Here is a 56,370-nt window from a genome sequence, read left to right as displayed (position 1 = left end):
AATACTGGACCATCAGGAGGATAAAAAACCACCCGCATAGCGGGTGGTTTTGTGTTCGTTATCACAAGAAAAACTACTAATATTCAATCCCTGATGGCACTCACCCCAACGGCGGCGTCCGTGGCGGCACCATCCGCTTGCTGCCGGTGGACTCGAAGGCCGAGGCGAAGCGCAGCAGGTTGTTGTCGTCATAGGCGCGACCGGCAAAGGTCAGGCCCACCGGCATGCCGATATCGGCCATCACCCCCATGGGGACGGTGACGGTTGGCACGCCGAGGTGGCGAATGGCGAGGTTGCCGTTGGCAACCCAGATGCCGTTGCTCCAGGCGATATCGGCGGAGGCCGGATTCACATCCGCATCAGCCGGGCCCACGTCGGCGACGGTGGGGAACAGCACGGCGTCGAGCTTGAGCCCGTCCATCCAGTCCTCCAGATCCAGCTTGCGGGTCTGCTCCAGCCCACGCAAGCCGTCCGGCACAGAGGCAATCTCGTCAAAGCGCTTGATGCCGCGCTTGGCCATATTGACGTACTCGTCCATGCCCGCCGCCAGATCGCCCTCGCGGTTAGGCAGGGTGCCCGGATCGTGGGGGAAGATCTTCGGCCCATCGACATCGGCCAGCTTGTTCAACTTGGGATCGCCGTTGGCGCGCAGGAAGTCGTCGAACGCCCAGCCGGAGAGCTCCCACAGCTCGTCGTTGAGAAACTCCGGGCTCACGATGCCGCGATTGAACACGGTCGGCGCGCCGGGTCGGTCCCCTTCGCAGTTGGAGACCAGCGGGAAGTCCACTTCGATGACTTCGGCGCCAGCGGCTTCCAGCGCCTTGCGCGCATCTTCCCAGAGGGCGATCACGGTCTCGCGGGTATGGATGCGCTGACCGGTCGGGCCGCCGATGCCGGGATTGTCGCTGGTGCCGGCCAGTTCATCCTTGTTGATAAACATGCGCGGCACGCCGAGGCGCTTGCCCTTGAGAGCATCGGCCTTGGCAGCCAGATCCAGATAGGAAGCCGGACGCACTTCGGAGGCCTTGGGCAGCTGCACCCAGGGCTGCATGCGCCAGAGATCGCCGCGAGTCTCGGCATCGTCGGCGACCACCACATCCAGCACTTCCAGCAAATCATTCATGGTGCGGGCGTAGGGCACGACGACGTCCATGGTCGGGGTCAGGGGCCAGTTGCCACGCACCGAAATCACGCCACGGGACGGGGTGTAGGCGCACAGACCGTTGTTGGAGGCGGGACCCCGGCCGCTCGACCAGGTCTCTTCCGCCAGACCAAAGGCAGAGAAGCTGGCGGCGGTGGCAGTACCGGCACCGTTGGAGGAGCCGGAGGCAAAGGGCGCGGTCAGGTAGTCGGCGTTGTAGGGGCTCTCGGCGCGGCCATAGACGCCGCGCTGCATGCCGCCATTGGCCATGGGGGGCATATTGGTCTTGCCAAGGCAGATGGCACCGGCGGCGCGCAGGCGCTCAACGGTAAAAGCATCGCGCTGGGCCACCAGATCCTTGAAGGCCGGGCTGCCGGAGGCGGCGGTCAGCCCCTTGACCAGATAGCTGTCCTTGGCGGTGTAGGGGATGCCGTCGAGCGGCCCCAGGGTTTCCCCACGGGCGCGGCGGGCATCGGACGCTTGCGCCTCTTTCAGGGCATCGGGGTTGGGCACCACGACGGCATTGAGGCGGGTTTGTGTCTCGGGGCCGTCATAGGCGGCGATCCGGGCCTGATAGGCCTCGACCAGTTCGACCGCGGTGGTGCGGCCTGATTCGAGCGCGGCACGCAGCTCGGCAATGGAAACCTCGGTCACTTCGATCATGGGGATCTCCTGTAAAAGGGTGACTGTTTGTCATGATGATCGCCGCATCGGCGCCTGCGACCATCACATTATCAAGAGATAAAACCCCACGGCGTGGGGTTTTGAATACTAACTAGAACCGGTTTACGACCCGTCGCGAGAGGCCGTCAGCAAGATGAAGAGCAGCGCAGGAACCGGAGTGTATGTGAATACATGAGCCGTTTGTTCCACATAAGTGAGCTGCACATAAGCCTCTAATAACTGCCTCGCAGCAGGATCGTCATCCGGTTCTTATTTGCCGGAAGGGATCTGCTGGGTAATGCAGTGGATATTGCCACCCCCCAGCAGGATCTCCCGGGCCGGCACGCCGACCACGGTGTGCTCCGGGAAGATCTCTTCCAGAATGCGCTGGGCTTCGCCATCGGTGGCGGCATCCAGCAGCGGATAGACGATGCGATCGTTGGTGATGAGGAAGTTCACGTAGGAACCGGCCAGACGGCCTTCTGCCTCGCGCGGCACACCGCTGCCGCTCTCGACGCCGGCGGACTCTTCCTGGGTGCAGTAGAGCGGGCCCGGCTGGGGCAGCTTCCACACTTTCAGCTTGCGACCCTTGGCGTCGACCGCCGCTTCCAGCACCTGGAGGGCAGCCAGGGAGCGGGCGTACTGGGGATCGTTCTCGTCATCGGTCCAGTGCAGAGCCACTTCACCCGGGCGCACGAAGCAGCACATGTTGTCGATGTGGCCGTCGGTCTCGTCCATGTAGACCCCTTCGTCCAGCCAGATAACGCTCTTCACACCCAGATAGTCGCGCAGGTAAGCTTCGATCTGCGCTTTGGTCAGGTGCGGGTTGCGGTTTTCGTTGAGCAGGCACTCGGCGGTGGTCAGGCAGGTGCCTTCGCCATCCACATGGATGGAGCCCCCTTCCAGAATGAGCGGCGCGTCGTAACGATCCATGCCGTGCTGTTCCAGCATCCGGGCTGCGACCTCTTCATCCTGGTTCCACGGGTAGTAGAGCCCCCCCTTGTGGCCGCCCCAGGCGTTGAAGCCCCAATCCACCCCACGGCACTCGCCTGCGGCGTTGGTGACGATGGTGGGGCCAGTGTCGCGGGCCCAGCAGTCATCGCTGGCCATCTCCACCAGGGTAACGTGGGCGGGCATGATGCCACGGGCCTGCTCCATAAACTGGGCCGGCACCCCCATAAAGACCGGCGTCGCGCCACCGATGGCATCCGCCACCTTGGCGAAGGTGGCTTGGGCGAAGCGACCGGCTTCCCGCCAGTTGTCCGGGCGGAACGGCCAGATCATCCAGACGGCCTGCTGGTGAGCCCACTCGGCGGGCATGGTGAAGCCGTCGGCGGCCGGCGTGGTGTTCATGGTCTTGATGCTCATCGCAAGGCTCCTTGCATGGATTGAGGCCCCCGATTTGCCTGGGAACCCTGAAAAAATAAGAGTGGGTCGCAGTGTAAGAAGTTGCGCGCCCATCCATCAAATGAATAGGATTAATTGTCCCATAAACACGGCGAATAATCCCCCCCATGAAACTGCACCAGCTCGACCTCAATCTGCTGCTCGCCTTTGACGCCCTGATGACGCAAGGGAGCGTGACGCGCGCCGCCGAATCGCTCTTTATCAGCCAGCCCGCCATGAGCCACTCCCTCGGCCGGTTGCGGGCCTTTCTCGGCGACCCGCTGCTGGTGCGCACGCCCCAGGGGATGTTGCCGACTCCCCGGGCCCAGCGCCTGCACCTTGGGGTGCAGCAGGCACTGCGGCTGCTGGAGCAGCAACTCTGGGAGGAGGACGAGTTCGCGCCGCGTCAGTCGAAGCGCCGCTTCGTGCTCTGCACCACGGATTACGTGGAGTGCGTGCTGATCCCGCCCCTTATCCAGCGCCTCAGGAAGCTGGCGCCGGGCGTCACCATCGAGATCCGCATCCTGCGCGATACCCTGCCCGAAGCCGAGCTGGCGAGCGGCGAGATAGATCTCGTGCTGGGGTTTGACGAGTACATGCAGGTGCCGGGGTATCTGGGCAAGGAGACCTGGCTCACCGAACCCCTGGCCGGGCTGGTACGCGCCACCCTGGAGCTGGAGGAGGAGCGCATCACCCTCGACCAGCTAATCGAGATGCCCCATGTGTTCCACTCGCCGCTCGGCACCTCGGAGGCGAGCCTCGACCGCTATTTGCAGAGCCTGGGCCATAGCCGCACCATCTCGGTCAACAGCCAGAGCTATATGTCCGCCGCCGCCATCGTGAGCCAGAGCGATCACCTGCTGGTGCTGCCCAGCATGGTGGCGGAGCTGCTCGCCAGCCACTGGCCGCTGAAAAGCCTGCCCCTGCCCGACGACGTGCCGGACTATCACCTCAACTGCGTCTGGCATCCGGTCCACGCCCAGCAACCGGCGTTGATCTGGTTGAAGGCGCTGATGAAGGATCTGGTGAATCCGGGCTAAGCGGCAGCGGCTGGCATACCAAAGCAGCATGCGCAGCAGCCGGCCCAGGTGTGGCTCAAGCATCTGATGAAAGAGCTGGTGACTCCTGAATAACCCGACGGCGTGTGACTCCCCCCCTCATCCCCAACCCTTCTCCCGCAAGGGGAGAAGGGAGCGGATCTGCGCCACTGGCAGCATCGCAAACAACCCGTCTGCTAGGGCGAAATACATCCCACCAGCACATCGACCTATCGATTCATCAGTTCATCAGTTCATCAGTTCATCAGTTCACAGTTCGCAGTTCACAGTTCAATGTCACACCACGATGGCCCCGAGATGACCAACAAAATGACAACTGTCACTCGATCTGTCCCCTCTCTCTGGGAGAGGGCCAGGGTGAGGGGACGCCACCCACTCAGTCACCAGACCGGGGAATGGCTATATCTAATAGGTTCAAACAGCTCTTGATAAGCACCATGAGAACCCATCCGTTTGCCAGGCGCATGAGGCGCGAAGCCACCCTTGCCGAACAGAAACTGTGGCTGCAATTGCGCGACCGCCGCCTGGCTGGGGTGAAATTCCGTCGCCAGATACCCATCGGGCCCTACATTGTCGATTTCATCTCTCTTGAGCAGAGGCTGATCATCGAGGTAGACGGGTCACAGCACAACGAACCGGCCGGACGGCAACATGATGGCGCAAGAACGGCCTACCTCAATCAGCAGGGCTTTCGGGTGATCCGGGTGTGGAATAACGATGTATTGAGTCGAATGGAGGCCGTACTGGAACTTCTTTTGCTCTCTTTGCGCTGAGCACGAGCCCTCCCCCTCATCCCCAGCCCTTCTCCCATTCTTTTGTAAATAAGTGGGAGAAGGGAGCAAACAACCCGGCGGCGTGTGGCATCCCCAGAAACAACCATGGCTCCCGCAAGGGGAGAAGGGAGCAATCAACTCGGCGGCGAGTGACCTCCCCATAAACAACCATGGCTCCCGCAGGAGCCATGGTTGTTTATGGGCGGCGCATCACGCCCGCAGGGCGCTCATCATCCGGGCAACGACACCGGCCAGCAGAGGGCGGTCGGGGTGACACTGGGCGAAGGTGACCAGTCCCTGGATATGGACCTGCAAGAAGGCGGTCAGGGTGGGGATGTCCCCCTCTTTTGCCAGCTCTCCCTGCGCCTTTGCCAGGGCCAGCTGCCCGGCCAGATCCTGTTCCAGCTCGCCGTAGATGGCCTTGAAGCGAAGGTGCAACTCCTCGTCCTGCTCCGCCAGCTCCATCAGGGTGCGGGTCAGCAGGCAGGAGCCCTGCAGGGCATCGTCCACCACCTGCTCGAGGAAGGCGTGCAGCCCCGCCAGCGGGCTGGGCTGTGCCAGGCAGCGGCGGCGCAGGGCCCCCTTCTCTGCCACATAGTGATCGACCGCCGCCAGCAGCAGGCCGCGCTTGTTGCCAAAAGCGGCATAGAGGCTGCCCGGGTGCAGGCCGGTTGCGGCCACCAGCTCCTGCATGGTGGTCTTGGCATAGCCTTTGGCGCGAAAGGCTTCCATGGCGTTTCGCAAGACGGCATCCCGATCGTATTCGGCGCTGCGCATGGGGTCTCCGGTGGCAAGGTCCCGCGGGACGGAAAAAACAGGGCGGCAAGTTTACCCCAGCCTCCCCCGTCAATCCATGTTGAATGCTTGCTCAAAAAATACTTGCACACAAACCAAAAAACGTCTTGAATGCCCGTTCAAGAATCACTCCCTCAGGACAGACGATCATGAATACCCTGTTTCAGCCCTATCGCCTCAACGACACCCTCACCCTCGCGAACCGTTTCATGATGGCCCCCCTCACCCGCTGCATGGCTGGCCCGGGTCTGGTGCCCACCGAACAGATGGCCGCCTACTACGGCCGCCGCGCCGACATCGGCCTCATCATCTCCGAAGCCACCATCATCCGTCCGGACGGGCAGGGCTACCCCAATACCCCGGGGCTCTACAGCGCCGAACAGATCGCCGGCTGGAAGAAAGTGACCGGCGCCGTGCATGCCAACGGCGGCAAGATCTTCGCCCAGCTGTGGCACGTGGGCCGTCTCTCCCACCCCTTCTTCCACCACGCCGAAGTGCTGGCCCCCTCCGCCGTCGCCCATGAGGGCACGGTGCCGCGCATGCGTGAGCTGGTCTATCAAGTGCCGCGCGCCCTGACCGAGCGCGAAATCGCCCAACTGGTCGAGGATTACGCCCAGGCCGCCGCCAACGCCATCGAGGCGGGCTTTGACGGGGTGGAGATCCACGGTGCCAACGGCTACCTCATCGATCAGTTCCTGCACCACGCCAGCAACCTGCGCACCGACAACTACGGCGGCAGCCCCGAGAACATGAGCCGCTTCGCCCTCGAGGTAGTGGATGCCATCGCCGCCCGCATCGGCGGGGATCGCACCGGCCTTCGTCTCTCCCCCGGCGCCTATGTGCACCTGGAAGGGGATGCCCGGGATCGCGCCGTGTTCGACCACCTGCTGGCCGAGCTGAACCAGCGCAACCTGGCCTATCTGCACCTGGGTATCTTCGATGACAGCCTCACCTTCGACTACCTGGACGGCCGCGCCTCCGACTACCTGCGTGCCCGCTACGACGGCCACCTGGTGGGGGTCGGCAACTACAGCGCCGAGACCGCGCTCGAGGCCATCGAGGCGGACCGCTTCGACCTCGTCGCCATCGGTCGCCCCCTCATCGCCAACCCGGACTACCTCGCCAAGGTGAAGCAGGGAGAGGCGCTGACCCCCTATGCCGACACCATGCTGGCGGAACTGGTCTAACCCTCGCCGGCGCCTTGCCTGACCAAGGATGGGATCCGCGCCCCCGCGCGGGTTTCCAATGTTTGGGCCCTCTCCCGGGCCCTTTTTTCTGCCTGCCTTTCGCCCTTTTTCACGCAAATAGTTGTCATCAACAACCAAATGATGGTATTGGTTGCGCATAACAACCAAATACCATCACAAGGAGACAACCCCATGGATCCCCGCCCCCTGCGCGCCCTGTCGAGGGAACTGGTACGCGAACTCGGCATGCTCTCCCAGCAGTGCGGCTCGCTGGCCCTGAGCCCCCTGGAGGCCCACCTGCTCATCGAGCTGGAGAACGGTCCCGCCACCAACCAGCAGCTTGCCGAGCGCCTTCGCATCGACAAGTCCAACGCCAGCCGCCCCCTGGCCCGCCTCGCCGAGCGGGAGCTGATCGCCTGGCAACCCCACCCCTCGGACGGGCGCAGCAAGGAGGCGAGCCTCACCGAGCCGGGCAAGGCACAGCTTGAGGAGCTGCACCGGCAGATGGACGAGACCATGGCGGGGGCCCTGGCCCAACTCTCCCCCGCCGAGTGCGAGCAGATCTGGGAGGGCATGCGGCTCTATCGCAGCGCCCTCTCCCGCGCCCGCCGCCAGCAGGGGTTCGTCATCCGCCCCATCACCCCGGCCGACAATCCCCGGATCGCCGCCGTGGTGCGCGCCGTCTCCGCCGAATACGGCCTCACCGCCGACAAGGGGTACGGGGTGGCGGATCCCAACCTCGATTTTCTCCACGAGACCTATCAGGGGGAGCGCAGCCGCTACTGGGTGATTGAGGGACCGGACGGCACAATTCTCGGCGGGGGTGGCATAGCGCCGCTGGCGGGGGCAGCGGATGTGTGCGAGCTGCAGAAGATGTACTTCCTGCCCGCCCTGCGAGGGCTGGGGCTGGGACGGAGGCTGGTGTTGCAGGCGCTGGCCGAGGCTCGCGCCCTGGGTTACCAGCGCTGCTATCTGGAGACCACCGCCGTGCTGCGGGAAGCCACCGCCCTCTATGAATCCCTGGGCTTCGAACACCTGCCGGGGCCCCTTGGCTGCACAGGCCACGACGCCTGCGAGATCTGCATGGTACTGGCGCTCGACGGGAAGGAGGGGAGATGAGTGAACCAACCCGACTCTCTGTCGGCATACGAGATGTCAGCTTCGGTGAAAGGGTGAAGCTGGTTGAGCCTGTCAATCTCTACGGCTGTACCCTGGCTGACGATGTCTTTGTCGGCCCCTTCGTGGAGATACAGTCGAACGTCTCCATAGGTCGCGCAACCCGCATCCAGTCCCACAGCTTTATCTGTGAGCATGTGACCATAGGTGAGCGCTGTTTTATCGGTCACGGCGTCATGTTTGCCAATGACCTCTTTCAAAGCGGCGCCCCCGACCCGGATCCCGCCAGTTGGGGCCGAACCCACATCGGGGATGGGGTATCCATCGGTTCAAACGCCACCATTTTGCCGGTACGGATATGCCAGGGAGCCGTCATCGGTGCCGGCGCAGTGGTGACCCGGGACATCACTGTCCCTGGCACCTATGCCGGCAACCCCGCCAGATTGCTGCGAACTTTCTAGCCAGAAGCGCCAATTCCCCCCTCCCCCCCCTTCTCCCGCAAGGATAGAAGGGGGCCGGACAGGCAATCTGTCGATACCCCGCGAGCCCGTTTACCCCGTATCACGGCCCCTGGCTGACACCGCGCCTCCCCAGAAGAGCGATTGCCATCCATCTCATGGACAGTGACACATAACGCCTGTCAGGCTCCAACCCGCTGGGTATAGTGATCAAAGGCGATTACCTTTTGATACCCCTCTGATTCATAAAGTAATTTTGCAGGTTGATTGGAGACAGCCGTCGCCAGTTTGACGGTCAGGGCATCTGTCTCCCTGGCAAAGCTGGCCACCCGTTTCAGCAGCGCTCTTGCCACACCCTGCTGGCGAGCTGACTCGACGACATAAAGATCATTGAGGTACCACATCCTCTTCATCGCGACGGAAGAGAATGCCGGATACAACTGGACAAAGCCTGCCCACTCTCCCGCCTCGTTGCGTGCCAGAAAGATAACTGAATCCGCCCCCTGAAGGCGTTCTCCGATGAATCGGGTTGCCTCATCACTGTCCGGCGCTTGCCCATAAAACTGCCGATAGGCATCAAACAGACGGCTGGTTTCTTCAATGTGGGCCAACGTGGCCTGGAATATCTGCATGGCATCTCCTTGTCACCCTTCCCTGCACAGCGGTGCAATAGGATGGGGCCGTATGGCAAATACAGTGTCGGGTTTAAGAGGGGAAATAGAACCAGGCGGTCTGGATAAGACCCTCCTTCACCTCGAACACCGCCACGCTCTCGATGGGCTCGGGGGAGAGGCCATGGATCTTCTCGTGATCAAACACCTTGTTGCCCAAGACGGTGCGTGACAGCAGCTCGGCCTTGAGCAGCGGGTTGTTGAATCTGTGCTGTGCATAGAAGGTTCGCAGCGCCCCCTTGCCGACTGTGCTCGGCGTCTCGGTCGGCATGCGATAGCCTTTGAAATCCGGGGCAAAGCAGGCCACGAAGGCGTCGAGATCGTGGGCATTGTAGGCGGCAAACTGCGCCTCTACGGGTTGGGTGACGGACATGTCTCTCTCCATGCGTGAAATTTAAATCACTTATCCTTGATTTTTATTCACCCATCAAGCCCCGGATGGGGATCGCCGCCCCTTCCAATGACACGCCCCATAACAAAAAACCCCGCCGAAGCGGGGTCTTTCTGGTCATCAGCCACCCGCTGTGCGCGGGCGGGGTGATCAGTGTTCGCGGGTCTGGCGGAACTGTACGTCAGGGTGACGCTCCTGTGCCAGGCGCAGGTTGACCATGGTCGGCGCGATGTAGGTGAGGTTGTCACCGCCATCGAGGGCCAGGTTGACCTCGTTCTTGCGCTTGAACTCCTCGAACTTCTTGACGTCGGTCCCTTCCACCCAGCGGGCGGTGGCGACGTTGACCGCCTCGTAGATGGCCTCGACGTTGTACTCGCTCTTGAGGCGCGAGACCACCACGTCGAACTGCAGCACACCGACCGCACCAACGATGAGATCGTTGCTGATGAGCGGACGGAACACCTGCACCGCCCCCTCTTCGGAGAGCTGCACCAACCCCTTGAGCAGTTGCTTCTGCTTGAGGGGGTCACGCAGGCGGATGCGGCGGAACAGTTCCGGCGCGAAGTTCGGGATGCCGGTGAACTTGAGATCCTCCCCCTGGGTGAAGGTGTCGCCGATCTGGATGGTGCCGTGGTTGTGCAGACCGATGATGTCGCCGGCACAGGCCTCGACCGCCTGTTCACGGTCACCGGCCATGAAGGTGACGGCGTCGGAGATGTTCACGTCCTTGCCGATGCGCACGTGGCGCATCTTCATGCCCTTGCTGTAAGTACCTGACACGATACGCATAAAGGCGATACGGTCGCGGTGTTTCGGGTCCATGTTCGCCTGGATCTTGAACACGAAACCGGAGAACTTCTCCTCAGTCGCCACCACTTCGCGGCTCTCGGCCTTGCGCGGCATGGGGGCTGGCGCCCAGTCGGTCAGGCCGTCCAGCATGTGGTCGACACCGAAGTTGCCAAGGGCGGTCCCGAAGAAGACCGGGGTCATCTCGCCGGCGATGAAGGCATCGTGATCGAACTCGGGAGAGGCGCCCTGCACCAGCTCCAGCTCGCCACGCAATTGGGCCGCCAGATCGTCGCCGATGGCGGCATCCAGCTCGGGGTTGTTCAACCCCTTGACCACCCGCTTCTCCTGGATGGTGTGGCCCTGACCGCTCTGATACAGATAGGTCTCGTCCTTGTAGAGGTGATAGACCCCCTTGAAGGACTTGCCGCAGCCGATGGGCCAGGTGATGGGGGCGCACATGATGTTGAGCTCGCGCTCCACCTCGTCCATCACCTCCATCGGGTCGCGCACTTCGCGGTCCAGCTTGTTCATGAAGGTGAGGATGGGGGTATCCCGCAACCGGGTCACTTCCATCAGCTTGCGGGTCCGGTCTTCAACACCCTTGGCGGCGTCGATGACCATCAGGCAGCAGTCGACCGCCGTGAGGGTACGGTAGGTATCTTCGGAGAAGTCCTCGTGACCCGGGGTGTCGAGCAGGTTGACCAGGCAGTCGGCGTAGGGGAACTGCATCACGGAAGTGGTGATGGAGATACCGCGCTGCTTCTCCATCTCCATCCAGTCGGATTTGGCGTGCTGGCCCGAGCCACGCCCCTTGACGGTACCGGCGCGCTGAATGGCCTGTCCGAACAGCAGGACCTTTTCGGTGATGGTGGTTTTACCCGCATCCGGGTGCGAGATGATCGCAAAAGTGCGTCTCTTGGAGACTTCACTCAGAAATTCAGCTGACATAATTCGACGTTCTTCTATTGAGCGGCGGCCTGGAGCCACCGTGGGAAAAATGCGGGACAGCACCTTGGAATCAGGGCGCCCATGCAGACAACGACACCACGCGGGCGGGTCAGTGACCGCCGGTGGAGACAGGAGAAGCGCGTTGCATTACATGGGTCTGGCCCCGGATCAAAGCAAAATTGCGCGGCATTATACCCGCGCGAGTGAAAAATACCCAGCCCGCTATCACGGGGGCCCGGGGTCGGCCTCACCGGGCCGTCATCACCCGGTTGCGCCCCGCCAGCTTGGCCTCGTACATGGCCTCGTCGGCCCGGCGCACCAGCTCGCCCAGGTTGTCATCCTCGGGTTTGTACTGGGCGCAGCCGATGCTGATGCGGATGGGGTGATCCGCAGGCACCCCCTCAATCTCGAGACGGGCGACGGCCTGGCGGATCCGCTCCGCCACCTCGACGGCCTCGTTCAGGAGGGTATCCGGCAGCAGCACCAGAAACTCCTCGCCGCCGTTGCGCCCCACCCTGTCGAGGCTGCGCAACTGCTCCTCGATGCACTGGGCCACGGCGGTAAGCACACTGTCACCCACGTGGTGGCCCAGCTGGTCGTTCACCTTCTTGAAGTGATCCACATCCAGCAGCAGCACGCACAGGGGGTTGCCCTCCTCCCGCGCCTGGGTGAACCATTTGCGCCCCTTGGCCTGGATCTGGCGCCGGTTGTGGATGCCGGTCAGTTCATCCGTCATGGCGAGACGCTGCATCTTGCGGGTGCGCCCGCGCTGGTGCACCACCAGGGTACCCATCACCACCAGCAGCAGGGCCACCACCAGGTATTGCCAGTAGCGCCGCTCCTGCAACTGCTTGAGTTTCTCCGCCTGCAACTGCTGCTGGGACCTGAGGGTCTGGTTTTCCAGCTCCTTGCGGGCGAGATCGAACTCGAAACGCATCTGCAAGGAGCGCTGTTCCCGCAATCTCAGCTCGAGGGCCTGGCGGGTCTCGACATAGGTCTTGAGGCTGGTGAGGGCCGACTGGATATGCCCCTGACGCTCCAGCACCCGGGCCCGTGTCTCATGCACCCGGGCGAGGAAGCGCAGGTTCTGCTCCCGGGTAAAGATGGGCTCGGCCTCGTCCAGGTGCCGCAGCGCCTCGCCGGGTCGGTTCAGGGCCTCGAGGACGTCGGCCATGACGAGGTGCCAGTGGCCCAGGGTGACGCTGTCCGCCCCCTCCCCCTGATGAAGGGAGGCTGCCGCCTGATCGAGCTTGGTCATGGCCTGGTCCGGCTTGCCCTGTTTAAGCAGGATGGTGGCTATCTCGATCCGGCTCCAGGCCAGGATCCCTTCCTGGTTTAACCCCAGATAATAGATCTCCGCTTCCACCATCAGGGGCAGCGCCTTGTCGTACTCTTCGGTGTCGATGTAGAGGAGTCCCTGCTGGCTGTGAATGTCCACCAGGTGCTCCTCGTCCCCGAGCTGCCGGTAGTCATGCTCCAGCTCGTTGAAGTAGCTCTCGGCCCGCTCATAGAGCCCCATCCTGCGATAGGCATTGGCAATATTGGCAAGCACCTCGCGCCCCTTGGCCTCCAGCCCGAGCGCCTCGTAGCGCTGGTGGGCATCGATGAGATCCATCAGCCCCTCCGCCAGCTCCCCCTGGTAGGAGTACATCTCCCCCCGCAGGCTCAGGATGTCGGCACGCTGGCGCTCATCCCCGAGCCGACGGGCCAGGGTCAGGGCGGCGTCGTAATCCTCCCCGGCCCCGGCCATGCTGCCGAGCAGTTGCCGGTGATACCCGCGGCAGGCGAGCAACCCCACCTCGGTGACCCTGTCCTTGCGGGCACGGGCCTGTGCCAGCCCCTGCTCGGCAAACGCCACCGCGCGGCGAAACTCCTCGTCCCGTTCACCCGGCTGGGCCCAGCACTGCAGCCGGGCAAGGCGGCCCTGCACCTCGGGCGGATAGTGTGCCTGTCCGGCAACTAGGGCGGCGACGCGCTCGCGAAACACCTGCACCGGCATCGCCGACTCTTCCAGCTGCTGCAATGCCAGCTGCAACTCGTGCCCGGCCAGTGGCGCCGCCTGGGCCAGGGCAACCCCCAGCCACAGCAACAGGCCACATCCCATCAGGATCTTCATGCGGACTTTTTCTCCTCTTCACCGGCCGGACGCCGCGCTCATCGCTGTCATCATATCCCCACAGACTCTGGGCGCACAGCCGTCAGAGGGTGGGAAAACGCCTCATATCGGACGAGAGCCTCCCCTATCCCCTTCTTTACAGAAGGAGAGAGTGCATCGACTATATATGCTTTCGAACAGGGGAAGGGATGAGGAATGACCTACGAGGAGCTGAGGGAGGCTTACGACAGGTTGTTGCTGGAGAACGAGCGTCTCAAACGCATCGCGGATGACGCGCGGGAAAAGCTGGACGCCGCCATGGACGGCACCGGCCTGTGCATCTGGCAGAACCATGTGCCCACCGGCAAACTCATCATCTTCAACCGGCGCTGGGGCTCCATGCTCGGTTACCAGCCCAAGGAGCTGTCGGCCCACTTCGATGTCTGGCGCGCCCACCTGCACCCGGAGGACAGGGAGCAGGTGCTGCAGGCCTTCTTCGACCATCTGGAGGGCAAGAGCCCGTTTTATCAGGCGATGCACCGCATGATCGGCAAGGATGGCAAGACCACCTGGGTGCTGGACCGGGGCCGGGTGGTGGAGCGGGATGATCAGGGGAACCCCGTCCGGGTGATGGGCACCCACATCGACATCACCCACGAGAAGGAGTACGAGCAGCAGCTCGCCCAGCTTGCCCACCGGGATCCCCTCACCGGCCTGTTCAACCGCACCGCGCTGCACCGCCACTTTCCCGGGGAGTACCAGGCCATCTGCTTCATCGATCTCGATGACTTCAAGCTGGTGAACGACAACCTGGGCCACCGGGCAGGTGACGAACTGCTGGTCTCCCTCGCCCAGCGCCTTCGCCACTGCTGCGGCGAGGAGGTACGGCTGGGGCGCATCGGCGGGGACGAGTTCGTGCTGCTGCTGCCCTGGGCGTGCGACGATCCCCGCACCAGCCACCTCGCCCGCCAGTGCATCGATGCCATCGCCACCCCCTTCGAGCTGCCCAACGGGGACGCCTCGGTGGGGCTGAGCATGGGGATTGCGGCCATCCGGCCCCAGGATGATTTCGGCGCGGCGCTGGCCCGAGCGGATCAGGCCATGTACAGGGTCAAGCGCAGCGGCAAGCGGGGTTTTTATATTGCCCAGCCAAGCGGTCAGCCGCTGCTGGATCAGGAGCAGGTCAACGAACGGGGCCTCTACCACAGGCCCACTCTCTGAGCCTGAGTGCCCTCAATGGCGCTGCCAGCGCCGCAGCAGGCGTCCACGCAGGCCGCAATCGAGCAGCCAGCTGTTGTCGAACACCCGCAAAATGGCCGCCTTGGCGTGACGGGACATGGCGACCGCATGGAAGCGTGTCTGCTGCGCCCGTCGCCGGTTCATCCGCTCGAGCAGGGGGTGGGGCAGGTTCTGGGCGATGAAGTCGGAGATGACCAGCACGTCGGCCTTGGCAAAGGCGGGTTGTTCAAGCTGGGTCAGGGCCTGCTCCAGGCAGGGCACCACATCGGTCCCCCCGTGAAAACTCATGGAGAGAAAGCGCTCCGCCTTCTCAAGCCCGGTGTCGGCGGTGATCTCCAGGGTCGCCACCTCGGTGGAGAAGAGCATCAGATAGCAGCCCCGCTTTTCCTCCATCGCCCCTTTGAGCAGGGCGAGAAACAGCGCCTTGGCACACTCCTCCGGATAGCCCCCCATGGAACCTGACGTATCGACGCAGACGATGAAGGGGCCCCGCGGCTGCACCTCCTGCCCTCCCTGCTCGGGGGAGCGCAGCATCAGACGCTGGCGCGGCAGGGTGCCCCGCGACTGGTAGCTCAGCAGGCGCCGCTCCAGATAACGGCGATAGAACTCCAGCTCCAGCTCCGGCAGCGCCAGCATCACCGCCTCGCTCGGCAGGAGGCGCATCAGATCGCTGGCCGGGTGCACCCCCACCAGATCGTCGGGCACATCGTCACTTTGCACCTCCTCCAGCTCGTGCACAGGCACCGGCGGCAGCGTCCTGTCCTCGCTGCGCCGCTCCCGCTCGCTGCGCCCAAGCAGGGCGGCGATCTCCGCGAGCAGAGGCTCCTGCTGCAACATGCGGGCGTACTGCTTCACCAGCGCCAGGCTGCGCTTGTGCCAGCTCCCCTGGGCCAGATCCCAGAGCCCCCCGGCGGAGATCTGGTGCGGATCCAGGGCATCGGCCAGGGTCCGGTTGGCCAGCAGTTGATCCTCTATCTCCTGGCGCTGCTTCTCCCGCTCCGCCTCCGCTATCTGCTGCTGCAACTGCAACAGGCTGCCCACCAGGCTGGCGCGCCACTTCTCGATGAAGAGCTGGCGCAGCCCCTCGGTGGGCTGGGCCACTATCTGGCGCACCAGGCTGCGGGCATCCCCCGCAAAAGGGCTGTGCTGCTCAAGGGCTTCCAGCAAGGCGGGCAGGCGCCCCACCAGCTCCGGCAGGGGCAGTTGCCGGTGGGCCTGATAGAGCAGGTATTCCCGCTCGAGGGCCACCGGCACCGGCTTGTGGCGCATCTCCTCCCCAAGCTGTTCGCTCCAGGTCTGGATGCGCTTTCTGAGCAGCTTCCCCTGCAGGGGTGAGCGCTTGAGGAACTCGGAGATCTTGGGGGTGGAGGCAAGCAGCAGCGCCATCTCCCCCGCCAGCTCCCCCTCCCCCATGAGCAGCCCCAGGTCCATCATGCCGATCTCTAGCATGGGCCACCCCGGATGTTGAGATGTGATGGAGTATCATGCTGACGAAACATGTTTTTCATCCTGTTTATTTCACCAATCCCACGTCAGGCGCGACGTCACCCCTGTGCATCGAGAAGAGGCAGACGATCCCGCCACTGCTGCAGCTCGGCCCCCAGCCGCTCCAGGTCCCGGCTCAGCACGAAGAAGCTGTCCTCCACCTGACGCAACCAGTTGTCCCCCACAAACAGATGGGGCTGGTGACGGTCGAACAGGTTGCGCTGACCCTTGAGGTTTTGCAGCACCCGGTTCACCTGGCCCGTCAGGTCGTCCAGGGCCGACAGCCAGGGGGCCATCACCACCTCGGGGATGGGGGTGCGCTCCACCAGCATCAGGGGCACGGGCTGGCGCTGGATATCCAGCACGTGCAGCCGCATCTGCTCGTCCAGCACCAGCTCGTAGTGCCCCTCCTTGGGGTTGCCGAGGGGCCAGCCCACCAGCGCCTCCCCGGTGGGGTGCCAGTGAGAGAGCAGGGTGCGATCAAAGGTGAGGGTGGCGGTGAGGCGCTCGGGATCGCTGCCATCCAGGGGCGCCGGGGTGAGCAGCTGGAAGTGCACCAGCTTGCCGAACGGCCTGGCGTTGGCCAGCGGCAGTTCGGTGCCGCGGGCGCGGCGGCCGAACCACTGCTTGCGCTTGACCGCCTTGCAGCCGATGCGCAAGGCGACCGCCCCCTGCAACTGCTTGAACTGCTCGCGCAGGGAGAGCAGCTCCCGGGTCAGCGCCAGTTGCTGGTAGCCGTAGAGGCGGGAAAACTCGCCGATCATCTCCAGCAGCGCGGTGCGGGAAGCCTCGTCGTGCCAGAGGCAATCCTTGAACAGCAGCAGATCCAGGGGCGCCACCTCGTCGCGGCCATTGAAGAAGGCGCTCGCCTTGATGAGCCGCACCGCCTTCTTCCAGCGCCGATCCGAGACATAGCAGCCGTGCCCGAGCTGGCTGTCGAGCTGCTGGCGCAGCTGGTAGATGAGTTCGAAACAGGCGTCCGGCAGGCGTACCTGCTCGATGGCATCCTGCCAGGCGTCGTACTCCTCCCCCCGAATCTGCACCGAGGGGGTCAGGTTCTGATGGGATTGGCCATCGCTCGCCAGCATGGCCTGGAAGTTGGATTTCTCCTGCACCCTGTCCATCCAGACCCGCACCAGCATGCGATCGTAGAGCGCCTCCAGCCCGCTGTCCGGGGCTGGCAGCTCGTTCGAGGCGGTGACCAGCAGCCGCATGGGAATGGGGTGCTGGCTGTCGCCGTTGCGAAACTGCCGCTCGTTGATGGCGGTGAGCAGGGTGTTGAGGATGGCGGGGCCCGCCTTCCAGATCTCGTCGAGGAAGACCACTTCGGCCTCCGGCAGGTAGCCGCTGGTCAACCGCAGGTACTTGCCATCCTCCTTGAGCGCCTGGATAGAGAGGGGGCCGAACACCTCCTCCGGCGTACTGAAACGGGTCATCAGGTATTCGAAATGGCGGGCATCCTGAAACGCCAGCTTGAGGCGCCGCGCGATCAGGCTCTTGGCGATGCCCGGGGGGCCCAGCAGAAAGACGCTCTCGCCACTCAGGGCCGCCAGCAGGCCGAGCCGCAGGGCATCCTGGCGCTCATACAGTCCCTCACCAAGGGCGGAAAGGAGCCGTGGCAGGCGCTCATGAATGGGGGTGGCACGAACAGTATTCTGGGCTAAAGGCGGCATAGGCACAGTTCCGAAGCTGATAGGTCATCCGTGGTGACGGGGTCCGGCCTCTGGTCCCGCCCCACTCTCATTGTCTGTCATCTCTGCCCCCGGGGGGCGCTCGTTTGCCATCGCCACAGGGCGAAAAGCGCACGTCCGGGGTGCAGCAAATCCCGCGAGAGTGTACTCTGCGCATCATTATTTACCCCAACGCAGATCAAGAGTGAGCCTTCGCCATGCAAGATCCCCTGCTGGACCCGCTGCGCCAGCGCATCCTGGCCCGCATGGGCATCCCCCTCTGGCAACAGAGAGGCCGACTCCTGGCGGGAGGCACCAGCCCCGACGGCGCCGCGCAGCCGGCAAACACGCCCGCCGACGAGGCGCTGGCCCCGCAGGAGACTGCCCCTCTGCCGACCGGCAAGCTCTGGCTGCTGGCAGAGACGCTGCCCGCACCCTCCCTGCTCGGGGACATCTGCCGCTGGCTCGGCCTTGGCACAGACGAGGTCTCCCTGCTGTCCGAGATGCCTTCCCTGCCAGCAGGGGGCGCTTTGCCCCTGCTCTGGCTGACGGCGCCGGACCCTCGCTGGCCCGATGCCCTGGTCTGCCCGCTCAAGCCCGATGGGGCGCACAAGCGCGCCCTCTGGCAGCAGTGCCGGCAGCGCCACACCCCTTGATGCTCACGACCATGGCACGGCCATGGTGTCCATCGCAAGCCTGAATCCCGTCCGGAGTGACCATGTCTGACCTCTTGCCCCATTTTCGCCCCCTGCTCGAATCGGACTTCGAAGCCATCTACCCCATCGAGCAGGCCGCCCACCAGGAGCCCTGGAGCCAGGCCAACCTGCTCTCCTGCTTCGGGCCGCGCTATCTCAACGGCCTGATGCTGGTGGACGGACGACCGGCCGGTTTCTACATCTCGGATCTGGTGGCGGGAGACAGCTCCCTGATGAACATCTGCGTACACCCCGACTTTCAGGGCAAGGGGCTGGGGCGGGCGCTGCTCAGGGAGTACCTGGCCCGCAGCAAGGCCGGCAAGGCCGAGGCCTGGTTCCTGGAGGTCAGGGCCGGCAACCGCACCGCCATCAACCTCTACGAGAGCGAGGGGTTTGCCGAGTATTGCCGCCGCGCCGACTACTATGGCACCGGGCAGGAGAGGGAGGATGCCGTGCTGATGTCCCGTCTGTTCGACTTCGGCTGACAACCCGCTGCAGACCGCCGTCAGCGGGCAACACCCTCTCTGGCCTCCCTGACTCCCCCGCTTCGCTTCTCCCTCAGGGCAGGGGCGCGTTGTCGATGGAGGGGTCTTCCAGGCTCAGGGTCACCCTCAGCACGGCCTCGAAGGCGGCTCCCGAGAGGGGCATGAAGAAGCCGCGACCATAGGTGACGCCGGGCATCCAGATCTGTTCGATATCCACCGCGATCTTGATGGGGCGAAGCGGCTCACCCGGTCGCTGGACATAGATGCCAGGGGCCGTCGCAACCTGGGGGAAGCGGCGCAGAATGTGCTCGCTGCCATCCCCCGCATCCGGGTTGAGTCGCACCTTCACCAGCCCCGCCAAGGCGGATTGCATCTCGGGGGCACGCCACAGCCTGGTATTCAGCGCCTTGCAGCGTCGGCACTTGGCGCGCTCGATCACGTAGAGCAAGGGGTATCCTTCCCTCAGCGCCAGCCGCTGCGCCTGCTCATAGCCCTCGGCGCCGCTCAGCCAGGGATTCTCCTGCCCCCCCGCCCCCCCCAGCAAATACCAGAGGGCGCCTGCCCCCGCCAACAGCAGCAACACGCCGGTGAACAAGCTCTTGATCCCGATATTCATGGTGCAACTCCCTGAATGAATCCGATCCCTGCCCCCTATCATGCCTCACTCTCATCTGGTTGACGACTTTGTGATCCAGGACAAATGGCGCACACTTGTAAGCTGTAATGTTAGAGTTTAAACTCCAGCCCCGATTTTGGTGCCCCCTGCGGGCGCACAACTGTTACTTGAGGATGCGTGAGATGTCGCAGTTTCATCTGGTTAGAGTGATGCGTGAGCGTATTGCCCGCCTTGGCAACAAGGCCGCCCTGCGCGTCCAGCAGGATGGCCAGTGGCGCGCCATCGGCTGGCGAACCCTGGGTCAGGCCATGGATTATTGCGCCCAGGGACTGATCCGGGCGGGCCACCAGTCCGGCGAGATGGTCGGCATCTATGCCCGCAACATGCCCGAGTGGACCCAGGCCGACCTCGGCATCCTGGCCGCCCGTGGCGTCAGCGTACCCATCTACCCCACCAGCACCCTCGATCAGCTGCGCTACATCGTCAAGGATGCCGGCATCAGGATGCTGTTCGTGGGGGAGCAGCCCCAGTTCGATCAGGCGCTGCACCTCATCGACAGCGGCGAGATAAGCCACATCGTCGCCTTGGACGGCACCGTCGATCTGCGCGGCTGCGCCTCGGCCAGCCACTTCCAGACCTTCCTCGTCTCCGGCAACCACCAACCCAGCGAGCAGGTGCTGCGCGAGCGCGAGCGCCACTACCGCATGGACGACCTGCTGACCCTCATCTACACCTCGGGCACCACGGGCGAACCCAAGGGGGTCATGCTCGATTTCGCCAACATGGCCGCCTGCTTCGAGATGCATGACGCTCGCCTCGACCTCAGCGAGCAGGATGTCTCCCTCTGCATGCTGCCGCTGAGCCATGTGTTCGAGCGTGCCTGGAGCTACTACGTGCTCTATTGCGGCGCCGAGAACGTCTACATTCGCGACCCGCAGAAGGTGATGGATGTCATCGGCGAGGTGAAGCCCACCGTGATGTGCGCCGTGCCCCGCCTCTACGAGAAGGCCTACGCCATGATCCAGGCCAAGGTCGCCCAGGCGCCGCGCCTGCGCCGCGCCCTGTTCGGCTGGGCCACCCGGGTGGGCAAGCAGATGGTCGCCACCCGTCAGGCGGGCAAGTCCGCCTCTCCCCTGCTCTATGGCCAGCTCTGGCTTGCCGAGCGCCTGGTGTTTCGCAAGCTGCGCGCCCGTTTCGGCGGTCGCACCCGCTTCCTGCCGGTGGCGGGCGCCCGTCTCGCGGACGAGGTGAATCTCTTCTTCCAGGCCATGGGGCTCAACCTCAAGTACGGCTACGGCATGACCGAGACCACCGCCACCGTCTGCTGCTATGAAGACACCCAGTTCAGGCTGGGCTCCATCGGCACGGCGCTAAACGGCATCGAGGTGAAACTCGGCGAGAACAATGAACTGCTGGTGCGCGCCCCCACCGTGATGCGTGGCTACTACAACAAGCCGGAGGCCACCGCCGAGGTGATGACCGAGGATGGCTTCCTGCGCACCGGCGATGCAGGCGAGCTGGATGACGAGGGCAACATCTACTTCACCGAGCGCTTGAAGGAGCTGATGAAGACCTCCAACGGCAAGTACGTGGCGCCGCAACTGGTCGAGGGGACCCTCGGCAAGGATCGCTTCATCGAGCAGATTGCCATCGTCGCCGATGCCCGCCACTTCGTGTCGGCGCTCATCGTGCCCTGCTTCGAGTCCCTGGAGGAGTACGCCCGCTCCATCAACCTGCAGTACCAGTGCAAGACCGAGCTGCTGCGCCACTCCCGGGTGATGGAGTTCTTCGAGGCCCGCATTCAGGATCTGCAAAAGGAGCTGGCCAAGTTCGAGCAGGTGAAGAAGTTCACCCTGCTACCGAGCGCCTTCTCCATGGAGCTCGGGGAGATCACCCCCACCATGAAGCTGCGCCGCAAGATCATCGAGGCCAAGTACCAGCGCGAGATAGAAGCCATGTACAGCCACGTCTGATCGACGGGCCTGATATGAAAAAGCCGCTCATGGAGCGGCTTTTTGCTGGGCGTCTCTCCCTTATGGCAGCTTGACCAGGGGTTGCTCGCGCAGCTCGGTGGCCCGACCGCCCTGGATCTTCTCCACCTGGGCCAGGGCCTGCTTCACCTCGTCGGCATTTTGCAGCAGGCGATAGGTCAGATCGAAGGTCTTGGTCTCCCCCGGCTGGATCTTGGGGACCAGCCCGAGCGGGCGCTGGTACTTGGTGCTGTAGGCATAGCTGGTACCGGGTTCGATGCCGGTCACATAGCCCTGGGCCCGGGTGTCGGTGTTCTTCCACAGGGTCAGCACCGGCAGCTGTCGGGTGTTGTAGCCCACCGCCACTCCGGCGTTGCCGGCCCGGTTGTTCAGCACTGCCAGGGTATTGCCGTCGGCGTCGCTGTAGGGCACCAGGTTGAACACCATCTCGTCGAAGCCCTTGGTGGGCCCCAGATAGGTTTGCCAGCCCTTGAGTCCGGCCTTGGCGTAGTCATTGAACGGGGAGATCTGCTTCACCGGCGTGCTCACCCTGGCACCCTCCTCCAGAATGGGGGCCCCGAAGTTGCCGTGATAGATGATCTGGTACTCGTTCTCGTAGTCAGCGTGGTTGGTCAGCTTGTCCTGCAGGGCAAACTCCGCCTGACCGGGCACCACGCTCAGCTGGGTCCAGGTGACCAGTTCGCTCATCTTGAAGGTGCGCTCGTCCACCCGGCCCAGCACGTGGATGGCATAGGGCGGCTCGTCGTCCACGGTCACGCTGACCACGGAGGCGGGAATGTTCTGCACCCGGCCATGGAGGCTCTTGAGGCGGCCGTCGTCATCCACCCCGGGATGACCCGTCCACTCGTAGCCGCAGCGCACCAGCATCTCGTTGAAGCCGTCGAGCCAGCCGAGGCCCCCACGGCTCTCGAGATCGATGAAGGCGGGGTTGACCACCTCCTTGACTGGTGAATCCCAGCCGAGGCGCAGATCCGCCGCCTTGACCTCCTTGATCCCCATGCCGCGGGTCGGCACCAGGGTGATCTTCATGACGCCGTTGTCGACGATGAGCAGATCCACCCCTTCCTGGCGGCCACCGTGCAGGCGTTTCTTCTCGATGGTGAAGGGAACCGGACTCTTGATGCCGAGCTTCTCGCTGGTGATCTTCCAGTCGCCCACATCCAGCCCTTGCTGGGAGTCGGTCAGCAGAAATTCGGCGGCGTGACCCGCGGTGGCGCCCAGGGCGAGCAGCACGGCAATGGAGAGTTTCTTCAACATGGATTTATCCTCGTGTCTCTTGTTTTTGTGAAAGCTGAATCGTTTCAGTGATCGAAAACTAGGCGTCTGACGCCCCGGACTCAAGAGACAAACGGAGGAAATGTGAGCCGATTGACAATAAAAACGGCTTCAGCCCTGCTGAAATGAAGGCTGACTCACAGTTATGAAAGGAGGAAAAAACAGGCGGGGCGCCGAGAGGGTCACCCCGCCCGCACCACATCAGGCAAGGGCCAGCGTCACCGCGGCTTCGGCGTGGATGGCGGTGGTGTCATAGAGGGGCACGGCGGCCTGGCACGCCCCCACCAGCAGGGCGATCTCGGTGCAACCCAGGATCACCGCCTGGGCACCGGCCTGTGCCAGATCGGCGATGATGGCCAGATACTCGGCCTGAGACGACTCGCGAATGTCGCCGAGGCAGAGTTCGTCATAGATGATGCGGTGCACCCGCTCCCGTGCAGCGTCATCAGGCACCAGCACCTCCAGCCCGAAGCGCTCCTGGAGCCGCCCCTTGTAGAAATCCTGCTCCATGGTGAAGCGGGTGCCGAGCAAGCCCACCCGGGTCACCCCGTCGGCCTGGAGGCGATGGGCCGTGGCATCGGCGATGTGGAGCAGGGGAATGTCGATGGCGGCCTCGATCTCCGGCGCCACCTTGTGCATGGTGTTGGTCCCGATCAGCAGAAAATCGGCGCCACCGGCCTGAATGGCCCTGGCCTCGGCCGCCAGCAGACGGGCGGTGGCGGGCCAGTCACCGGCGTGCTGCAACCGCTCTATCCCGGCAAAATCCACGCTGCTCAGCAGCACCCGCGCCGAGTGCAGACCGCCGAGCCGCTCGCGTACTCCCCGGTTGAGGGCCTGGTAATAGCTGACGGTGGACTCCCAGCTCATGCCACCCAGCAGACCGATACATTTCATGGGATCTCCTTATGTCACCCGATGGTGCAAACCAATGCCGCAATCCCTCAGGGGGGCGCGTTTGATCGCACCGCACCAGCAATAAAAAAGGCCCCGAAGGGCCAACAAGACAGCCGGTAAAGGCTCAGGCCGAGGCCTAAACCCAGATCATCAGCACGCAGGCCGCCGTGGCGAGCCCCATGCCCAGATTGAAACGACGCCAGCCGGTGGCGGTGCGGATGAGGCGGCGCACCTGGGCACCGAACAGCACCCAGAAGGCACCGGTATAGAGGCCGGTCACGAAGAAAATGCCGAGCACCCAGCCCGCGGACGGCCAGTAAGCCTCCCCCGCCAGGGTGAAGCCGCTGATGGCGGAGAGCGCCATCATCCAGGCTTTGGGATTGAGCAGTTGCAGCATGGCCCCCTGATGGGCCGGGATGAGCGGCCGGTTCCCCTCCGCCGGGCCACTGGCGTTGGCCACCTTCCAGGCCAGCCAGAGCAGGTAGGCCGACCCCACCAGCTTGAGGCCGTCGTGCAGCAGGGGCAGACGCTCGAACACCACCCCAAGCCCCAGGGCCGTGGCCAGGATCATCAGGTTGATGCCCCCCACCACCCCCACCAGCAGAGGCACGGAGCGGCGAAACCCCTGGGCAGCCCCGGCACTGGTGAGCAGCATGTTGTTGGGGCCCGGCGTGCCACAGGTGATAAGGGCAAAGCCCGCCAGGGGGAGCAACCAGTTCAGATCCATCTCAACCTCGTTCAGATACGGCAAGCCTCCTAATATGCAGAGCCGACGCCCTGACGACAAGGTCAGCAATGCATTTTCTTTGCATGAATAATCAAGACGCTGTTAATACCAGAGCATCACCACGCACAGGGCGGTCAAGGCACCCAGGCTTCCGTTGAGACGACGCCACCCCTTGTCCGAGTTGATCCAGCGGCTGAGCTGATGGCCAAACATCACCCAGGCGAAGCAGACCGGGAACCCCGCCATGGGGAAGACACTCATGATGCCCCACATGCTCGGCCAGTAGTCGCTCCCCGGCAGGCTGAACAGACTGATGGCCGAGATCCCCATCATCCACGCCTTGGGATTGAGGAACTGGAAGCCCAGCCCTTCAAGCAGGGTCAAGGGGCGGGCACGGCTGGCGGGATCTCCGGGGGCGCCTGCCACCGCGATACGCCACGCCAGCCACAGCAGGTAAAGGCTGCCCAGCACCTGCAGGCTCAGCTTGAGCAGGGGCCAGCGCTCGAACAGCGGATAAAAGCCGAGCGCCAGCACCAGTTGCAACACAGGCTGGCCCACCGCCACCCCGATGAGATGGGGCAGGGTGCGCCGCACGCCGAAGTTGGCGCCGGACGCCGTCAACATCAGGTTGTTCGGCCCGGGCGTGCCGCAGGTGAGCAGGGCGAAGCCAAACAGGGTGGCATACCATTCGATGGTCATGGGGAGACTCCTTTCTCGCCACATTGTACCGATACAATGTGTGCTTGTTGGTTGTGTACAGGCTGATAATCACGCTATATTGCGGACAATCTTGGATCAATGGATTTATTGTCACCATGACAATCTGGACGCCCGACCTCACCCCTTTCGAGGGGCCCCTCTACCTCAAACTGGTCAAGGCCATCGAGCAGGCCATCTCCACCGGTATCCTCTCACCCGAGACCCGGCTGCCGACCCACAGGGCCCTGGCAGACAAGCTGGGTGTCACCGTGGGCACCGTCACCCGCGCCTACACCGAGGCGGAGCGACGGGGCCTGCTGGCGGCCCGGGTCGGGCACGGCACCTGGGTCAGGGGAGCGGCGGATCCCGCCAACGAATGGGTGATCCGCAATGAAGACAGCCAGCGCATCGAGCTGTGGCAGAACCTCCCGGTCCAGCTGGACAGGGGCGCCATCATCCGGCCCCTGCTCACCGAGCTGGCGCAGGGGGATCTCAACGGCCTGCTCGGTTATGACAAGGAGGCGGGACGCCCCGCACAGCGCCAGCTGTTCGTCGACTGGCTCGCCGAGCAGGGCATCACGGCGAGCGAAGATCGCCTGCTGTTCAGCCATGGGGCCCAGCACGGCATCATGCTGGCCCTGCTTGCCACCGGTTGCGTGGGAGAGACCCTGTTTTGCGAGGGACTGAGCTACCCCGGCATGCTGGGCAATGCACGCCAGCTCAAGAATCAGGTGGTGGGACTGGCGATGGATGAGGAGGGACTGCTGCCGGAGGCGCTGGATGCCGCGTGCCGTACCCGCCGGGCCAAGCTGCTCTACCTCACCCCCACCCTGCAAAACCCCACCACGGCCACCATGAGCCTGGCGCGGCGCGACGCCATCGTCGCCATCGCCCGTCGCCACGATCTGCTGATCGTCGAGGATGACGTCAATGGCCTGCTGCCCGAAAGTGCGCTCCCTCCCCTGGTCAACCTGGCACCGGAGCGGGTCATCTACCTCGGCAGTCTCGCCAAGATCGCCTGCGGCGGCCTGCGGGTCGGCTTCGTGTTGTCCCCTCCCGCCCTTCGCAACGGCTTCGCCCAGGCGATGCGGCTGTCGAGCTGGATGGTGAGTCCGCTGCTCATCGAGCTGGCCTGCAAGCTGGTGAGCCAGCGCCAGATCATGCCGCTCATCGAACACCAGCGAAAAATCCTGGCGCGCCGGGGTGAGCTCCTGCGCCACCTGCTGCCGGGAGCGCGCTGGCAGCCGGGGTCCATGCACGCCTGGCTGCCACTGCCCGAGCCCTGGCGCAGCCAGGAGTTTGCGGAGGCCGCCAACGCCCTTGACGTGGGGGTCGCCAGCGGAGAACACTTCGCCGCCGGCCAGTTTGCCGCCCCGCAGGGAGTACGCCTCAGCCTGAGCCAGCCCGCCACCGACGCCCGCGTCGCCGAAGGGCTGGAGCGCCTCGCCGGGCTGCTGAGGGGCACGCCGCCCACCAATCCCCTGCTATAGTCATTGACCCTGGCACCCGAGGAACCTTCATGTCTGCCGTCCGTCCCGCCCTGCTCATCGCGACCCTGCTGCTGGGAGGCTGCGCCTCCCCGGCCCATCAACAGCTTGGCGCCGCCCTGAGCGGACTGGAGGGGGAGCTGACGCGGCTGGAGGAGGAGTTGGCAGCCATGAACGGCCTTCACTATCAAAAAGCCATCGACGCCCCGGTGGCGCTGCGCCGCTATCTCAAGGCCCCCGCACCGACGGCGGAGGGGCTGGTGCCCGTGCAGAGCCGACTGCAAGATGGCCCTCTGCTGCGCTACGACTACCGGCTGCCCGCCGGAATGACGCGCCTGCCCACCGACAACCCCTGCCTGCGCTACGAGTTCGAGCTGCGCCGCCTCGGGCGCCTGGGCCAGCTCGAGCTCGCCTGGCAGGGAGAGGCGGGCGCCGGGGAGCTGCGTGTCCCCCAGCGGGACTGCCCCTTCTCGGCCAGGGGGCCAGGCCTTCAGTGATGCTTTTTTTGCCCCGCCCGAGGCTGCGCTGAGCCATCCCTGACCCAGGTGGGGTATTGACCCCCTCTGGCTCTCGCGGGAGAGTGGAGGCTACCTTTGAATCCAACCTCGCCCCCCCCGACCGGCGAAGGAGCGTCAAAGATGCAGATCCTCCTCATCGAAGACGATGCCATGATGGGCTCGACCCTCACCCAGGGACTGAGTGATCTGGGGCTGCCCCCCACCGAGCTGTTCCACTGCAAAGAGATAGCAAGCCTGCCCGCCCTGCTGCGACAGCACGCCTTCGATGCCATTCTTTGCCGCCAGTATCACCACCAGGCCCACGAGGGCGTCAGGCTGCTGCATGAAGCACACCACCTGGGCCTGCTCGCGCCCGGCTGCGTGCTCCTGCTGCTGGAGCAGGACGAGGACACCGGCCAGTTCCCCCCCTCCGACCTCTATTTCGCCCTGCGTCTGGCCGTGCCCTTCACCACGGAGCAGCTGGCGTACAGCCTGCAAGCGCTGCTGGCACTGACCACGGTGACCCGCCCCCTGGCCACCCCCATGGCGCTCAGGGAGTGGCGCAGCGCCTGCGCCCAGTGCGAGGATCTGCTTTACCGGCACGCCAGCCACAAGGGGCTGGAAGCACAGATGGACAGGGTAAAGGGCTACATGCTGCTGCAAGCCGGGGAACGGGTGCAGGCCGCCCAGCACTACGCCATCTGCACCACGGAGCACGATGCCTGGTGGCCACGCCAGGGGCTGAACCAGGCCCTGCTCGGGCTGAACCGGGTGGAGAGTGCCCACAAGGATCTGGCCCGCAACCGGGAGCGACTGCCCCCCGTCATCCATCAGGCGCTGGTTCTCGCCTGCCAACTGCACGAGGCGCAGTGGGATCCTGCCTGGGAAACCTTGTCAGGCTTGCTGCAACGCTGCCCCTGGCAGCCGCAGTGGCGCCAGGTGGCCATTTTGCTGGCCTTGCTGCGAAGGGATGAAGGTCAGGTGCTGGCGCAGGCCACCGATTTCATCCTGCGCTACTTCCCCAAACAGACGTTTCGCCACTCCGTCGAACGCTGCCTGCTGGATGCGACCCTGGCGGTGCTCTGGCATCCACCGGGAGAGGCCAGAGTTCATGGGCTGCAGCAGGCCCTGGAGGAGCTCGGTCAGCAGGCCGTGACCCTGCGGGCCCACGAGGAGGGGCTGCTGCGCGCCCTGATGCTGGGTCTGGATTATCGATTCGATGACGCCTTGATGCTGCTGGCCAAGCACCCGCCGGAGGCGGCGCGGGACAATCACCTCAACCAGTTGCTCGGGGTGGCCGTCAGCCAGTTCTGCGGGCTTCCCCACCATGCCCAGCGTTATCTGGCCCAGCTCGGCCAGTATCAGGGGCCGGTGGCACAGACCCCGCTGTTGCAGGGGCTCATTTTGCAGGTGGTCGACGATCTGGCGGGGCAACTGGCGCAGCGGGAGCAGCAGCTGACCCAGCTGCGCGAGGAGCGGCAACGGGCCATGACCACGGGTCAGCTCCAGCTCGCCGTGCAGAGCGCTCTGACCCTGCAGGAGCGATTCCCGGCCCAGGCGGGGGATACCTGGCAACTGCTGGTATTGCTGACCCAGTGCTGGCCCGCCGGCATGGCGGCCCCGGCGGTGGCCCGCCTGGTGGACAGGCTGGAGCAGCGTCTCAACCACAGTGCCGCCTTCCTGGAGCACCATGGGAACGCCTATCGGGAGACCCTGCAACAGGTGAGATCCCACCTGGCCCCCAAACTGCCGCCCCTCGGTCCCCACCAGGGCCTATAGCCATCCAGGGCGGTGCATGCCGCCCTGGCTGGTGCGTTACAACAAGCCCCGCACCAGGATCCCCACGATCAGCAGGGGGGCGATCAGCCGCCAGCACCAGAGCAGCGCGCCACGCATCAGCGGCGAGAGATCCGCCGGCACAATACTGTCCCCCAGCTTCCAGCCAAGCAGCAGGGTCAGCACCAGACCGAACAGGGGCATCATCAGGTTGGAGGTGAGGTAATCCAGCAGATCGAACAGGGTTTTGCCAAACAGGGTGTAGTCCGCCCAGGGGCCGAACGACAGACTGACCGGAATGCCGCAGGCCATGATGAGCAGGGTCAGCACCCGGCAGGCATTGCGGCGCGACCAGCCCCACTCCTCGGTGGTGAAGCGCACCAGGTGCTCCAGCATGGAGATGGAGGAGGAGAGCGCCGCCACCAGCAGCAGCAGGAAGAAGATCACCGCCAGCCCCTGACCGAACGGCAGGTGGTTGAACACCGCCGGCATGGTCATGAAGGTGAGGCCGGGGCCGGCGGCAGGATCGATGCCGGTGGAGGCCAGCACCGGGAAGATCATCAGCCCCGCCAGCACCGAGATGCAGCTCGCCAGGGTGACTACCCAGACCCCGGAGCGCAGCGCCCCGTCACTGCTCGGCAGGTAGGCGCCATAGGTGGTGTGTACCCCGAGGCCAATGGAGAGGGAGAAGAACGCCAGCCCCAGGGCGTCGAGCACCCCCTGCCCCGTCAGGTGGGAGAAGTCGGGCATCAGGAACTGGCGTACCCCGGCCATGGCCCCCGGCATGGAGAGCCCGGTCACCACCAGGAGCAGCATCATCACGAACAGGGCCGGCATCATCCAGCGCAGCGCCCGCTCCACCCCCTGTTGCAGCCCTCCCTGCACGAACCACCAGGTGAGCCCGGCGAAGACGAGATGGGTGAGGGCCGGCCAGAGGGGATCGCTCACATAACCGGTAAAGAGTGCGGTGAGGGTGCTCGCCTCACTCAGGTTGAGCTCGCCGCCCACGGCCAGGGCCGCATAGCCGACGGTCCAGCCCCCCACCACGCTGTAGAAGCTGTAGATGAAGAAGCCACACAGGATCCCCATGTAACCCATCCAGCGCCAGTTCGGCCCCACCAGCTTGTGGAAGGCGCCGAGCACGCCGCGCTGGCTGCGGCTGCCGAGCAGGGTCTCCCCCACCAGCACCGCGACCCCCAGGGTGAAGCTGAAGAGCAGGAACACCAACAGGAAGGCACCGCCCCCGTTGGTGGCTGTCACATAGGGAAACTTCCAGATGGCGCCAAGGCCGATCGCCGAGCCGGCGGCCGCCAGCACATGACCAATACGGGAAGACCACTGAACCTGGCTCATACAACCTCCGGGCAAGACAACATCAGTTCGATACTCCATGGCTAGACGCGGTGTGCGCCGCAACAAAAAAGGCCGCCTGAGGGCGACCTTTGCAATGAACAGTCAGACAAACGACACCTGCAAGGTCACCTCTCCAGGAAGGGGCTAAATCGGCCACAGAGAGCGATAAGGGGTGACATGGGAGGGCGACGCCTGCACGGTAAAAAGGAGCCACAGCCTAAACCATGGCAAGAGAAGTTGACAGGAAATAGTCTAAAACAGAACCAAAAACAGATTTAACCAAAACAAAATATCGAAATCTCAGATCATTACTCTGTTTATTTTTAATTAAAAGATTTTTATAAAGAGTCAATCCTGCCACCCCACTCCCCGGCCAGCCCGGCCGGGGAGTGGCAGAGATGACCACCCCTCCCTACACCAGGCCGCGCACCAGAATGCCGCCAATGAGCAGGGGAGCCAGCCAGCGCCAGCAGCCCATCAGCAGGGCTCGCCAGTGGGGAGCCAGCCCTTCGGGCAGCGCCTGGCGACCGAGCCGCCAGCCCAGCAGCAGCGTCAGGGCCAGCCCGAACAGGGGCATCATCAGGTTGGAGGTGATGAAGTCCAGCAACTCGAAGATATTCTTGCCAAACAGGGTCAGGGTGGCCCAGGGACCAAACGACAGGCTCACCGGGATGCCACCCGCCATCACCAGGGCAATGACCAGGTTGCACGCCGCGCGGCGGGACCAGCCCAGGCTCTCGCACAGGAAGCACTGCAAATGCTCCAGCAGGGAGATGGAGGAGGAGAGCGCCGCCACCACCAGCAGGGAGAAGAACACCACCGCCAGCCCCTGGCCGAAGGGCAGTTGCTGGAACACCGCCGGCATGGTCATGAAGGTGAGGCCCGGGCCCGAGGCCGGATCAATGCCGGTCGCCGCCAGTACCGGGAAGATCATCAGGCCCGCCAGCACGGCGATGACGCTCGCCAGCAGCACCACCCAGAGGCTGGAGCGACCGACCCCTTCACTGGAAGGCAGGTAGGCGCCATAGGTGGTGTGGATGCCAAGGCCGATGGAGAGGGAGAAAAAGGCCAGCCCCATGGCGTCCAGCACACCCGACATGCCGAGCTTGCTGAAATCGGGCATCAGGAAGTGGCGCACCCCGGCCATAGCGCCCGGCAGGGTGAGGCCGAAGGCCACCAGCAGCAGGATCATGATGAAGAGGGCCGGCATCATCCAGCGCAGGGTGCGCTCCACCCCTTGTTGAACACCGCCCCGCACGAACCACCAGGTCAAGCCGGCAAACAGCAGGTGGGTCAGCACCGGCCAGAGCGGATCACCGACGTAGTCGTTGAAACGGGCGGTCAGTGCCGCGCCGTCCCCCTGTTGCAGCTCCCCCGCCAGGGCCATGCCCGTGTACCCCAGGGTCCAGCCGCCCACCACGCTGTAGAAACAGAAGATGAGCAGGCTGCACAGCAAGCCCATGGCACCGACCCAGCGCCAGCGCCTGCCCATCAGTTCACCAAAGGCGCCCACCACCCCGCGCCGGGTCAGGCTGCCGATCAGGGTCTCCCCCATCAGCACCGCCACCCCCAGGGTGAAGCTGAACAACAGAAAGACCAGCAGGAAGGCGCCGCCACCGTTGGCGGCGGTGACATAGGGGAACTTCCAGATGGCGCCGAGACCGACCGCGGAACCTGCGGCGGCCAGGATGTAACCGAGCCGGGATGACCATTGGGACTGCTTCATAAGAACTCCACGCGAAAGGCCTGCCAGCGAGGCCCGAAATGGCGCTCAGAGTACGCCCGCGGGCGCGCAATCACTCGGCGTATATCCGATATAAAACTCAGTTTTTAGCATCATTAACCAATAAAATTCGGATAACCAACCAATCGTGCCACAAAATAAAAACCGGAGCGGGGATGCTCCGGTTTGTTGTCTGCCCGGGTCTGGCGGGATTAGATCACCCCCAGCTCCCGCAACCGCTCCATCAGATAGCTGTGGGCGGTGTGACGCTCCGAGAGCACCACATCCGGACGGGGGTGCAGGAAGAGCGGCAAGGAGATGCGGGACTTGGCGGCACTGCCCCCGGTCGGGTTGATGACCCTGTGGGTGGTGGAGGGGTAGTAGCCGCGGGAGGCCTCCTGCAGCATGTCACCGATGTTGATGATGAGGGTGCCGAAATCGCAGGGCACGTCCATCCACTCCCCGTCTGAACCTTTCACCTGCAGGCCCGGCTCGTTGGAGGCGGGCAGAATGGTCAGCAGGTTGATGTCTTCATGGGCGGCGGCGCGGATGGCGCCCGGCTCCTCGGTGCCGTCGAAGGGCGGGTAGTGCAGCACCCGCAGCAGGGTCTTGTGGCTCTCTTCGATCATGGAGGAGAGCGGGCAGCTGTAGTGGGCGGCGATGTCGCCCGGGGTGTGCTGCTCCACCCAGCCCAGCAGCTCGGCGGCCAGATCGTTGGCGAGGCGGTAGTACTCCATCGCCTGCTCTTTCAGCTCTGCCGGCATCTGGCCCCAGGGATAGATGTGGAAGTACTCCTTGATGTCCTTCTGGCTGTGACCCTTGGCCACCTCGGACACCGAGGGCGGGAAGTAGCCGTCCTGGGTCTCGCGATTGAACAGGAAATCCTGCTTCTGTTCGCTCATGAAGAAGCGATACCAGTTGTCATAGATGGACTGCACCAGCTCCTTCGGGATGGGGTGGTGAGTCAGCACCCCGAAGCCGGTGGTGCGCAGGGATTCGGTGAAGCGCTCGGCCGCATCGGGGGAGCGATAATCGACGGTCAGGACTTTCATTGTTTTTATGTTACATGCCAGTTAAAAGTAGGCGCAGTTTACCCTGCCTCCCCCGGCAAGAAAAGGCTGCCGGAAGCCCGTCTACAACGGCTTGAAAATACTGATAAAAACATCATGATACGGCCCCCTCGCCCGGTGCTTGTCCCGGACGGGCCTCCTCTTCTAGAATGCCCCACCCCCTTTGCTGTCGGAGCCCCCTCATGTCCCCCAAGATACTGTTGTTGACCCTTCCCTTCCTGCTCGCCGGGTGCAGTTCCCTCTCGGAGGAGGAGTGCCGTGCCATGAGCTGGTACAACCAGGGCTATCAGGACGGGGAGCAGGGCAAGACCCGGAGCGCCACCCGCGACTATCAGAAGACCTGCGGGGAATACGGCCTCAAGGTGGATGAGGCGGAGTGGCAGCGCGGCTACGCCAAGGGGCTGGAGCTCTATTGCATCCCCGAGCTGGCCTACAGCAAGGGACGGGAGGGGAGCGAATACCTGGGGGTCTGCCCCAACGACACCAGCTTCCTCACCCAGTTCGAGCGCGGCCGCAAGGAGTACCTGCTGGAGCAGCGCCTCGGCGAATTGCAGCAGGAGCTGGAGCGCACCGAGCGGAGCATCCACCAGCTGGATCAGCAGATCCGGGGCGAGAGCGACAGCCGCCAGCGCGACTACTACCGTGCCCAGCGCGAGCGCGCCATCCGTCACTACGAAGGGGTATACCGGGACTACAACCGGCTGCGCTTCCCGGATCGGGTGATCCAGTTCTCCTTCGGGAGCTGACAAAAAGGGGCCGACATGGCCCCTTTCTGTTTATGCCGCAGACTGTTTTTCCCCTCAGGCGGGCAGGACCCAGCGCTGCAACGCCAGGGCGATGCCATCCTCGTTGTGATCCGCGGTGACCCGATCTGCATGGGCCTGGATCTGGGGCGCCGCATTGCCCATGGCCACCGCCAGCCCCACCTGCTCGAACATGCTGATGTCGTTGTTGTTGTCGCCAAAGGCCACCAGGTTCTCCATGGCGATCCCCTCGCTCGCCGCCCACTGGGCCAGCCGGTTGCCCTTGCTGCAACCTGGCTGCACCAGCTCCACCGCATAGGGGGCCGCCCAGTCACGGGTGAAGGGCAGTCTCTCCACCACCTCCCCGACGAAACGGTGCAACCGGCCGGGGTCCTGGTTGAACAACTCCAGCTTCCAGATGGGGGACTGCAACCAGGACTCGATATCCTCGGCGGGCAGCAGGGAGACCTTGAGATGATCCGGCTGGGTTGCCGACCAACGCCGCATCCGGCCCACGTGCTCCTCGCAGCCCAGGTAGCCGATGCCGTCCCCCAGGTGGAACAGCGCCCCCATCTGCTGGGCCTGCACCTCCTCCAGCAGGGCAGTGAGGGGCGCCACGGCCAGGGGATCCCCGGCGAGGATCCTCTCCTGCACCGGATCATAGAGGTAGGCACCGTTGCTGCAGATGATGGGGGTGTCGAGGGCCAGCTCGTGGTGGAAGGGACGGGCCGTCATGAAGTGGCGACCCGTCACCAGCAGCACCTTGATGTCGTGGGCCCGGGCCTGGGCCAGGGCCGCCCGGGTAGCGGACGAGATCTTGTGATCCCGGTTCAGCAGGGTACCGTCCATGTCCAATGCAATGGCCTGATAACGACTCATATCACCTCCAAGAATGTCGAGACGGGTGCGGCGCCATCCCCTCCCGTTTCCAGTGCCATGACGACACATCTCACCGCCGGGAATGCGGACTGGGCATCGCAGGGTCCATGATGGGAGACGCGCTCACCGGGGGATCGGGAAAAGCGGAGCAAAGAGCCATACCGTCCCAGACTCGGCGCCGCGATGCAAGTCCGGCCCGCCATCCCGTCGCCGAACTGTGATCCCCGCGCCCTTCGTCAGCCCGCCTCGGCGCACCCGGCCACGGCGTTTCGCCTGTCCGCCCGTCTGCGCAATCCGTAGAAACCGAGGGCACAGATCACGCCGCAGAGGCCGGCCAGGTAGAAGGGCCACTCGGTCCCCGCCAGCAGCACCAGGCTGCCCAGCACCACCGCCAGGATCTCGCTGCCCACCGCCAGACCGCGGTAGAGCCCCATCGCCTGCCCCTGCTGGCTGGCATGGCTGCGGTTGGAGACCGCCACCGAGGTGGCCAGCTCCCCCAGACTCATGCCGATGCCCGCCGGGATGAAGGTGAGCGCGAGCCCCCACCACTGGGTCGGCAGGATGAACATCAGCATGCCCGCCGCCATCACCAGGTGGCCGACGATGCCAAGGGAGCTGCCGCGCCAGTGCCGTGCCAGCTGCTCACCGATCCAGGAGCCCAGCATCATGGGCACGCTCACCAGCACGGCGGCCTGGGCCAGTTGCACCGGATCCCATGCCAGCCGCTCCACCAGCCAGACATTGAAGTAGGTGAAGTAGAGCTGTACCGCCCCGTAGCTTGCCAGGGTCAGGGCAAAGTAGGGCAGGAGACGAGGTTGCAACAGCAATTGGCGGGTCGAGAGAGGAACCTCATCCCGGGTCGCCGGCACCGGGGGACGATTGGGCAGCAGCCAGAGCACCAGCAGCAGGTTGATCACCGTCATCCCCACCGCCAGCCAGGCCGCCAGCCAGGCCGCCAGGCTGTAATCCCCCGAGACCACGGCCGCATAGCCCCCGATCATGGGGCCCACCACCCAGCCCAGGTTCATGCCAATGTTGATGCGGGCGAAGTTGCGGGCCTTGGTCCTGGCCGTGCTCATGTCCGCCGCCATCGCCTGCACGATGGCGATGTCGCCGTTGAAGAAGCCCTCCACCACCCGGCTCAGCAGCAAGAGCGGCAGGGAACGCCAGGCGATGCCGAGGGCCATCAGCACATACCCCGCCAGCACCCCCACCAGACAGAGGGTCAGCACCGGCTTGCGCCCATGACGATCGGAGAGACGGCCAAGCAAGGGGGCCCCCAACAGTTGAAACAACGGATAGAGCCCCATGATGACGCCAAGCCACACCTTGCGGCTCCAGTCCGACGCCTGTGGCGTCAGCATGCCCTGGGCCGGATCCAGCAGCAGCGGCGCCAGGACGGGGGAAGGCAGGCTGAACCCCGCCACCGCCAGCGTCACCGTCATCACCAATACCCAGAGGGTCGCCTGTCCCTTGATCCCTTCCATCTTCGCCTCATTAAATAAAGTCATCGGTTTATTTATATTGTGAGGGGTCGTCCATTAAGTAAAGCAGATTGTTGATTTAAATCGCCCTGCTACCCATAATGACCTCATCCAGGCGGTCACCGCACCGATACCCACCACCGGAGCCCCCATGAACGCCAGTACCGACAAGATCCTCTATCTGCTGAAAACCCGCGGCCCCCAGAGCGCCGCCGAACTCGGCGACCAGTTGCAGATGACGTCCATGGGGGCGCGCCAGCACCTGATGGCCCTGGAGTCCGAGGGCTGGGTGGGGTTTAGCGACGAGGCCCGCGGCCGCGGTCGCCCGGTGCGTCTGTGGCACCTCACCGACCAGGCCTGGCAACGCTTCCCCGACACCCATGGCGATCTGACCCTGCAGCTGATCGACGACATCCGGCAGGTGTTTGGCGACGCGGGCATGGAGCAGCTCATCACGCGGCGGGAGCAGCAGATGCAGGCACGCTATGAATCCAGGCTGACCCAGCCGGCGCTGGCAGACAGGCTGATGACGCTCAAGGCGCTGCGCACCCAGGAGGGGTATATGGCGGACATGTCGCAGGAGGAGGACGGCAGCTGGCTGTGGTGGGAGAGTCACTGCCCCATCTGCAGTGCGGCCAGAGCCTGTCGGGGCTTTTGCCGCAGCGAGCTGGCGCTGTTTCGCCGGTTGCTGGCGCCGGCCGAGGTGGAGCGGGAGCAGTATCTGCTGGAGGGGGACAGCCGCTGCCTCTATCGCATCCGACCGCCCCGCCCCTGAGCGGGCGGAACGCAAAAACAACAAAGCAGGCGCCGGGATGCCTGCTTTGTTGCCTTCGGGGAGGGGGTGCTCTCGTTCCAGCCCGTTGTTTCCCGATAAGGTCGAACGGCTGATGGGGCTCTTGACCCGGTAAGGTCCTTCACCACAGGTGCCTGGTCGGGCGCCTGTCTTGCCACCGGAAGATGTAACCATGGTACTCCCCGCGATGCGGTGAGTGGTTGTGAAGTAGCAGGTATTTTCAGTTGTTTTTGCAATAGTTCACCCTTAATCTAGGAAAAGTGGATTAGTAATTGCGAAGAGGTACGGAGAATGCTGAAACTTGATCGTATAGACAGGCATATTCTGGAGCTGATGCAGGAAAATGGCCGCATCAGCAACCTGGAGCTGGCCGAGCTGGTCGGGCTCTCTCCCTCCCCCTGCTCGCGCCGGGTCAAGGCGCTGGAGGATGCCGGTCTCATCGATACCCATGTCACCCTGCTCAATGCCCGCCAGCTGGGGCTGACCCTCACCGCCTACATTCACATCTCCATGGACAGGCACACTCCGGAGCGGTTCGAGAACTTCGATCGCGCCGTCAAGGATCTGCCCGAGGTGCTGGAGTGCGACCTCATCACCGGCAACGATGCGGATTACCAGCTCAAGGTGGTGGTGCGGGACATGGAGCACTACCAGCACTTCCTGCTGGACAAGCTGACCCACATCTCCGGCGTGACCGGGGTGCGTTCGAGCTTCGTGCTGCGCCGCATCAAACACAAGACCGCCCTGCCCCTCAACCACCTGGGCTGACCCCCCGTATCCGGGGAGCACCAAAAGCAAGAGGAGGCCCGGGCCTCCTCTTCTTGTCTCTGCTATCAAGGGCATTCGCGGTCAACACAGCCCCCGGGCGCCATCGCCCGCCAGGTGGCGAACGCCTCGTCATATCTCGACCTGGCTGACGTCCTGCACCTGCAGCAACCAGCCGTTCTGCTCCTGCAGGGGTTCGCCGCGCAGCCGCAGCCGCTCACCGGTCGACACCCACTGCCCTTTGGGCAGAGAGATTTCCAGGCTCTCGCTGCCGTTGTCGAACACCCAGCGATCGGCGCCCAACGACTCCATCAAGTACCCTTCCATCTCCACTCTGGACTCGGCCTGCCAGGAGGGGGAGGCGGTATCACGGCTCTCGATGAAATCCCCCTGAACACCAAAGCTGGCCAGCCCCCACAGAATGGAGAGCCCGACGATGGATGATTGCATCTCTCTCTCCTGTTGGTTTGCTACCTTGAGGGCCAGTATGGGAAGAGAAAAATGAGTGCACCATGAACAAGGTGCCAAAGTGCTGGCAAGATCGCGAAAAAAACCGGCCCCATGGCCGGTCATGTCATTTTATGTCGTACAGGTCACACTACTTGGCCGCTTCTTCTGCCATCCGTGCAGCCCTTGGTTTATTTGTCCACATGGCCACCCCGCGGTGATCCGCACAGATCCCCTCGTCGGTGACCGCCCTCACCCGGACCCCGTCCTTGCAGATGGCCTGCCAGGCATCGGCATCGTCGATCTGCAACTCGGAACGGGGATAGGAGGTATCGGCGCAGGCGCACAGCAGGATGGCAAACAGAGGAAGCAGGGATTGCATGGGTTTCATCGGGTCACTCCTGACGGGAAAAGGGATCAGCGCCCCAGCTGCGCCGCCACGCGATCGCAAAGCTGCTTGAGCTGGGCCAACTCAGCATCGGCCAGATCCACCTGATTGCGCAAGCTGTCCGCCAGACAGCACTCCCTGACCTCCTGCTGCAACTGGCGTCCCGCCTCGGTCAGGCTGATGCACTTTTGCCGCTCATCCTCGTGGGAGACGGTGCGGGTCAGCCACCCCTTGCTCTCCAGCCGCTTGACGATGGGGGTCAGGGTGCCCGCATCCAGTCCGGTCTCCTGCCCTATCTCCTTGAGGCTGACCTCGTCCCGGGCCCAGAGCGAGAGCATCACCAGGTACTGGGTATAGGTGAGATCCAGCTTGTCCAGCAGCGGCCGATAGGCACGCATCACCGCATTGGAGGCGCTGTAGAGGGCAAAACAGACCTGCTTTTTCAATTCGCTCATGGAGGACCTCGCTGACGACAAGGGGGGCAGTATACCCCATCAACTTCGGGGCTGAATAGTTTGCACACAAAACAGTTGCCAGCCCCCGCGTTCAGGACTACCCTGATTTTAGTTTGCACACAAACAAAAATACCAGGCCGCCGCCCGACGCGCGGCCCCACTGCCGGAGAATGCCCATGAATGCCATCAGCCATCAAATCCAACTGCTGCGTCGCCCCACCGGTCTCCCCACCCTGGAGGACTTCGCCCTCCGGGACGTGCCCCTGCCCGCCCTGCAGGAGGGAGAGGTGCAGGTCGCCAACCAGTGGCTGTCGGTGGACCCCTACATGCGCGGCCGCATGAGCGAGGCCAAGAGCTACGTTCCTCCCTTCCCCCTCAACGGTCCCCTCGACGGCGGCGCCATCGGCACGGTACAGGCATCGCGCCATCCCGATTTCAAGGTGGGGGACAAGGTGAGCAGCATGCTGGGCTGGCGGGATGCCTTCGTGGCAAACGCCGCCCAGCTCACCCGTCTGCCCGACACCACCCTGCCGCCCCAGCGCTTCCTCGGCGCCCTCGGCATGCCGGGCATGACCGCCTGGGCGGGCCTGCACAAGGTGGCACACCTGAAGGCCGGTGAAACCCTGCTGGTCTCGGCGGCCTCCGGGGCGGTCGGCACCATGGCGGTCCAGCTCGCCAAGCAGGCGGGGGCCAGGGTCATCGGCTCCACCGGCTCGGCCGACAAGGTCGCCTACCTCAAGACCCTGGGTGCCGATGCGGTGATCAACTACCGGGAGACCCCGGATCTCGACGCCGAACTGGCCCGCCTCGCCCCCGAAGGCATCCACGTCTACTTCGAGAACGTGGGGGGCGCCATGCTGGATGCCGCCCTCAACCACCTGGTGGTGCACGGGCGCATCGTGCTGTGCGGCCTCATCGAGCAGTACAACAGCAACGGCCAGGCCAGCGGCCCGCGCAACCTCTCCCAGGTGATCCGCAAGCGCATCCTCATGCAGGGGCTGCTGGTCTCCGATCACTGGCAACACTACGGGGAGTTCCTGGCCGAGGCCATGCCGGCCTTCGAAGCGGGCACCCTCCAGGCCGAGGAGACCGTCAGCGAGGGGCTGGCCAGCATGCCGCAAGCCTTTATCGGACTGTTCCAGGGCCACAATACCGGCAAGATGCTGGTCAGACTGCCCTGATCCGGGGGCGTTTCCCATCTGTTTAACAGATAGAATGTCGCCAGACCCATCCATTTAAGCGATGGAAAATCGGCATCCGATCGCCCTTGAACAGGCGGCTTGCACAACGGGCCCATCCCCCCTAAGGTGGGCCCGTTTTCCCTGGCGCACCCCGCCGTCTCAGCAAGGAGCCTTCCCTATGTCTACCCCCTATCCTCGCGTCGGTGTCGGCGTCATTCTCACCAATGGCCAGGGCCAGGTACTGCTTGGCAAGCGCAAGGGCAGCCATGCCCCCTACTGGTCCATCGCAGGTGGTCATCTGGAATTGGGGGAAACCTTCGAGTCGGCAGCCATCCGGGAGGTGGCGGAGGAGACCGGCTTCGTCATCCGCCAGCCTCGCGTCATCGCCGTCACCAACAACCTGGAGACCTGGCGCGAGAGCGGCCTACACTACATCTCGGTCACCCTGCTGGCAGAGGTGGACGGGGAGCCGCAACTGCTGGAGCCGGAAAAATGCGAGGGCTGGATCTGGTGCGACCCGCACACTCTGCCCGAGCCTCACTTCGATGCCAGTCGCCAGTCCATCGCCTGCTGGCTGGCGGGACAATGCTACCTGCCCCAGCCACAACCTGCCCCCTGACCCTCACCGGCAGGCTGCCGCGCGTCACCCCGGCACCTCTCGTCTGCTGGCGGAGGCGACCAGCCACCCCGCCAGCCCCTGTTGATGGCAGGCAGCGCGGGAGGGCGTACCGTCACCAAACCGTCACTTTTTTGTCATATTATCCGGGCCAGGATGATGACGAGGAGGGGAAGATGGGACAGGTGTTCATGCAGTTCTTGTGGCTGGGGTGCATCAGTTTTGGCGGGCCGGCCGCCCATATCGGCTATTTTCAGCGCACCTTTGTCCAGCGGCTGGGCTGGCTGAACCAGGGGGAGTTCACCCAGTTGCTGGCCCTGTGCCAACTGCTGCCGGGTCCGGCCTCCAGCCAGCTCGGCTTTGCCATCGGCCGCCACCGTGCCGGCATCGGCGGCGCCCTGGCCGCCTTCGTCGGCTTTACCCTCCCCTCCTTCCTGCTGTTGCTGGCGGCCGCCGTCGGTCTAGGTCAGCTTGCGGGCAACTTCTGGCTGGACGCCGCCCTGCACGGCCTCAAGCTGCTGGCGCTCGTCGTGGTGGCGGATGCCGTGCTCACCATGAGCCGCCAGTTCTGCAAGACCGCGCTGCAACAGGGGGTCATGGTGGCCACCGCCGCCGCCCTCTGGTGCGCCCCCGGGCTTCTGACCCAGGTCGCCATGCTGCTCGGCGCGGCCCTGCTCTGTGCCCTGCGCGAGCCCCGCCCGGGGAGTCAGGGCCTCGCGTCCACTCCGGCTCGCCAGCCTCACTGGCCGACCCTGCTGCTGTTCGCCCTGCTGTTCGTCGGCCTGCCCCTGGTGGCGAGCGGCCCCGTCAGCCAGTTGCTGGCCGACTTTTACCGGGCAGGCAGCCTGGTGTTTGGCGGTGGTCACGTGGTGCTGCCCCTGTTGCAGGAGAGCCTGGGTCACCACCTGAGCGAGCAGCAGTTTCTGACCGGCTACGGCCTGGCCCAGCTGGTACCCGGCCCCATGTTCACCTTGGCCACCTACCTGGGCGCCGTGCTGCTGCCCGCCACTCCCCTCATCGGGGCGCTGCTGGCGACCCTGGCGCTCTTCCTGCCGGGTTTCTTGCTGCTCTGGGCGCTGGGCCCCTGCTGGCAGCACTGGCTGGCCCGCCCCCGTCTGGCGGGGGCCGTGGCCGGCATCAACGCCGCCGTGGTGGGGCTGCTGCTGGCGGCCCTCTATCAACCGGTGTGGCAGAGCGCCGTGCTCTCCCCCACCGATCTGGCGCTGGCCGCCGTCGGCTTCTACCTGCTGCGGGTGCCACGGCTCCCCGTTCTGCCCCTCGCCGCCCTGCTGACGGGGGCAGCCCTGCTGCTGGCCTGACGAACCCGCGACAAGTCAGGCAGCGCCCGCCGGGCTGTCGGTCATGGCTCTTTTCACCGAAGGGAGGCAAAGAGAGCAAGATCCGTCAGGACAGCGCGGACCCGTTGGCCGATAGTGGGCAGCACAGAGGAGAGACAATGGATCACAACCAGACAGAGGCCTACCGCCGACGCTTTCAAACGGTGACAGAGCACATCGAGCGCCATCTCGACGACGACCTGTCGCTGGAGCGGCTCAGCGCCGTGGCGCACTTTTCGCCCTTTCACTTTCATCGGCAATTTGCCGCTTACTGCGGCGTGCCGCTGGGGCGTTACATCCAGCTGCTGCGGCTGAAGCAGGCCTCTTACCGGTTGGCATTCGCGCCTCTGGACAAGGTGACTGATATCGCCCTCGATGCCGGCTTCCAGCATGGCGAATCTTTCAGTCGCGCCTTCAAGCAGACGTTCGGCCTGACGCCCAGCCAGTTCAGGCAGCACCCGGACTGGGCCAGCTGGCATCGCTGCCTGCCACGGCCCCCCACCAAGAGGATTGACCCCATGCGAGTCGACATCATCCAGTTCCCGCAGACCGCCGTCGCCGCCCTGACCCATCAGGGCCTGCCCGAGCGCATCAACGACACCGCGGCGCGCTTCATCCAGTGGCGCAAGGCCACGGGCGGCTCCCCGGTCGCCACCAGCCGGACCTATGGTCTGGCGCCGGACGACCCCGCCACGACGGAGGGTGCGGCGTTTCGCTTTACCCTCTGTGGCAGCGTCGAGTCCCCCGTCGCCGAGGACAATGAGTGGGGCGTGAAGAATGCCTTCATCCCGGCCGGGCGCTGCGCCGTGGTGCGCCACCACGGCTCCCACGACCTCCTGGCCGACTGTGCCCGGGCGCTCTACCGCGACTGGCTGCCCGCCAGCGGCGAAGAGCTGCGGGATTTTCCGCTCTTCTTCCACTACCACAACTTTGTACACGAGGTGCCCACCCATGAGCTGGTCACCGACATCTACCTGCCGCTGGCATAGCCCGGCACCTGACAGGGGGAGATAAAAAAGCGGCGCCTNGCCTCCGAAGGGAGGCGCCGCTGGTCGTGTCGGGGATCAGGCGTCGGGCTCGAAATCCAGGCTCAGGCTGTTGACGCAGTAGCGCTGGCCGGTCTCGGTCGGCCCGTCGGGGAAGACGTGGCCGAGGTGGGAGCCGCACTGGCTGCAGGTGATCTCCACCCGCTTCATGCCGTGGCTGTTGTCCTCGGTGTAGGTCACCGTCCCCTCGATGGCCCGGTCGAACGAGGGCCAGCCGCAGCCCGCGTCGAACTTGGCGCCTGAGTGGAACAGCACCTGCTTGCAGCAGACGCAGTGGTAATCGCCGCTCTTGCGGTTGTGCAGCAGGGCACCGCTGTAGGGACGCTCGGTCCCTTTCTCCCAGCAGACGTGGAACTGCTCTGCACTCAGCTTGTCGCGCCACTGTTCAGGGTTGTTACTGCTCATTCCGGCTCCTCACCACTGATAACGGTGCCCAGCATACCCAGTCAGGGCGCCTGGCTCTACCCCGCCAGCGGGAACTGTGATCCCGTTGGCAACACGGCGACAACATCCGCTGCCACCACCCCTTCACTCGCCAGCACCGCCGCCGGCAGGGCGACCCGCTCCAGCAGCTTGAGGGAGTGGGCACGCCCCACCGCCACCTGCCGCTTGATGTCGTCCGGCAGGAAAGGCAGGCCGTCGTTGGTGGCGGTGTCGATGGTCTGGATCCACTCCATGCCCTCCCCCGGCGGCGGCAGGCGGAACTGGATGTCATAGTCGCTGGCGTTGAACAGCACGTACCAGCGCTCCCCGGTGCAGCCGATCATGCCGATGTCCATGGCAAACGCCTGCCCCATGGGGGCGTGCCAGTCCTGATCGGTGAGCTGATGGCCGTCCGGGTGATACCAGTTCACCTGGTGGCAGCTGGTCGCCTTGCCGTTCCAGCCGTCGTCGCTCAGTTGCAGGTTGGAGAAGACCCCGGACTCCGCCCGCAGCGCCATCATCTGGCGGGTGAAGGCAAGCAGCCGCTCGTCCTCCGGGCGCAGTTGCCAGTTCACCCAACTTATCTGGTTGTCCTGACAGTAGGCGTTGTTGTTGCCGAGCTGGCTGCGGCCCATCTCGTCCCCGGCCAGGAAGTGGGGCGTTCCCTGTGACAGCAGCAGGGTCGCGATCAGGTTGCGCTTCTGCTGCTGGCGCAGGTTGTTGATGCGCGGGTCCAGGGTCGGCCCCTCCACCCCGTGGTTGCTGGAGAGGTTGTTGCCGTGACCGTCCCGGTTGTCCTCGCCGTTGGCCTGGTTGTGGCGCTGGTTGTAGGAGACCAGATCCTCGAGGGTGAAGCCGTCGTGATAGCAGAGGTAGTTGACGCTGGTGTGGGGGGAGCGCCAGTTCTTCGGGAAGAGATCCCGCGAGCCCACCAGACGGGTGGCAAAATCCCCCATCTTGCCCGCATCCCCGCGCCAGAAGGCGCGCACCGTGTCGCGGTAACGATCGTTGATCTCCAGCCATTGGCTCGGAAACTGGCCGAGACGATAGCCGAAGGGGCCGATGTCCCAGGGTTCGGCGATGAGCCTGACCCGCGCCAGCACGGGATCCGCCATCATGGCCTTGAAGAAGGCGCTCATGGGATCGAACTCCCCCGCCTCCCGCGCCAGGGTGACCGCCAGATCGAAGCGAAAACCGTCCACCTGCATCTCGGTAACCCAGTAGCGCAGGGCATCGAGCACCAGTCGCAAGGTATTGGGGTGATCCAGATTGACGCTGTTGCCGCAGCCGGTGACGTTGGCGTGGCGATGGTAATCCGGACCGTGGGCCCCCGACTCGAAGGCGTAGTAGCCCGCGTTGTCAAATCCCTTGAGGGAGAGCATGGGGCCGTCGAAGCCCGACTCCGCGGTGTGGTTGTAGACCACGTCCAGGATCACCTCGAGCCCCGCCCGGTGCAGCTCGCGCACCATGGTCTTGAACTCGGTCACCGCATCCTTCGCCCCGTAGCGCGGTTCGGGCGCGAAGAAGGCGATGGGGTTGTAGCCCCAGTAATTGGTCAGCCCCAGCTGCTCGAGCCTGGGCTCGGACATGAAGGCCGCCACCGGCATCAGCTGGACCGAGGTCACCCCCAGCCCCTGCAGATGCTCGATCATCAGCGGGTGGCTGATGCCCAGATAGGTGCCCTGCAACGCCTTGGGGATGCCGGGGTGCTGGCGGGTGAACCCCTTGACGTGGGTCTCGTAGAGCACGACCCGCTCCGGCGGGATGCCGGGCTTGCCGACTCCCTGCCAGTCGAAGGCATCGTCCACCACCACCGACTTGCCCACCATGGCCGCGCTGTCCCCGTCGTAGAGGGCATCGTCCCAGTGGGTGGCACGGCTGAGCGCACGGGCATAGGGGTCTATCAGCAGCTTGTCCGGGTCGAACAGCAACCCCTCCTGGGGAGAGCCATGCACCCGGTAGCCATAGCGCTGACCGGCCTTGACCCCGCGCACGTGGCCGAACCAGTACTGACCGCGCCGACCGGGCAAGGGGAGACGCGCCAGCTCCTGCTCCTCGTCGTCGAACAGGCAGAGCTCCACCTTGTCCGATTGGGGAGCCCAGACACAGAAGTGGCAGCCCGTCTCGTCCAGACGGGCGCCAAGCGGGTGCTCTACCCCGTTTTCCATTTCAAACATCAGGACTCCTGTTTGATGAACAAGGTCGCGAGCGGCGGCAAGTCCAGCACCAGGCTGTGTGCCATCCCCTGCCAGGGGGTCGCCTCGGCGACGAAGACCAGACCCACATCATAGTTGCTGCCCCAGTAATGCTCGCTGTCGGTGTTGAGCACCACCCGATAGCGACCGGCAGCCGGTACCCCGAGACGGTAACCGATGCGCGGCACCGGGGTGAAGTTGCAGGCCACCACCAGCGGATGGGCCCCCAGCTTGTCGGCCCGAAGCCAGGCGAAGATGCTGTTGTCCGCGTCCTGGTGATCCAGCCAGCGGAAACCGGCCTGTTCATAATCCGCCTGATACAAGGCAGGTTCATGACGATAGAGGTGGTTGAGATCCCGGATCAGCCGCTGCTGGCCGCCGTGCCTGGGGTACTGCAACAGGTGCCAGGGCAGCTGGGCATCGTGATTCCACTCGTTGCTCTGGGCGATCTCGGTGCCCATGAAGTTGAGCTTCTTGCCGGGGTGGGCATACATGAAGCCCATGTAGGCGCGCAGGTTGGCGGCCTGCTGCCACTCGTCTCCCGGCATCTTGTAGAGCAGGGAGTGCTTGCCGTGGACCACCTCGTCGTGGGAGAGGGACAGAATGAAGTTCTCGTCATAGTGGTACACCATGGAGAAGGTCATGTCGTTGTGGTGGTAGCGACGGTGAATGGGCTCTTTTTGCATGTAGCTGAGGGTGTCGTGCATCCAGCCCATATTCCACTTGAAGCCAAACCCCAGGCCGCCAAGGAAGGTGGGACGGGAGACCCCGGCAAAGGCGGTGGACTCCTCGGCAATGGTCATGGCGTGGGGGTACTTGCCGTACACCTCCTCGTTGGTCCACTTCAAGAGGCTGATCGCCTCGTAGTTGTGGTTGCCGCCATCGACGTTGGGCACCCACTCACCGGCGTTGCGGGAATAATCCAGATAGAGCATGGAGGCGACCGCATCCACCCGCAGGCCGTCGATGTGGAACTTGTCGAGCCAGAACAGGGCGCTGGCCACCAGGAACTGGCGCACGGTGTCGCGACCGAAGTCATAGATGTAGGAGTTCCAGTCCGGGTGCCAGCCACGGCGCGGATCTTCGTACTCGTAGAGCGGCGTGCCGTCGAAGCGGGCCAGGCCGTGGGCATCGGACGGGAAGTGGGCGGGCACCCAATCCAGAATCACGCCGATCCCCGCCTGGTGGCACTGATCCACGAAGTATTTGAAATCGTCGGCCGTGCCGTAGCGGCTGGTGGGGGAGAACATGCCCACCGGCTGGTAGCCCCAGGAGCCGCTGAAGGGGTGCTCGGAGACCGGCAGCAGCTCGATGTGGGTGTACTCCATCTCCTTGATGTAATCCACCAGTTCCACCGCCAGCTCGCGCCAGCTCAGGCTGTCGCCGTTGGGGTGACGCTTCCAGGAGCCCACGTGCAGCTCGTAGATGGAAAGGGGCTGCTCGCGCTTGTCATTGAGCTGACTCTCGCGCCAGGCGGCGTCCTGCCACTGGTACTGGCCGTGGTCATAGACCACGGAGGCGAACGAGGGGTACTGCTCGCAGTAGAAGCCCACCGGGTCGCTCTTGTGGGGCAGGCGATTGCCCGCCGGGTCTTTCAGTTCGAACTTGTAGCGATCCCCGGCCTTGAGCCCCGGCACGAACAGCACCCAGTGGCCGCACTGGCTGCGCTGCATGGGGTGACGGCGGCCATCCCAGAAGTTGAAATCGCCGATGAGGCTCACGGCCGTGGCGCTCGGCGCGTAGACGGCAAAGCGTACCCCTTCCACCTGCTGACCGAGGTGCGTCACGGTGCGCAACTGGGCGCCGAGGGTGTGGTAGAGGTTTTCCGGTTGCCAGGTGAGTTCCGCCAGCCCCTCCCAGGCGGCGGCCTGGAACTGATAGGGGTCGATGATGTCGGCACTGGCGTCGGCGTAGGTCGCGATGAGCTGGTAGGGGAAGGGATTCTTGCGGCGGGTGAAAACAGTTTCAAAGAGGCCCGCTTCGTCAGCGGTGGTCAGGGTGGCAACTATCTTGCCTGACTTGAGATCCCTGACCCGGACCTCGAGTGCATCGGGCAACCAGGCGGTGAGTTTCAGGCCTGGCCCATCCGGATTGGCCAGCAGGCCTAGATGGGAGAAAGGATCGGCACAGCGGGCGGCAACCAAACGTTCAACGGGCATCGACATTTCCTTTGATGGCTGAACATCCGCTTCGGCCGAAGCCGAAGCGGATGAAAGTGAGTCACATGTTGGCGTTCAAGGCTCAACGGCTGGCCTCGTCACGGGCCCGGCTCATCTTGCCCGCCAGATTCTTGAGCGCCTCGTCGGCGAAGATATCCTCCAGATCCCGGGAGAGCTTGCGACGCCAGTTGGGGTACTCGTAGCTGGTACCCGGCACGTTGACCGGCTTGTCCATCTCCAGCCAGTCTTCGAGCTGGGTGCTGAACAGGGCACAGCTGCCGCGGGACATGTGCAGTTGCAGACCGTGGTTGAGCTCGGTATTCATGCCGACCCAGTTCACGTCGTGACTGATATTGCCAGAGATGACCCCATGAGCATGCAGGCTGTCAAGGATCCGCTGCTTGGCCTGGTGGCGATCAGCATACAGGGTCTTGAGTACGTCTTCATCCGGGTACAGGCCCAGTTCGCGTCCCAGCGCCAGATCGTCGCAGTGCCAGAAGCCTTTGAGGGTCGGCATGTCGTGGGTGGTCAGGGCGGACATCGCCTGCTCGGCGTAGTGCGCCGGGGAGATGAAGCCACCATCGTCCTTGGAACGCTCGAAGAAGAACACCTTGTAGGAGTGGACGCCGTTCTCTTTCAGGGTCACGTCGATCCCCTCCGGCACGGTACCGAGATCCTCGCCGATCAGCAGACACTGGTTGCGGTGGGACTCAAGGGCCAGGATCCCCAGCAGGTCATTAACCGGGTAATAGATGTAGGCCCCCTTGGCGGCGGACTCTCCGGGCGGCACCCACCACAAGCGCAGCAAGGCCATCACGTGGTCGATGCGCAGGGCGCCGCAGGAGCGCATGTTGGCACGGAACAGATCCACCATGGGCTGGTAGGCGGCCTCGAACAGCTGGTTCGGGTTCATGGGGGGCAGGCCCCAGTTCTGGCCGAGGGGGCCGAGAATATCGGGCGGTGCACCGACCGAGGCTTTCGGGCAGTAGAGATCCCGGTTTGCCCAGATCTCGGTGGAACCTTCGGAGACGCCGACCGCCAGATCCCGGTAGATCCCCATCACCATGCCGGCGGCCTTGGCGCGGGCATCGGCCCGGGCCAGCTGCTCGTCAGCCAGGAACTGCAGATAGAGATAGAAGGCCACATCCTGCTGGTGCTCGGCCATCCAGGCCGCCACTTCGGGGTTGTGGTAATCGCGCAGCGCCTCGGGCCAGACCGGCCAGCCCCAGGCATTCTCGCCCTTGGCATAGAAGTGGGCCTGCAGGGCGTCAAACGCTGCCTGCTGTTGCAGGCTGTCACCGCCGGCAGCCACGAAGGCATCGAACGCAGCCTGACGCTCGGCGCTGAAGCTGGCCTGGTCGAATACCTGGCGCAGCATCCCGATCTTGGTCTGGATGACGCCGGTGTAATCCACGTTGTCCTTGACCCGCAGGGAGGTGAGGTGCTGCTGGAAGGCCGGGCTCGCCACTTCCGCTTTCAGGCGATCGTTGCCCAGGAATTCGGGCACCGCTTCCACGTCGATATAGGCGACGTTGAGCCAGCGACGGGAAGAAGGGCTGTAGGGGCTGGCACTCTCCGGGTTCGCCGGATAGAGGGCATGAATGGGGTTGAGACCGACGAAGTGGGCTCCCCAGGCGGCGGCATTCTCAACCAGCTGGCCGAGATCGCTGAAATCGCCGATGCCCCAGTTGTGGCGGCTGCGCAGGCAGTAGAGCTGGACGCTCGGGCCCCACACCTTGCGACCATTGGCGATGGGCGCCTGCTTGTAGCAGGACTTGGGGGCAACGATGAGACGCATGGTGGCCAGCGGCTCGTCATTGCCCTCTTCCAGCAGGATGAGCTGGTGATAACCCAGCGCAGGCTGCACATCCAGGGTGACGCGATAGGCCTGACACTCCATCTCCTCGAACTCGGCCACCCCGACCAGCTCACCCTCGATGGGGGTGAGTTGACCGGACAGCACTGCACCCTGCTCCTGCTGGAGCTGCCAGGTGAGGGCATCGTTGACGAATTCGATGGGGAGGCGAACCTCAAGAGTAACGGCGTCGCCGCTGCGTACCACCATCACGGGATCCAGCGCGCGCAGCCAGTGCTGGCGGTGCTCCTGCTCAAGCTGTTCGGACAGGGCGGCCTCGTCATCGACGCGGTAGCCCATGGCGCCCAGCATGGCGGCCTTGCTCTCTTCCGATACCAGGGCCGGCTGGCCCCAGGCATCAACATACTCACTGGCAATGCCTTTGGCGGCAGCCAGCTGTTCAATCAGGGTGGTCATAGTTTGAGAATTCCCGCTGTGGATTCTGTCTACGCTATTTTGTGATTAATTTTTATGGTTGGTACTTGAACAGTGGCTCTTTGGCCATGCTAAACCGCGCACATTTTTACATATCTCCCCGGCTGGATGTGTGACCGGGCAGGCACTATTGTTGTTCTCTGCCACCGACTTTGCTGATGATGCATTCAACAAAAGTTGGTAGCCAGTTACATAAACCGAAAATAAATTTCACAGTTTTTCATGATATAGCGCAATTTCGCGCAGATTGTTGGTTGACTCGCGAGGGAGTTCTAGTAAATTTACAAACGGAATTTTCTTTGACTACTGAACAGTTAGGTAACCAATTATGACTATCAAAGTAGGTATTAACGGTTTTGGCCGTATCGGTCGTTTCGTTTTCCGTCTGGCCGCTGAGCGTGCTGACATCGAAGTGGTTGGTATCAACGACCTGATCGACGTTGACTACATGGCTTACATGCTGAAGTACGACTCCACTCACGGTCGCTTCAAGGGCACTGTTGAAGTCAAAGACGGCAACCTGATCGTCAACGGCAAAACCGTACGTGTTACCGCTGAACGTGACCCGGCCAACCTGAAATGGGGCGAAATCGGTGTTGACGTTGTTGCCGAAGCAACCGGTCTGTTCCTGACCGACGAAACCGCTCGCAAGCACATCGCTGCCGGTGCCAAGAAAGTCGTACTGACCGGTCCGTCCAAAGACGCTACCCCGATGTTCGTCATGGGCGTCAACCAGGATTCCTACGCTGGCCAGGACATCGTTTCCAACGCTTCCTGCACCACCAACTGCCTGGCCCCCATCGCCAAGGTTCTGAACGATACCTTCGGTATCGAATCCGGCCTGATGACCACCGTTCACGCTACCACTGCTACCCAGAAGACCGTTGATGGTCCGTCTGCCAAAGACTGGCGCGGTGGCCGCGGTGCGGCTCAGAACATCATCCCGTCCTCTACCGGTGCTGCCAAGGCTGTTGGCGTGGTCATCCCGGAACTGAACGGCAAGCTGACCGGCATGGCCTTCCGCGTTCCGACTCCGGACGTGTCCGTTGTTGACCTGACCGTCAACCTGAAGAAAGAAGCGTCCTACGCTGAAATCTGCCAGGCCATGAAGGCTGCCTCCGAAGGCGCCATGAAGGGCGTGCTGGGCTACACCGAAGACGAAGTGGTTTCCACCGACTTCCTGGGTGAGCGTCAGACTTCCGTGTTCGATGCCAAGGCTGGTATCCAGCTGAACAAGACCTTCGTGAAAGTCGTCTCCTGGTACGACAACGAAATGGGCTACTCCAGCAAGGTTCTGGACCTGATCGCTCACATCTCCAAGTAATTTGGGATGCGCAATCGCGTAGCTTGAAAAAAGGCGGCCAATGGCCGCCTTTTTGTATTCTGAATCACGGACCCTTTCTGAATGTCCCCGAGCACTGGAGCCTTTATGACACCGACACGTACGCTGACTGCCCACTGCACCCTGAGCCAGGATGGCCTGCCCCTGCTGACCATAGACAATGAGCACGCCAGGGCCGAGATAAGCCTGTTTGGCGCCCATGTGCTGCGTTACCAACGCCATGGTGAGCCGGCCTCTCTCTGGCTCAGCGACAAGGCGATACTGGATGGCAGCAAGCCCATTCGCGGCGGCATTCCCCTCTGCTGGCCCTGGTTCGGCCCCTCCCCCGCTCGCGTTGGCAGCGGCAAGCCGGCTCATGGCTTCGCACGCAACTGCCTGTGGACGCTGGATGGGGTCTCCGATCACGGGGATGGCACACTCGTCCACCTCTCCCTGCGTGACAACGATGCCAGCAGGACGCTCTGGCCCCATGCCTTCGAGCTGGAGCTGGACGTACTGGTCGGCAAGGAGCTTTCCCTGGTGCTGACCACCCGCAACACCGGCAAGTCAGCGCTCACCTACAATGCCGCCCTGCACACCTACCTGCAGATCAGTGCGCCGGAAGCGGTAACCGTGACCGGCCTCGGCGAACCCTATCTGGACAAGCTGACCGGCCGCAACGAACTGCAACAGGGAGCGCTGACCGTCACCGCAGCCATGGATCGCATCTACCGCCAGCCCGATGCCATGGTCAGCGTGCAGGATGGTGAGCGCACCACCCGGGTGGTCAGCGGCAACCACGACAGCGTGGTGGTCTGGACCCCCTGGCAGGAAGGGGCCAGCGCCATGGCCGACATGAGTGACGACGGTTATCGCACCATGCTCTGTGTCGAGGCAGCCATCACCGCCGAGGACGGGATCACCGTCGCGCCCGACGAGGAGCACAGCTTCTCCACCGTCATCATCTGACGATACGGCTGACGGATAAATTAAAGAGGGCTCCCGCGGGAGCCCTCTTTGCATCTTGCCATCAGCGGCGATCAGGCGTTGCCCTGGGTCTTGAGCTTGAGCTCGGCGGCGAAATCCAGCATGCGATCGAGCGGGACAAGCGCTTTGAGACGCAGTGCCTCATCCACATGGATCTCGTGACGCTCGGCACCGTCGGTCAGGGCTTCCTTGATGGCCACCAGGCCGTTCATCGCCATCCAGGGGCAGTGGGCGCAGCTGCGGCAGGTGGCACCATCGCCGCCGGTGGGCGCTTCCACCATCTCTTTCTCCGGGCATGCCTGCTGCATCTTGTAGAAGATGCCGCGATCGGTCGCCACGATCAGTTTTTGCTGGGGCAGCTCTTTGGCGGCCTTGATGAGCTGGCTGGTGGACCCCACCGCATCCGCAAGCTCGATGACGGAGGCCGGGGACTCCGGGTGCACCAGCACGGCGGCATCCGGGTTCTGGGCCTTGAGCTCGCGCAGCGCCTTGGCCTTGAACTCGTCGTGCACGATGCAGTGACCCTGCCAGCGCAGCATCTCGGCCCCCGTCTTCTTCTCGATGTAGGCGCCGAGGTGTCGGTCCGGGCCCCAGATGATCTTGTGACCCTGACTGTCCAGATGTTCGACGATCTCCAGCGCAATGCTGGAGGTGACCACCCAGTCGGCCCGTGCTTTCACCGCTGCCGAGGTATTGGCATAGACCACCACGATGTGATCGGGGTGGGCATCGCAGAAGGCGGAGAACTGGTCGATGGGACAACCCAGATCAAGAGAGCACTCGGCCTCCAGCGTCGGCATCAGCACCCGCTTGTGGGGGCTCAGGATCTTGGAGGTCTCTCCCATGAAGCGCACACCGGCCACGATCAGGGTCTGGGCCGCATGGTCGCGACCGAAGCGGGCCATCTCCAGGGAGTCACCCACGAAGCCACCGGTGGCTTCTGCCAGGGCCTGGATCTCGGGATCCGTGTAGTAATGGGCAACCAGCACGGCCTGGCGCGCCTCGAGCAGCACCTTGATCTCGGCGATCAGGGTCGCCTTCTGCTCGGGAGTCTGGGGCTGTGGTTTGGCCGGGAAGGGGTAGTCCATCTCGACTACCGGCGGAATACTGCTCAGTGCATTGCTCATTGCGACTGTTCCATCAACGCTCGGGAAGACCAAAATTATAACCAGAAGCCGTGCACAAACCCATCAACAAATCCAGTACAGTACAACTGTCAGGACCCGCTCCGACCATATCGTTGTCATTCTTGCCAAAAGGAGTTGTCGAATGAAACAACGTTCGCTCAAGACCAAGTTGTTGTTGCTCACGCTGGGACTTTTTCTCGCCAGTGGCGTCGCCATGACATGGATACAGTCCTCCTCGCTGAACGGCCTGCGCGATGACATCATGGCGCAGACCCGCGGCGCCCTGGAGCAGGAGGTTTCCCGTTCCCTGCAATTCCAGGCAGAGCGGTATGCCGTGCAGATCGAAGACCAGTTGCAGCAGGCCTATCAGATACCGCTCGGCATGGCGGCGCAGCTTGAAGGAAGCATGGCCCAGCCGGACCAGCGGCTGAGTCGCCCGCAAGTAGAGCTGCTGCTTGGCAGCCGCCTGCGCCAGGCAAACGGGATCAGCTCCATCTACGCCCAGTTCGAACCCAACGGTTACGACGGACAGGACGCCGACTGGCAGACAGGCGCCAGCCATTCGGTTGCCGGTAAGGGCAGTCTCGAGGTCTACTTCACCCGGGAACAGAACGGAAACATCGCGCAGCAGACCATAGATGCCGCCACCAGTGACGCCAAGTTCGACACCTCGCGCAATGAATTCGGCATTCGCAACAGCGAGTGGTATCTCTGCGGTCGCGAGACTCGTCGCCCCTGCCTGATGGAACCCTACCTCTACGAGATAAGCCCTGGCCAGAAGATGCTGATGACCAGCCTGACGGTGCCCGTCCTCAAGGATGGCAAGTTTGCCGGGATCACCGGGGTAGACATGAACCTGCCCATCTTCCAGCAACTGGCCGAGCACCTTGGCAAGAGCCTCTATGACAACCAGGCCGAGGTCACCCTGGTCAGCAAGGCGGGCTTCATCGTCGGCAGCAACCGCCATCCGGACAAACTGGGGCGCCCCCTGACAGAGGCCGGACTGGTTGCCCCGAATGGACGCCCCGCCGATACCGACAGCGATTTCATCCTGCAGCAGCCCATACGGATCGAGGCTGCCGACAACCAGTGGTGGCTGATGATCAAGGTGCCCAAGGCCCTCGCCCTCAGCCAGGCCAACACCATCAGCCAGCAGCTCGGCAGCCTGTTGCAGGCTACCCAGCAGCAGCAGCTGGTTGCCATCGTTGTCATCACCCTGGTGGCCCTGGGCCTGCTTGTCTGGTTCATCCAGACCATCACGGCGCCCCTCTCCCTCATCAGCCGCCACGTCTCCCACCTCGCCAGCAATGAAGGCGACCTGACCCAGCAGATGCGTATCGACACCCACCAGGAGCTCATCGAGCTGGGCAGGCATCTCAATGCCTTCCTCGGCAAGCTGAGGGCCATGGTGCAGGGCAGCAAGCAGATAGGGCAACAGGTGCATCAGCAGGCCAGGGGCATGAAACAGACGGCCGATGCCATGCGCAGCAGCCTGGATGATCAGAGCCTGGAGCTGGAGAGCGTGGTCAGCGCCATGCACGAGATGAGCACCACGGCAGTCAGCGTGGCGGGCTATGCGGAACAGGCGGCGCAGGAGTCGGAAGCGGCGACCCACCATGTCAGCACGGCCCAGCAGACCTTGAGCAGGGCCCGCAGCGAGATCCATACCCTGGTCGAGGACATGCATCAGGCCGACAAGGCGGTCGCCCAGGTCGCCCAGCGCAGCACCAATATCAGCCACATTCTCGATGTGATCCGGGCCATTGCCGAACAGACCAATCTGCTGGCCCTCAACGCAGCCATCGAGGCGGCGCGGGCCGGCGACATGGGCAGGGGTTTTGCCGTCGTGGCGGACGAGGTGAGGGCGCTGGCCAACAAGACCCGCTCATCCACCGACGAGATAGGGCAGCTCATCGGCAGCCTGCAAACCGAGGTCACCAGCAGCCAGCAGTTGATGAGCACGGGGATCGCCCGCTCGGTGAGCACGGTTGAAGGCACGGAGCAGGCCTTCGAGGCACTCAATCAGGTGGTCACCCAGATCCAGCAGATCCATGATCACATCAGCCAGGTAGCGACCGCCGCCGAGCAGCAGAGTGCCGTGAGCGACACCATCAACCAGAACCTGATGCGCATCGGTGACGCCGCCACCACCCTGGGACAAGAGGCCAATGCCAGCCAGCGCCTGAGCGAGGCACTGGAACAGGCGGCCACCACCCTGGCAAGCGAGCTGGATCGACTGCGAACCTGATGGGAGACGGAAACGAAAAAGCCCGCATCGCTGCGGGCTTTTCAATATGGTGGTCGTTACTGGGCTCGAACCAGTGACCCCCTCCTTGTAAGGGAGGTGCTCTCCCAGCTGAGCTAAACGACCTGGGATATGACTGAAATGATGGTGGGTCGTGCTGGATTCGAACCAGCGACCAATTGATTAAAAGTCAACTGCTCTACCGACTGAGCTAACGACCCATCGAAATCATTTTTAAAGCATGGTGGTCGTTACTGGGCTCGAACCAGTGACCCCCTCCTTGTAAGGGAGGTGCTCTCCCAGCTGAGCTAAACGACCTGGGATATGACTGAAATG

49 protein-coding genes and 3 tRNA genes are annotated in these 56,370 nt (G+C 63.9%); 22 read left to right on the top strand and 30 right to left on the bottom strand.

Annotated elements, in window-relative coordinates; translation table 11 throughout:
• Positions 1–100 precede the first annotated feature (100 nt).
• Together AB5Y80_RS04255 and aguA are read right to left on the bottom strand one after the other, a co-directional pair.
• Positions 101–1,804, bottom strand: coding sequence for an amidase (locus AB5Y80_RS04255; RefSeq protein WP_368172549.1), 1,704 nt, complete (start codon positions 1,802–1,804; stop codon positions 101–103).
• Positions 1,805–2,074: 270 nt separating this feature from the next.
• Entirely contained in the window at positions 2,075–3,172 is a 1,098-nt protein-coding gene (gene aguA, locus AB5Y80_RS04250) for an agmatine deiminase (protein ID WP_368172548.1), read from the bottom strand.
• A 146-nt stretch (positions 3,173–3,318) separates the two neighbouring features.
• On the opposite strand from aguA, the gene AB5Y80_RS04245 reads away from it, so the two are divergent.
• Together AB5Y80_RS04245 and AB5Y80_RS04240 are read left to right on the top strand one after the other, a co-directional pair.
• Complete coding sequence (locus AB5Y80_RS04245) at positions 3,319–4,230, top strand: LysR family transcriptional regulator (protein WP_048206938.1); 912 nt, start codon at positions 3,319–3,321, stop codon at positions 4,228–4,230.
• 455 nt (positions 4,231–4,685) lie between these two features.
• Entirely contained in the window at positions 4,686–5,021 is a 336-nt protein-coding gene (locus tag AB5Y80_RS04240) for an endonuclease domain-containing protein (protein WP_323951464.1), read from the top strand.
• Positions 5,022–5,231: 210 nt separating this feature from the next.
• Here the strand turns inward: AB5Y80_RS04240 and AB5Y80_RS04235 are convergent, their stop codons facing one another.
• Complete coding sequence (locus AB5Y80_RS04235) at positions 5,232–5,798, bottom strand: TetR/AcrR family transcriptional regulator (protein ID WP_010672924.1); 567 nt, start codon at positions 5,796–5,798, stop codon at positions 5,232–5,234.
• 167 nt (positions 5,799–5,965) lie between these two features.
• On the opposite strand from AB5Y80_RS04235, the gene AB5Y80_RS04230 reads away from it, so the two are divergent.
• The 3 genes from AB5Y80_RS04230 to AB5Y80_RS04220 all read left to right on the top strand — a co-directional run bounded on the left by AB5Y80_RS04230 (position 5,966) and on the right by AB5Y80_RS04220 (position 8,580).
• Positions 5,966–7,003 carry an alkene reductase gene (locus tag AB5Y80_RS04230; protein WP_324050408.1) on the top strand — a complete coding sequence of 346 codons (1,038 nt, stop codon included), beginning with the start codon at positions 5,966–5,968 and terminating at the stop codon, positions 7,001–7,003.
• A gap of 192 nt (positions 7,004–7,195) precedes the next feature.
• On the top strand, positions 7,196–8,122 hold the full coding sequence (locus AB5Y80_RS04225; protein ID WP_214003440.1) for a bifunctional helix-turn-helix transcriptional regulator/GNAT family N-acetyltransferase: 927 nt from the start codon (positions 7,196–7,198) through the stop codon (positions 8,120–8,122).
• Positions 8,119–8,580 (top strand): acyltransferase, encoded by a 462-nt coding sequence (locus AB5Y80_RS04220; RefSeq protein WP_039039413.1) that lies wholly within the window; start codon positions 8,119–8,121, stop codon positions 8,578–8,580. Before AB5Y80_RS04225 ends, AB5Y80_RS04220 begins: the two co-directional genes overlap by 4 nt.
• A 179-nt stretch (positions 8,581–8,759) precedes the next feature.
• On the opposite strand, the gene AB5Y80_RS04215 is transcribed toward AB5Y80_RS04220, so the two are convergent.
• The 4 genes from AB5Y80_RS04215 to AB5Y80_RS04200 all read right to left on the bottom strand — a co-directional run bounded on the left by AB5Y80_RS04215 (position 8,760) and on the right by AB5Y80_RS04200 (position 13,492).
• A complete protein-coding gene (locus AB5Y80_RS04215) occupies positions 8,760–9,209 on the bottom strand; it encodes an N-acetyltransferase (RefSeq protein WP_216944689.1) in 450 nt (149 codons plus the stop codon).
• Positions 9,210–9,282: 73 nt separating this feature from the next.
• The gene (locus AB5Y80_RS04210; RefSeq protein ID WP_171865568.1) at positions 9,283–9,621 is read right to left on the bottom strand and encodes a nuclear transport factor 2 family protein; all 339 of its coding nucleotides are present in this window, start codon (positions 9,619–9,621) and stop codon (positions 9,283–9,285) included.
• 168 nt (positions 9,622–9,789) lie between these two features.
• Complete coding sequence (prfC, locus tag AB5Y80_RS04205; RefSeq protein ID WP_171865578.1) at positions 9,790–11,379, bottom strand: peptide chain release factor 3; 1,590 nt, start codon at positions 11,377–11,379, stop codon at positions 9,790–9,792.
• A gap of 244 nt (positions 11,380–11,623) precedes the next feature.
• Positions 11,624–13,492, bottom strand: coding sequence for a diguanylate cyclase (locus AB5Y80_RS04200; RefSeq protein ID WP_324050405.1), 1,869 nt, complete (start codon positions 13,490–13,492; stop codon positions 11,624–11,626).
• 195 nt (positions 13,493–13,687) lie between these two features.
• Between AB5Y80_RS04200 and AB5Y80_RS04195 the strand changes: the two genes are divergently transcribed.
• Positions 13,688–14,692, top strand: coding sequence for a sensor domain-containing diguanylate cyclase (locus AB5Y80_RS04195; protein WP_010672915.1), 1,005 nt, complete (start codon positions 13,688–13,690; stop codon positions 14,690–14,692).
• 12 nt (positions 14,693–14,704) lie between these two features.
• Here AB5Y80_RS04195 and viaA read toward each other — a convergent pair whose 3' ends face one another.
• Positions 14,705–16,159, bottom strand: a complete 1,455-nt coding sequence (viaA, locus tag AB5Y80_RS04190; protein WP_368172547.1) for an ATPase RavA stimulator ViaA — start codon at positions 16,157–16,159, stop codon at positions 14,705–14,707.
• Positions 16,160–16,254: 95 nt separating this feature from the next.
• Complete coding sequence (locus AB5Y80_RS04185) at positions 16,255–17,868, bottom strand: ATPase RavA domain-containing protein (protein WP_324050401.1); 1,614 nt, start codon at positions 17,866–17,868, stop codon at positions 16,255–16,257.
• Positions 17,869–18,083: 215 nt separating this feature from the next.
• Between AB5Y80_RS04185 and AB5Y80_RS04180 the strand changes: the two genes are divergently transcribed.
• Both AB5Y80_RS04180 and rimI read left to right on the top strand, forming a co-directional pair.
• Positions 18,084–18,521, top strand: coding sequence for a hypothetical protein (locus tag AB5Y80_RS04180; protein WP_081332050.1), 438 nt, complete (start codon positions 18,084–18,086; stop codon positions 18,519–18,521).
• Positions 18,522–18,595: 74 nt separating this feature from the next.
• Positions 18,596–19,045: a ribosomal protein S18-alanine N-acetyltransferase gene (rimI, locus tag AB5Y80_RS04175; RefSeq protein WP_029313700.1), complete on the top strand. Its 450-nt coding sequence runs from the start codon at positions 18,596–18,598 to the stop codon at positions 19,043–19,045.
• Between the two features lie 73 nt (positions 19,046–19,118).
• On the opposite strand, the gene AB5Y80_RS04170 is transcribed toward rimI, so the two are convergent.
• The gene (locus tag AB5Y80_RS04170) at positions 19,119–19,661 is read right to left on the bottom strand and encodes a hypothetical protein (protein WP_324045378.1); all 543 of its coding nucleotides are present in this window, start codon (positions 19,659–19,661) and stop codon (positions 19,119–19,121) included.
• A gap of 182 nt (positions 19,662–19,843) precedes the next feature.
• Here AB5Y80_RS04170 and AB5Y80_RS04165 point away from each other — a divergent pair, with 182 nt between their 5' ends.
• Positions 19,844–21,634: a long-chain fatty acid--CoA ligase gene (locus AB5Y80_RS04165; protein WP_103244259.1), complete on the top strand. Its 1,791-nt coding sequence runs from the start codon at positions 19,844–19,846 to the stop codon at positions 21,632–21,634.
• Between the two features lie 60 nt (positions 21,635–21,694).
• On the opposite strand, the gene AB5Y80_RS04160 is transcribed toward AB5Y80_RS04165, so the two are convergent.
• The 4 genes from AB5Y80_RS04160 to AB5Y80_RS04145 form a co-directional block, all read right to left on the bottom strand.
• Positions 21,695–22,909 carry an aldose 1-epimerase family protein gene (locus AB5Y80_RS04160; RefSeq protein WP_010672908.1) on the bottom strand — a complete coding sequence of 405 codons (1,215 nt, stop codon included), beginning with the start codon at positions 22,907–22,909 and terminating at the stop codon, positions 21,695–21,697.
• A gap of 219 nt (positions 22,910–23,128) precedes the next feature.
• Entirely contained in the window at positions 23,129–23,821 is a 693-nt protein-coding gene (locus tag AB5Y80_RS04155; RefSeq protein ID WP_041214542.1) for an aspartate/glutamate racemase family protein, read from the bottom strand.
• Between the two features lie 136 nt (positions 23,822–23,957).
• Positions 23,958–24,548 (bottom strand): LysE family translocator, encoded by a 591-nt coding sequence (locus AB5Y80_RS04150; protein WP_010672906.1) that lies wholly within the window; start codon positions 24,546–24,548, stop codon positions 23,958–23,960.
• Between the two features lie 102 nt (positions 24,549–24,650).
• Positions 24,651–25,247 (bottom strand): LysE family translocator, encoded by a 597-nt coding sequence (locus AB5Y80_RS04145; RefSeq protein ID WP_039039402.1) that lies wholly within the window; start codon positions 25,245–25,247, stop codon positions 24,651–24,653.
• A gap of 116 nt (positions 25,248–25,363) precedes the next feature.
• On the opposite strand from AB5Y80_RS04145, the gene AB5Y80_RS04140 reads away from it, so the two are divergent.
• The 3 genes from AB5Y80_RS04140 (at position 25,364) to AB5Y80_RS04130 (ending at position 29,010) form a co-directional block, all read left to right on the top strand.
• A complete protein-coding gene (locus AB5Y80_RS04140) occupies positions 25,364–26,737 on the top strand; it encodes a PLP-dependent aminotransferase family protein (protein WP_048206924.1) in 1,374 nt (457 codons plus the stop codon).
• Between the two features lie 29 nt (positions 26,738–26,766).
• Complete coding sequence (locus tag AB5Y80_RS04135) at positions 26,767–27,231, top strand: hypothetical protein (RefSeq protein WP_134997174.1); 465 nt, start codon at positions 26,767–26,769, stop codon at positions 27,229–27,231.
• Positions 27,232–27,372: 141 nt separating this feature from the next.
• Positions 27,373–29,010, top strand: a complete 1,638-nt coding sequence (locus tag AB5Y80_RS04130; RefSeq protein WP_368172546.1) for a hypothetical protein — start codon at positions 27,373–27,375, stop codon at positions 29,008–29,010.
• A 36-nt stretch (positions 29,011–29,046) separates the two neighbouring features.
• Here AB5Y80_RS04130 and AB5Y80_RS04125 read toward each other — a convergent pair whose 3' ends face one another.
• From AB5Y80_RS04125 to AB5Y80_RS04115, 3 genes are all read right to left on the bottom strand, one after another.
• Complete coding sequence (locus AB5Y80_RS04125) at positions 29,047–30,360, bottom strand: sodium-dependent transporter (protein ID WP_368172545.1); 1,314 nt, start codon at positions 30,358–30,360, stop codon at positions 29,047–29,049.
• A 412-nt stretch (positions 30,361–30,772) separates the two neighbouring features.
• A complete protein-coding gene (locus AB5Y80_RS04120) occupies positions 30,773–32,086 on the bottom strand; it encodes a sodium-dependent transporter (RefSeq protein ID WP_042015790.1) in 1,314 nt (437 codons plus the stop codon).
• A 209-nt stretch (positions 32,087–32,295) separates the two neighbouring features.
• Positions 32,296–33,135, bottom strand: a complete 840-nt coding sequence (locus tag AB5Y80_RS04115; RefSeq protein ID WP_010672899.1) for an isopenicillin N synthase family oxygenase — start codon at positions 33,133–33,135, stop codon at positions 32,296–32,298.
• 200 nt (positions 33,136–33,335) lie between these two features.
• Here AB5Y80_RS04115 and AB5Y80_RS04110 point away from each other — a divergent pair, with 200 nt between their 5' ends.
• Positions 33,336–33,899, top strand: a complete 564-nt coding sequence (locus AB5Y80_RS04110; protein WP_010672898.1) for a DUF2799 domain-containing protein — start codon at positions 33,336–33,338, stop codon at positions 33,897–33,899.
• 54 nt (positions 33,900–33,953) lie between these two features.
• Here AB5Y80_RS04110 and AB5Y80_RS04105 read toward each other — a convergent pair whose 3' ends face one another.
• Together AB5Y80_RS04105 and AB5Y80_RS04100 are read right to left on the bottom strand one after the other, a co-directional pair.
• Complete coding sequence (locus AB5Y80_RS04105) at positions 33,954–34,775, bottom strand: Cof-type HAD-IIB family hydrolase (protein WP_010672897.1); 822 nt, start codon at positions 34,773–34,775, stop codon at positions 33,954–33,956.
• 236 nt (positions 34,776–35,011) lie between these two features.
• The gene (locus AB5Y80_RS04100) at positions 35,012–36,262 is read right to left on the bottom strand and encodes an MFS transporter (protein WP_368172544.1); all 1,251 of its coding nucleotides are present in this window, start codon (positions 36,260–36,262) and stop codon (positions 35,012–35,014) included.
• A 148-nt stretch (positions 36,263–36,410) separates the two neighbouring features.
• Here AB5Y80_RS04100 and AB5Y80_RS04095 point away from each other — a divergent pair, with 148 nt between their 5' ends.
• Together AB5Y80_RS04095 and AB5Y80_RS04090 are read left to right on the top strand one after the other, a co-directional pair.
• Positions 36,411–37,034, top strand: a complete 624-nt coding sequence (locus tag AB5Y80_RS04095) for a metalloregulator ArsR/SmtB family transcription factor (protein WP_041214535.1) — start codon at positions 36,411–36,413, stop codon at positions 37,032–37,034.
• Between the two features lie 309 nt (positions 37,035–37,343).
• Positions 37,344–37,820, top strand: a complete 477-nt coding sequence (locus AB5Y80_RS04090) for an Lrp/AsnC family transcriptional regulator (RefSeq protein ID WP_010672894.1) — start codon at positions 37,344–37,346, stop codon at positions 37,818–37,820.
• A 129-nt stretch (positions 37,821–37,949) separates the two neighbouring features.
• On the opposite strand, the gene AB5Y80_RS04085 is transcribed toward AB5Y80_RS04090, so the two are convergent.
• From AB5Y80_RS04085 to AB5Y80_RS04075, 3 genes are all read right to left on the bottom strand, one after another.
• Positions 37,950–38,267 (bottom strand): hypothetical protein, encoded by a 318-nt coding sequence (locus AB5Y80_RS04085; protein WP_042883398.1) that lies wholly within the window; start codon positions 38,265–38,267, stop codon positions 37,950–37,952.
• A 148-nt stretch (positions 38,268–38,415) separates the two neighbouring features.
• Entirely contained in the window at positions 38,416–38,646 is a 231-nt protein-coding gene (locus AB5Y80_RS04080; RefSeq protein ID WP_029313696.1) for a hypothetical protein, read from the bottom strand.
• Between the two features lie 35 nt (positions 38,647–38,681).
• A complete protein-coding gene (locus tag AB5Y80_RS04075; RefSeq protein WP_029313694.1) occupies positions 38,682–39,107 on the bottom strand; it encodes a MarR family winged helix-turn-helix transcriptional regulator in 426 nt (141 codons plus the stop codon).
• Between the two features lie 176 nt (positions 39,108–39,283).
• Between AB5Y80_RS04075 and AB5Y80_RS04070 the strand changes: the two genes are divergently transcribed.
• From AB5Y80_RS04070 to AB5Y80_RS04055, 4 genes are all read left to right on the top strand, one after another.
• Complete coding sequence (locus AB5Y80_RS04070; RefSeq protein ID WP_322131915.1) at positions 39,284–40,288, top strand: NADP-dependent oxidoreductase; 1,005 nt, start codon at positions 39,284–39,286, stop codon at positions 40,286–40,288.
• Positions 40,289–40,466: 178 nt separating this feature from the next.
• Entirely contained in the window at positions 40,467–40,907 is a 441-nt protein-coding gene (locus AB5Y80_RS04065) for an NUDIX hydrolase (protein ID WP_042864402.1), read from the top strand.
• Between the two features lie 173 nt (positions 40,908–41,080).
• Positions 41,081–42,223: a chromate efflux transporter gene (gene chrA / locus AB5Y80_RS04060; RefSeq protein ID WP_368172543.1), complete on the top strand. Its 1,143-nt coding sequence runs from the start codon at positions 41,081–41,083 to the stop codon at positions 42,221–42,223.
• Positions 42,224–42,360: 137 nt separating this feature from the next.
• Positions 42,361–43,230: a GyrI-like domain-containing protein gene (locus AB5Y80_RS04055; RefSeq protein ID WP_368172542.1), complete on the top strand. Its 870-nt coding sequence runs from the start codon at positions 42,361–42,363 to the stop codon at positions 43,228–43,230.
• 75 nt (positions 43,231–43,305) lie between these two features.
• Here the strand turns inward: AB5Y80_RS04055 and msrB are convergent, their stop codons facing one another.
• The 4 genes from msrB to malQ all read right to left on the bottom strand — a co-directional run bounded on the left by msrB (position 43,306) and on the right by malQ (position 50,336).
• Positions 43,306–43,692: a peptide-methionine (R)-S-oxide reductase MsrB gene (gene msrB, locus AB5Y80_RS04050; protein WP_010672886.1), complete on the bottom strand. Its 387-nt coding sequence runs from the start codon at positions 43,690–43,692 to the stop codon at positions 43,306–43,308.
• Positions 43,693–43,748: 56 nt separating this feature from the next.
• Positions 43,749–45,887 (bottom strand): glycogen debranching protein GlgX, encoded by a 2,139-nt coding sequence (gene glgX / locus AB5Y80_RS04045; protein WP_368172541.1) that lies wholly within the window; start codon positions 45,885–45,887, stop codon positions 43,749–43,751.
• Positions 45,887–48,064: a 1,4-alpha-glucan branching protein GlgB gene (gene glgB / locus AB5Y80_RS04040; protein WP_368172540.1), complete on the bottom strand. Its 2,178-nt coding sequence runs from the start codon at positions 48,062–48,064 to the stop codon at positions 45,887–45,889. The genes glgX and glgB overlap by 1 nt, the downstream gene beginning before the upstream one ends.
• Positions 48,065–48,146: 82 nt before the next feature.
• Positions 48,147–50,336, bottom strand: a complete 2,190-nt coding sequence (malQ, locus tag AB5Y80_RS04035; RefSeq protein WP_010672883.1) for a 4-alpha-glucanotransferase — start codon at positions 50,334–50,336, stop codon at positions 48,147–48,149.
• A gap of 346 nt (positions 50,337–50,682) precedes the next feature.
• On the opposite strand from malQ, the gene gap reads away from it, so the two are divergent.
• A complete protein-coding gene (gene gap, locus AB5Y80_RS04030) occupies positions 50,683–51,678 on the top strand; it encodes a type I glyceraldehyde-3-phosphate dehydrogenase (protein ID WP_010672882.1) in 996 nt (331 codons plus the stop codon).
• Positions 51,679–51,783: 105 nt separating this feature from the next.
• Positions 51,784–52,644 (top strand): D-hexose-6-phosphate mutarotase, encoded by an 861-nt coding sequence (locus tag AB5Y80_RS04025; RefSeq protein WP_042015770.1) that lies wholly within the window; start codon positions 51,784–51,786, stop codon positions 52,642–52,644.
• A 71-nt stretch (positions 52,645–52,715) separates the two neighbouring features.
• Here the strand turns inward: AB5Y80_RS04025 and nadA are convergent, their stop codons facing one another.
• Positions 52,716–53,789 (bottom strand): quinolinate synthase NadA, encoded by a 1,074-nt coding sequence (gene nadA, locus AB5Y80_RS04020; protein WP_368172539.1) that lies wholly within the window; start codon positions 53,787–53,789, stop codon positions 52,716–52,718.
• Positions 53,790–53,931: 142 nt separating this feature from the next.
• Between nadA and AB5Y80_RS04015 the strand changes: the two genes are divergently transcribed.
• Complete coding sequence (locus AB5Y80_RS04015; protein ID WP_323882889.1) at positions 53,932–56,037, top strand: methyl-accepting chemotaxis protein; 2,106 nt, start codon at positions 53,932–53,934, stop codon at positions 56,035–56,037.
• Between the two features lie 47 nt (positions 56,038–56,084).
• Here the strand turns inward: AB5Y80_RS04015 and AB5Y80_RS04010 are convergent.
• The 3 genes from AB5Y80_RS04010 to AB5Y80_RS04000 form a co-directional block, all read right to left on the bottom strand.
• Positions 56,085–56,160, bottom strand: a tRNA-Val gene (locus tag AB5Y80_RS04010).
• Between the two features lie 19 nt (positions 56,161–56,179).
• Positions 56,180–56,255 (bottom strand) — tRNA-Lys (locus tag AB5Y80_RS04005).
• Between the two features lie 21 nt (positions 56,256–56,276).
• A tRNA-Val gene (locus AB5Y80_RS04000) sits at positions 56,277–56,352 on the bottom strand.
• Positions 56,353–56,370: the final 18 nt, after the last annotated feature.

Source organism: Aeromonas sp. R2-1, assembly GCF_040908425.1.
GTDB classification, from domain to species: Bacteria; Pseudomonadota; Gammaproteobacteria; order Enterobacterales; family Aeromonadaceae; genus Aeromonas; species Aeromonas caviae.
This window is presented reverse-complemented; position numbering and strand designations above follow the sequence as displayed.

Bases quoted from the DNA above. Each gene is read 5' to 3' on its own strand.
- AB5Y80_RS04195 (WP_010672915.1), top strand. From the start codon at position 13,688: ATGACCTACGAGGAGCTGAGGGAGGCTTACGACAGGTTGTTGCTGGAG.
- AB5Y80_RS04155 (WP_041214542.1), bottom strand. From the start codon at position 23,821: ATGAAATGTATCGGTCTGCTGGGTGGCATGAGCTGGGAGTCCACCGTC.
- AB5Y80_RS04125 (WP_368172545.1), bottom strand. From the start codon at position 30,360: ATGAGCCAGGTTCAGTGGTCTTCCCGTATTGGTCATGTGCTGGCGGCC.
- msrB (WP_010672886.1), bottom strand. From the start codon at position 43,692: ATGAGCAGTAACAACCCTGAACAGTGGCGCGACAAGCTGAGTGCAGAG.
- AB5Y80_RS04230 (WP_324050408.1), top strand. From the start codon at position 5,966: ATGAATACCCTGTTTCAGCCCTATCGCCTCAACGACACCCTCACCCTC.
- AB5Y80_RS04145 (WP_039039402.1), bottom strand. From the start codon at position 25,247: ATGACCATCGAATGGTATGCCACCCTGTTTGGCTTCGCCCTGCTCACC.
- nadA (WP_368172539.1), bottom strand. From the start codon at position 53,789: ATGAGCAATGCACTGAGCAGTATTCCGCCGGTAGTCGAGATGGACTAC.
- AB5Y80_RS04245 (WP_048206938.1), top strand. From the start codon at position 3,319: ATGAAACTGCACCAGCTCGACCTCAATCTGCTGCTCGCCTTTGACGCC.
- AB5Y80_RS04105 (WP_010672897.1), bottom strand. From the start codon at position 34,775: ATGAGTCGTTATCAGGCCATTGCATTGGACATGGACGGTACCCTGCTG.
- AB5Y80_RS04135 (WP_134997174.1), top strand. From the start codon at position 26,767: ATGTCTGCCGTCCGTCCCGCCCTGCTCATCGCGACCCTGCTGCTGGGA.
- AB5Y80_RS04130 (WP_368172546.1), top strand. From the start codon at position 27,373: ATGCAGATCCTCCTCATCGAAGACGATGCCATGATGGGCTCGACCCTC.
- AB5Y80_RS04180 (WP_081332050.1), top strand. From the start codon at position 18,084: ATGCAAGATCCCCTGCTGGACCCGCTGCGCCAGCGCATCCTGGCCCGC.
- AB5Y80_RS04255 (WP_368172549.1), bottom strand. From the start codon at position 1,804: ATGATCGAAGTGACCGAGGTTTCCATTGCCGAGCTGCGTGCCGCGCTC.
- AB5Y80_RS04095 (WP_041214535.1), top strand. From the start codon at position 36,411: ATGAACGCCAGTACCGACAAGATCCTCTATCTGCTGAAAACCCGCGGC.
- AB5Y80_RS04025 (WP_042015770.1), top strand. From the start codon at position 51,784: ATGACACCGACACGTACGCTGACTGCCCACTGCACCCTGAGCCAGGAT.
- AB5Y80_RS04215 (WP_216944689.1), bottom strand. From the start codon at position 9,209: ATGCAGATATTCCAGGCCACGTTGGCCCACATTGAAGAAACCAGCCGT.
- AB5Y80_RS04115 (WP_010672899.1), bottom strand. From the start codon at position 33,135: ATGAAAGTCCTGACCGTCGATTATCGCTCCCCCGATGCGGCCGAGCGC.
- AB5Y80_RS04200 (WP_324050405.1), bottom strand. From the start codon at position 13,492: ATGAAGATCCTGATGGGATGTGGCCTGTTGCTGTGGCTGGGGGTTGCC.
- chrA (WP_368172543.1), top strand. From the start codon at position 41,081: ATGGGACAGGTGTTCATGCAGTTCTTGTGGCTGGGGTGCATCAGTTTT.
- AB5Y80_RS04070 (WP_322131915.1), top strand. From the start codon at position 39,284: ATGAATGCCATCAGCCATCAAATCCAACTGCTGCGTCGCCCCACCGGT.
- AB5Y80_RS04075 (WP_029313694.1), bottom strand. From the start codon at position 39,107: ATGAGCGAATTGAAAAAGCAGGTCTGTTTTGCCCTCTACAGCGCCTCC.
- viaA (WP_368172547.1), bottom strand. From the start codon at position 16,159: ATGCTAGAGATCGGCATGATGGACCTGGGGCTGCTCATGGGGGAGGGG.
- AB5Y80_RS04090 (WP_010672894.1), top strand. From the start codon at position 37,344: ATGCTGAAACTTGATCGTATAGACAGGCATATTCTGGAGCTGATGCAG.
- malQ (WP_010672883.1), bottom strand. From the start codon at position 50,336: ATGACCACCCTGATTGAACAGCTGGCTGCCGCCAAAGGCATTGCCAGT.
- aguA (WP_368172548.1), bottom strand. From the start codon at position 3,172: ATGAGCATCAAGACCATGAACACCACGCCGGCCGCCGACGGCTTCACC.
- AB5Y80_RS04170 (WP_324045378.1), bottom strand. From the start codon at position 19,661: ATGAATATCGGGATCAAGAGCTTGTTCACCGGCGTGTTGCTGCTGTTG.
- AB5Y80_RS04235 (WP_010672924.1), bottom strand. From the start codon at position 5,798: ATGCGCAGCGCCGAATACGATCGGGATGCCGTCTTGCGAAACGCCATG.
- AB5Y80_RS04185 (WP_324050401.1), bottom strand. From the start codon at position 17,868: ATGCCGCCTTTAGCCCAGAATACTGTTCGTGCCACCCCCATTCATGAG.
- AB5Y80_RS04065 (WP_042864402.1), top strand. From the start codon at position 40,467: ATGTCTACCCCCTATCCTCGCGTCGGTGTCGGCGTCATTCTCACCAAT.
- AB5Y80_RS04165 (WP_103244259.1), top strand. From the start codon at position 19,844: ATGTCGCAGTTTCATCTGGTTAGAGTGATGCGTGAGCGTATTGCCCGC.
- AB5Y80_RS04210 (WP_171865568.1), bottom strand. From the start codon at position 9,621: ATGTCCGTCACCCAACCCGTAGAGGCGCAGTTTGCCGCCTACAATGCC.
- AB5Y80_RS04140 (WP_048206924.1), top strand. From the start codon at position 25,364: ATGACAATCTGGACGCCCGACCTCACCCCTTTCGAGGGGCCCCTCTAC.
- AB5Y80_RS04085 (WP_042883398.1), bottom strand. From the start codon at position 38,267: ATGCAATCATCCATCGTCGGGCTCTCCATTCTGTGGGGGCTGGCCAGC.
- AB5Y80_RS04225 (WP_214003440.1), top strand. From the start codon at position 7,196: ATGGATCCCCGCCCCCTGCGCGCCCTGTCGAGGGAACTGGTACGCGAA.
- AB5Y80_RS04120 (WP_042015790.1), bottom strand. From the start codon at position 32,086: ATGAAGCAGTCCCAATGGTCATCCCGGCTCGGTTACATCCTGGCCGCC.
- AB5Y80_RS04080 (WP_029313696.1), bottom strand. From the start codon at position 38,646: ATGCAATCCCTGCTTCCTCTGTTTGCCATCCTGCTGTGCGCCTGCGCC.
- AB5Y80_RS04240 (WP_323951464.1), top strand. From the start codon at position 4,686: ATGAGAACCCATCCGTTTGCCAGGCGCATGAGGCGCGAAGCCACCCTT.
- gap (WP_010672882.1), top strand. From the start codon at position 50,683: ATGACTATCAAAGTAGGTATTAACGGTTTTGGCCGTATCGGTCGTTTC.
- AB5Y80_RS04015 (WP_323882889.1), top strand. From the start codon at position 53,932: ATGAAACAACGTTCGCTCAAGACCAAGTTGTTGTTGCTCACGCTGGGA.
- AB5Y80_RS04150 (WP_010672906.1), bottom strand. From the start codon at position 24,548: ATGGATCTGAACTGGTTGCTCCCCCTGGCGGGCTTTGCCCTTATCACC.
- AB5Y80_RS04220 (WP_039039413.1), top strand. From the start codon at position 8,119: ATGAGTGAACCAACCCGACTCTCTGTCGGCATACGAGATGTCAGCTTC.
- glgX (WP_368172541.1), bottom strand. From the start codon at position 45,887: ATGTTTGAAATGGAAAACGGGGTAGAGCACCCGCTTGGCGCCCGTCTG.
- glgB (WP_368172540.1), bottom strand. From the start codon at position 48,064: ATGCCCGTTGAACGTTTGGTTGCCGCCCGCTGTGCCGATCCTTTCTCC.
- AB5Y80_RS04110 (WP_010672898.1), top strand. From the start codon at position 33,336: ATGTCCCCCAAGATACTGTTGTTGACCCTTCCCTTCCTGCTCGCCGGG.
- AB5Y80_RS04055 (WP_368172542.1), top strand. From the start codon at position 42,361: ATGGATCACAACCAGACAGAGGCCTACCGCCGACGCTTTCAAACGGTG.
- AB5Y80_RS04100 (WP_368172544.1), bottom strand. From the start codon at position 36,262: ATGGAAGGGATCAAGGGACAGGCGACCCTCTGGGTATTGGTGATGACG.
- AB5Y80_RS04160 (WP_010672908.1), bottom strand. From the start codon at position 22,909: ATGTTGAAGAAACTCTCCATTGCCGTGCTGCTCGCCCTGGGCGCCACC.